This is a genomic window from Kitasatospora sp. NPDC051170 (assembly GCF_044455705.1).
Lineage (GTDB): Bacteria > Actinomycetota > Actinomycetes > Streptomycetales > Streptomycetaceae > Kitasatospora.
Genome location: NZ_JBITFA010000030.1, coordinates 1 through 45,266 on the forward strand (window position 1 = coordinate 1; position 45,266 = coordinate 45,266).

The 45,266-nt window shown below is 72.1% G+C and carries 51 protein-coding genes; 20 read left to right on the forward strand and 31 right to left on the reverse strand.

The window, feature by feature from the left end:
- Positions 1-587: 587 nt before the first annotated feature.
- Positions 588-3,140, forward strand: a complete 2,553-nt coding sequence (locus ACIBCA_RS36315; protein WP_396287447.1) for a Helicase associated domain protein — start codon at positions 588-590, stop codon at positions 3,138-3,140.
- Between the two features lie 562 nt (positions 3,141-3,702).
- On the opposite strand, the gene ACIBCA_RS36320 is transcribed toward ACIBCA_RS36315, so the two are convergent.
- Together ACIBCA_RS36320 and ACIBCA_RS36325 are read right to left on the reverse strand one after the other, a co-directional pair.
- On the reverse strand, positions 3,703-3,984 hold the full coding sequence (locus ACIBCA_RS36320; RefSeq protein WP_396287448.1) for a hypothetical protein: 282 nt from the start codon (positions 3,982-3,984) through the stop codon (positions 3,703-3,705).
- A gap of 160 nt (positions 3,985-4,144) precedes the next feature.
- The gene (locus tag ACIBCA_RS36325; protein WP_396287449.1) at positions 4,145-4,606 is read right to left on the reverse strand and encodes a hypothetical protein; all 462 of its coding nucleotides are present in this window, start codon (positions 4,604-4,606) and stop codon (positions 4,145-4,147) included.
- A 139-nt stretch (positions 4,607-4,745) separates the two neighbouring features.
- Here ACIBCA_RS36325 and ACIBCA_RS36330 point away from each other — a divergent pair, with 139 nt between their 5' ends.
- Complete coding sequence (locus ACIBCA_RS36330) at positions 4,746-5,519, forward strand: ParA family protein (RefSeq protein WP_396287450.1); 774 nt, start codon at positions 4,746-4,748, stop codon at positions 5,517-5,519.
- Positions 5,520-5,530: 11 nt separating this feature from the next.
- Complete coding sequence (locus ACIBCA_RS36335; protein WP_396287451.1) at positions 5,531-6,349, forward strand: hypothetical protein; 819 nt, start codon at positions 5,531-5,533, stop codon at positions 6,347-6,349.
- Between the two features lie 92 nt (positions 6,350-6,441).
- Here the strand turns inward: ACIBCA_RS36335 and ACIBCA_RS36340 are convergent, their stop codons facing one another.
- The 23 genes from ACIBCA_RS36340 to ACIBCA_RS36450 form a co-directional block, all read right to left on the reverse strand.
- Positions 6,442-6,738 carry a hypothetical protein gene (locus ACIBCA_RS36340; RefSeq protein ID WP_396287452.1) on the reverse strand — a complete coding sequence of 99 codons (297 nt, stop codon included), beginning with the start codon at positions 6,736-6,738 and terminating at the stop codon, positions 6,442-6,444.
- A 221-nt stretch (positions 6,739-6,959) separates the two neighbouring features.
- Entirely contained in the window at positions 6,960-7,193 is a 234-nt protein-coding gene (locus ACIBCA_RS36345) for a hypothetical protein (RefSeq protein WP_396287453.1), read from the reverse strand.
- A gap of 155 nt (positions 7,194-7,348) precedes the next feature.
- Entirely contained in the window at positions 7,349-8,209 is an 861-nt protein-coding gene (locus ACIBCA_RS36350) for an ASCH domain-containing protein (RefSeq protein ID WP_396287454.1), read from the reverse strand.
- A 14-nt stretch (positions 8,210-8,223) separates the two neighbouring features.
- The gene (locus tag ACIBCA_RS36355) at positions 8,224-8,427 is read right to left on the reverse strand and encodes a hypothetical protein (RefSeq protein ID WP_396287455.1); all 204 of its coding nucleotides are present in this window, start codon (positions 8,425-8,427) and stop codon (positions 8,224-8,226) included.
- 98 nt (positions 8,428-8,525) lie between these two features.
- Positions 8,526-9,530 carry a hypothetical protein gene (locus ACIBCA_RS36360; RefSeq protein ID WP_396287456.1) on the reverse strand — a complete coding sequence of 335 codons (1,005 nt, stop codon included), beginning with the start codon at positions 9,528-9,530 and terminating at the stop codon, positions 8,526-8,528.
- Positions 9,531-9,557: 27 nt separating this feature from the next.
- A complete protein-coding gene (locus ACIBCA_RS36365; protein ID WP_396287457.1) occupies positions 9,558-9,812 on the reverse strand; it encodes a hypothetical protein in 255 nt (84 codons plus the stop codon).
- Positions 9,813-9,899: 87 nt separating this feature from the next.
- Entirely contained in the window at positions 9,900-10,490 is a 591-nt protein-coding gene (locus tag ACIBCA_RS36370) for a hypothetical protein (protein WP_396287458.1), read from the reverse strand.
- 101 nt (positions 10,491-10,591) lie between these two features.
- Positions 10,592-10,990 (reverse strand): hypothetical protein, encoded by a 399-nt coding sequence (locus ACIBCA_RS36375; protein WP_396287459.1) that lies wholly within the window; start codon positions 10,988-10,990, stop codon positions 10,592-10,594.
- Between the two features lie 199 nt (positions 10,991-11,189).
- Positions 11,190-11,567 (reverse strand): hypothetical protein, encoded by a 378-nt coding sequence (locus tag ACIBCA_RS36380; protein WP_396287460.1) that lies wholly within the window; start codon positions 11,565-11,567, stop codon positions 11,190-11,192.
- 197 nt (positions 11,568-11,764) lie between these two features.
- Positions 11,765-12,001, reverse strand: a complete 237-nt coding sequence (locus ACIBCA_RS36385; protein WP_396287461.1) for a hypothetical protein — start codon at positions 11,999-12,001, stop codon at positions 11,765-11,767.
- 231 nt (positions 12,002-12,232) lie between these two features.
- Positions 12,233-14,986, reverse strand: a complete 2,754-nt coding sequence (locus tag ACIBCA_RS36390; RefSeq protein ID WP_396287462.1) for a hypothetical protein — start codon at positions 14,984-14,986, stop codon at positions 12,233-12,235.
- Between the two features lie 388 nt (positions 14,987-15,374).
- A complete protein-coding gene (locus tag ACIBCA_RS36395; RefSeq protein ID WP_396287463.1) occupies positions 15,375-17,699 on the reverse strand; it encodes an FtsK/SpoIIIE domain-containing protein in 2,325 nt (774 codons plus the stop codon).
- 125 nt (positions 17,700-17,824) lie between these two features.
- Positions 17,825-18,340 carry a hypothetical protein gene (locus tag ACIBCA_RS36400; RefSeq protein WP_396287464.1) on the reverse strand — a complete coding sequence of 172 codons (516 nt, stop codon included), beginning with the start codon at positions 18,338-18,340 and terminating at the stop codon, positions 17,825-17,827.
- On the reverse strand, positions 18,337-18,591 hold the full coding sequence (locus ACIBCA_RS36405) for a hypothetical protein (RefSeq protein WP_396287465.1): 255 nt from the start codon (positions 18,589-18,591) through the stop codon (positions 18,337-18,339). The genes ACIBCA_RS36400 and ACIBCA_RS36405 overlap by 4 nt, the downstream gene beginning before the upstream one ends.
- Positions 18,588-19,142, reverse strand: coding sequence for a hypothetical protein (locus ACIBCA_RS36410; protein ID WP_396287466.1), 555 nt, complete (start codon positions 19,140-19,142; stop codon positions 18,588-18,590). The genes ACIBCA_RS36405 and ACIBCA_RS36410 overlap by 4 nt, the downstream gene beginning before the upstream one ends.
- A 33-nt stretch (positions 19,143-19,175) precedes the next feature.
- Positions 19,176-19,313, reverse strand: coding sequence for a hypothetical protein (locus ACIBCA_RS36415; protein ID WP_396287467.1), 138 nt, complete (start codon positions 19,311-19,313; stop codon positions 19,176-19,178).
- Positions 19,314-19,497: 184 nt separating this feature from the next.
- Positions 19,498-20,166, reverse strand: coding sequence for an NUDIX domain-containing protein (locus tag ACIBCA_RS36420; RefSeq protein ID WP_396287468.1), 669 nt, complete (start codon positions 20,164-20,166; stop codon positions 19,498-19,500).
- Between the two features lie 16 nt (positions 20,167-20,182).
- Positions 20,183-20,383 carry a hypothetical protein gene (locus ACIBCA_RS36425; RefSeq protein ID WP_396287469.1) on the reverse strand — a complete coding sequence of 67 codons (201 nt, stop codon included), beginning with the start codon at positions 20,381-20,383 and terminating at the stop codon, positions 20,183-20,185.
- Between the two features lie 175 nt (positions 20,384-20,558).
- Positions 20,559-21,137, reverse strand: coding sequence for a hypothetical protein (locus ACIBCA_RS36430; RefSeq protein ID WP_396287470.1), 579 nt, complete (start codon positions 21,135-21,137; stop codon positions 20,559-20,561).
- 302 nt (positions 21,138-21,439) lie between these two features.
- A complete protein-coding gene (locus ACIBCA_RS36435; RefSeq protein ID WP_396287471.1) occupies positions 21,440-21,688 on the reverse strand; it encodes a hypothetical protein in 249 nt (82 codons plus the stop codon).
- Positions 21,688-21,819, reverse strand: a complete 132-nt coding sequence (locus tag ACIBCA_RS36440; RefSeq protein ID WP_396287472.1) for a hypothetical protein — start codon at positions 21,817-21,819, stop codon at positions 21,688-21,690. The genes ACIBCA_RS36435 and ACIBCA_RS36440 overlap by 1 nt, the downstream gene beginning before the upstream one ends.
- Positions 21,816-21,995, reverse strand: coding sequence for a hypothetical protein (locus tag ACIBCA_RS36445; RefSeq protein WP_396287473.1), 180 nt, complete (start codon positions 21,993-21,995; stop codon positions 21,816-21,818). Before ACIBCA_RS36445 ends, ACIBCA_RS36440 begins: the two co-directional genes overlap by 4 nt.
- Positions 21,996-21,997: 2 nt before the next feature.
- A complete protein-coding gene (locus ACIBCA_RS36450; RefSeq protein WP_396287474.1) occupies positions 21,998-22,363 on the reverse strand; it encodes a hypothetical protein in 366 nt (121 codons plus the stop codon).
- A gap of 199 nt (positions 22,364-22,562) precedes the next feature.
- On the opposite strand from ACIBCA_RS36450, the gene ACIBCA_RS36455 reads away from it, so the two are divergent.
- Positions 22,563-23,369 (forward strand): GntR family transcriptional regulator, encoded by an 807-nt coding sequence (locus tag ACIBCA_RS36455; RefSeq protein ID WP_396287475.1) that lies wholly within the window; start codon positions 22,563-22,565, stop codon positions 23,367-23,369.
- Entirely contained in the window at positions 23,366-24,433 is a 1,068-nt protein-coding gene (locus ACIBCA_RS36460; RefSeq protein WP_396287476.1) for a glycosyltransferase, read from the forward strand. The genes ACIBCA_RS36455 and ACIBCA_RS36460 overlap by 4 nt, the downstream gene beginning before the upstream one ends.
- On the opposite strand, the gene ACIBCA_RS36465 is transcribed toward ACIBCA_RS36460, so the two are convergent.
- Complete coding sequence (locus tag ACIBCA_RS36465) at positions 24,400-25,188, reverse strand: pyrimidine reductase family protein (protein ID WP_396287477.1); 789 nt, start codon at positions 25,186-25,188, stop codon at positions 24,400-24,402. The genes ACIBCA_RS36460 and ACIBCA_RS36465 overlap by 34 nt on opposite strands.
- Before the next feature lie 703 nt (positions 25,189-25,891).
- Between ACIBCA_RS36465 and ACIBCA_RS36470 the strand changes: the two genes are divergently transcribed.
- From ACIBCA_RS36470 to ACIBCA_RS36505, 8 genes are all read left to right on the forward strand, one after another.
- Entirely contained in the window at positions 25,892-26,953 is a 1,062-nt protein-coding gene (locus tag ACIBCA_RS36470) for a hypothetical protein (RefSeq protein ID WP_396287478.1), read from the forward strand.
- A gap of 80 nt (positions 26,954-27,033) precedes the next feature.
- Positions 27,034-28,542, forward strand: a complete 1,509-nt coding sequence (dnaB, locus tag ACIBCA_RS36475; protein WP_396287479.1) for a replicative DNA helicase — start codon at positions 27,034-27,036, stop codon at positions 28,540-28,542.
- A gap of 793 nt (positions 28,543-29,335) precedes the next feature.
- Positions 29,336-31,717 carry a telomere-associated protein Tap gene (tap, locus tag ACIBCA_RS36480; protein WP_396287480.1) on the forward strand — a complete coding sequence of 794 codons (2,382 nt, stop codon included), beginning with the start codon at positions 29,336-29,338 and terminating at the stop codon, positions 31,715-31,717.
- Between the two features lie 107 nt (positions 31,718-31,824).
- Complete coding sequence (locus ACIBCA_RS36485) at positions 31,825-32,178, forward strand: hypothetical protein (protein WP_396287482.1); 354 nt, start codon at positions 31,825-31,827, stop codon at positions 32,176-32,178.
- Between the two features lie 66 nt (positions 32,179-32,244).
- Positions 32,245-32,787, forward strand: coding sequence for a telomere-protecting terminal protein Tpg (gene tpg / locus ACIBCA_RS36490; RefSeq protein ID WP_396287483.1), 543 nt, complete (start codon positions 32,245-32,247; stop codon positions 32,785-32,787).
- 103 nt (positions 32,788-32,890) lie between these two features.
- Positions 32,891-33,142: a DUF6213 family protein gene (locus tag ACIBCA_RS36495; protein ID WP_396287484.1), complete on the forward strand. Its 252-nt coding sequence runs from the start codon at positions 32,891-32,893 to the stop codon at positions 33,140-33,142.
- 92 nt (positions 33,143-33,234) lie between these two features.
- The gene (locus tag ACIBCA_RS36500) at positions 33,235-33,540 is read left to right on the forward strand and encodes a type II toxin-antitoxin system RelE/ParE family toxin (protein ID WP_396287485.1); all 306 of its coding nucleotides are present in this window, start codon (positions 33,235-33,237) and stop codon (positions 33,538-33,540) included.
- A gap of 49 nt (positions 33,541-33,589) precedes the next feature.
- Positions 33,590-34,009, forward strand: coding sequence for a hypothetical protein (locus tag ACIBCA_RS36505; RefSeq protein ID WP_396287486.1), 420 nt, complete (start codon positions 33,590-33,592; stop codon positions 34,007-34,009).
- A 191-nt stretch (positions 34,010-34,200) separates the two neighbouring features.
- On the opposite strand, the gene ACIBCA_RS36510 is transcribed toward ACIBCA_RS36505, so the two are convergent.
- Together ACIBCA_RS36510 and ACIBCA_RS36515 are read right to left on the reverse strand one after the other, a co-directional pair.
- Positions 34,201-34,635: a hypothetical protein gene (locus ACIBCA_RS36510; RefSeq protein WP_396287487.1), complete on the reverse strand. Its 435-nt coding sequence runs from the start codon at positions 34,633-34,635 to the stop codon at positions 34,201-34,203.
- Between the two features lie 85 nt (positions 34,636-34,720).
- Complete coding sequence (locus tag ACIBCA_RS36515; protein WP_396287488.1) at positions 34,721-34,951, reverse strand: hypothetical protein; 231 nt, start codon at positions 34,949-34,951, stop codon at positions 34,721-34,723.
- Positions 34,952-35,124: 173 nt separating this feature from the next.
- On the opposite strand from ACIBCA_RS36515, the gene ACIBCA_RS36520 reads away from it, so the two are divergent.
- From ACIBCA_RS36520 to ACIBCA_RS36530, 3 genes are all read left to right on the forward strand, one after another.
- Positions 35,125-35,457: a hypothetical protein gene (locus tag ACIBCA_RS36520; protein WP_396287489.1), complete on the forward strand. Its 333-nt coding sequence runs from the start codon at positions 35,125-35,127 to the stop codon at positions 35,455-35,457.
- On the forward strand, positions 35,454-35,783 hold the full coding sequence (locus ACIBCA_RS36525; RefSeq protein ID WP_396287490.1) for a hypothetical protein: 330 nt from the start codon (positions 35,454-35,456) through the stop codon (positions 35,781-35,783). The genes ACIBCA_RS36520 and ACIBCA_RS36525 overlap by 4 nt, the downstream gene beginning before the upstream one ends.
- Positions 35,784-36,237: 454 nt before the next feature.
- Positions 36,238-37,023: a hypothetical protein gene (locus tag ACIBCA_RS36530; RefSeq protein ID WP_396287491.1), complete on the forward strand. Its 786-nt coding sequence runs from the start codon at positions 36,238-36,240 to the stop codon at positions 37,021-37,023.
- 101 nt (positions 37,024-37,124) lie between these two features.
- Here the strand turns inward: ACIBCA_RS36530 and ACIBCA_RS36535 are convergent, their stop codons facing one another.
- From ACIBCA_RS36535 to ACIBCA_RS36545, 3 genes are all read right to left on the reverse strand, one after another.
- On the reverse strand, positions 37,125-37,811 hold the full coding sequence (locus tag ACIBCA_RS36535; RefSeq protein WP_396287492.1) for a hypothetical protein: 687 nt from the start codon (positions 37,809-37,811) through the stop codon (positions 37,125-37,127).
- Positions 37,812-37,993: 182 nt separating this feature from the next.
- Positions 37,994-38,191: a hypothetical protein gene (locus ACIBCA_RS36540; RefSeq protein WP_396287493.1), complete on the reverse strand. Its 198-nt coding sequence runs from the start codon at positions 38,189-38,191 to the stop codon at positions 37,994-37,996.
- Between the two features lie 66 nt (positions 38,192-38,257).
- Positions 38,258-38,749 (reverse strand): hypothetical protein, encoded by a 492-nt coding sequence (locus tag ACIBCA_RS36545; RefSeq protein WP_396287494.1) that lies wholly within the window; start codon positions 38,747-38,749, stop codon positions 38,258-38,260.
- 761 nt (positions 38,750-39,510) lie between these two features.
- Here ACIBCA_RS36545 and ACIBCA_RS36550 point away from each other — a divergent pair.
- The 4 genes from ACIBCA_RS36550 (at position 39,511) to ACIBCA_RS36565 (ending at position 44,411) form a co-directional block, all read left to right on the forward strand.
- Positions 39,511-40,617, forward strand: coding sequence for a hypothetical protein (locus ACIBCA_RS36550; RefSeq protein WP_396287495.1), 1,107 nt, complete (start codon positions 39,511-39,513; stop codon positions 40,615-40,617).
- Between the two features lie 636 nt (positions 40,618-41,253).
- Positions 41,254-41,685, forward strand: coding sequence for a hypothetical protein (locus ACIBCA_RS36555; protein WP_396287496.1), 432 nt, complete (start codon positions 41,254-41,256; stop codon positions 41,683-41,685).
- Positions 41,686-42,198: 513 nt separating this feature from the next.
- On the forward strand, positions 42,199-43,866 hold the full coding sequence (locus tag ACIBCA_RS36560; protein ID WP_396287497.1) for a replication-relaxation family protein: 1,668 nt from the start codon (positions 42,199-42,201) through the stop codon (positions 43,864-43,866).
- 98 nt (positions 43,867-43,964) lie between these two features.
- Complete coding sequence (locus tag ACIBCA_RS36565; protein WP_396287498.1) at positions 43,965-44,411, forward strand: hypothetical protein; 447 nt, start codon at positions 43,965-43,967, stop codon at positions 44,409-44,411.
- Positions 44,412-45,266 lie beyond the last annotated feature (855 nt).

Sequence of the window (45,266 nt, forward strand, 5' to 3'; positions counted from 1 at the left end):
CCCGCGGAGCGGGTCCCTACGGGCCTTCGGCCCTCCGTTCGCGATCGCCCTTCGGGCGATCGGCGGACCCGCTCCGCGTGTCCGCACCCGGGCTTCGCCCGGGTGGGCCCGGCGCTTCGCGTCCGGGCCGGCACCACTCCGCTTCGCTCCATAGTCCCGGTGGGCTGATGCCTGTTCAAGTCGTTGAGCTCGGTTTTTGGCTGATCTGGTGTTGGCTGACTGGGGGCGCGTGCGGGTCGGCTTCACTCCTCTCGGATTGGTCTAGTTCGCGGTCTAGACCAGGGTTTCGGTCTCTCGGCGGCGTGGGGTGCGCTACCCTGGCAGGGTGAGCAACGGTCCCCAGTGTATCAGTCTTGTCCCGTCAGGCGAACCCGCCGGAACGGGGGTGTCGACCCCAGCGTTTCGGGTATTCTCCGGAAATCGTGACCGGGCTCTGATATTCTGCCGGATGGCCGCTTTCATCGGGCTCGTATTCCGGTCAGCTGGTTTTCTGCGTCTGTCCGTCGAATGTATCAGTAAGGCATTGTCAGGATTTCCCGCGCGGTCTGTGGTGTGGACCCGGGAATGGTGAGGGGAGACACGTCTTCGTGAACGTCGTGAAGCCGGGCCTGATGGCCGCTCAGTCCGCCGCCGGCATCTCGCTGCGCGGGCACCAGGAGGAGGCTCTGGAGGCCATCGTGCGGGGCCTGACGCCCCGTCCGGGACAGGCGGTCCCGTCCCACGGGCTGCGGGTGACGGTGCAGATGGCCACCGGGTCGGGCAAGTCGTACGTCGGGGCTGCGGCCGGGCAGAAGCTGGTGCCCCGCGGCGTGGTCCTGGTCGTGGTGCCGACCCTGGACCTGCTGGTGCAGATGATCGGCTCGTGGCGGGCGGCCGGCCGCGCGGGGGACATGCACGCGGTGTGCTCCCTGGTCGACTCCGAGCTGCCGTACGGGGTGATGGCGAGCACCAGCCCGCTGATGATCGGCATGTGGCTGTCCCACGCGGCCAAGCACCGCCGGCCGACCACGCTCTTCGCGACCTACGCCTCGGTCGGCGCCGTGGCGGACGCCTACGGGCACTGGGCCGCCCGCGAGGGCGAGCTGCTGCCCCCGCTCGGACTGATGGTCTGCGACGAGGCGCACCGATCCTCCGGCAGTGTCGAGAAGACCTGGACGGTGGTGCACGACCAGGGCGCCATCCCCGCGGAGCGCCGGCTCTACATGACCGCCACACCGCGGATCTGGGCGCCGCCGAGCAGTGCTATGCGGCGGCGCGAGGACGCCCACCAGCCGCTGCCGGAGGAGCTGGCGGTGTCCATGGACGACCAGCGGATCTACGGCCCGCACGTGTACTCCCTGGGCCTGGCGGAGGCGATCGACCGCAAGCTGCTGGCGCCGTTCGAGATCGTGGTCCTGGAGCTGCGCGACCCGTTCGGAGACCGCCAGGCCGCCGAACGGCAGGGCGTGCCGTGGGGGCCGGGGGTCGGTGAGGCCGAGGACGGCAGCGAGGACGAGGTGCCGGCCGAGCGGATCGCGGCGATCCAGGCCGGGCTGGTGAAGACCGTCGTGGAGCGCGGCTTGGAGCGGTGCATCACATTCCACAACCGCACGATCGAGGCCCGCTATTTCTCCGAGACGCTGAACCAGACCGTGGAGAAGCTGCACTTCGAGAACCCGGAGAAATACCCGCCGGAGTTCTGGGCTCAGTGGCTCTCCGGCGAGCACGAGATCGACTACCGTAAGGAGCTGATCGGCGACTTCGGGAAGGGCGAGGAGGACGACGGACTCAGGCACCGGATTTTCAGCAACTGCAAGGTGCTCGGCGAGGGTGTCGACATGCCGAATGCAGATTCGGTCATGCTCCAGGGCCGGGGAAGCATGGTGGATATCGTCCAGGCCATCGGCCGTGCCCTGCGCATGCAGCCCGGAGAGGGAAAGACCGCCAGCCTGATCGTGCCGGTTTTCCTCAAGGCAGGAGAGGAGCCGGGGGACATTCTGGAGTCCGATTCCTACGGTCCGCTGGTCAAGATCCTGACCGCGCTGCGCAGCCACGACGCCAAGGTGGTCGAGGCCCTGGCCGTGCCGCAGAAGTCCGGCAGGCGAACCAAGGGGCGCAGCGCCGAGGCTGCTTCCGGGCCTGGTGAGAGCTGGTCTGGCGAGGACGCTACGGGCGGGGCGGGTGCGTTCACGCTGCCGGTGCGGTTCCAGTCGCCGGTGGACGAGAACGTGCTCGCGCTGTTCATCGCCTCGAGGGTGCTGACGGGTGAGAACCAGTTCTGGCGGGAGGGGATCAACCACGCGCGGCGGTGGTTCGAGGAGACCGGCGGTCTCGATGTCCCCTATTCGGCGATGGTCGGTGAGGAGGGGAATTTCCCGCTCGGGAAATGGCTTTCCGACCGGCGGACGGAGCACGCCGCGGGGGAATTGGCGCGCCACCGGGTGGACATGCTCGACGCTCTCGGGATGATCTGGTCCGTCTCGGACGCGCGGTTCGAGGCGGGGTTGGACTGGGCGCGGGTCTGGGCGAAGGGCCACGGCGGCTCGCTGGCGGCGCCGGCGCGGGCCTCCATCGGCGGGTACGCGATCGGGACGTGGCTCTCCGAGCTGCGGGCAGCCGCGGCGGTGCCGGCCGACCAGCCGGGCGCGCTCGCGCCGGAGCGGCGGGCCGCGTTGGAGGAGATCGACCCGTTCTGGTGCCCGGCCTGGCCGATCACCTGGCAGCGCACCTACGCCACCGCGCGGCAGTGGTGGCTGGAGTGCGACGGCAAGGTCGACTGGGCCACGCTTCCCGTGGACACCGTGTTCGAGGGCGAGCAGCTCGGGCGCTGGGTGAAGGCGCAGCGGGCCAGCTGGCCGGAGCTGGCCGAGGATCAGCGGGACCTGCTGTCGGCGATCGGCCTCGAGGAGGACCAGGAGCTGGTGGCCGCGAAGGCCGCGGCCGAGGCGAAGCCGAAGCTGTCCCGGGCGGACCGGTTCCAGCTCCACCTGGGGGCGCTTGCGGAGTTCGTCGAGCGGGAGGGCCACGCCCGGGTCCCGCGCCCGTACAAAACCGGCGAGGGCCTGTCGCTGGGGGCCTGGCTCAACAACACCAAGGCCCGCCGGGACAAGCTGTCCGCCGAGCAGGTCGGGCAGCTGGAAGCCCTGGGCGTGGCCTGGTAGGCCCGGCCCCGCTCGGGCCGGGGTCCCATGCCCGGCGGTACGCTGCCGAGGCCCTGAGAAAGCACTGGAAGGCCGTCACCCTGGTGACGGCCTTCCGGCTTCTGGGCAGCCGACGGTGAGCCGACCCGCCTGGGGGCGCCGGCACCGCACTACGGCACGGCGGTAGCCGGGCCGGGCCGGCGGATACCCGGGGCCTCTTCCCACGGCTGTTGCGTGGGAAGAGGTGTCGTCGGGGCCGACCCGCTTGCCCACGGGCGCCGACCTGCCCAGACGCCTCCAGCCGCCGAGCAATGGCGGCAACCTCCGGCGCAACCGGCGGTGCAACCGTTCAACAGACCGTCCAGACAACTGTCCAGCACACCGTTCATGCAACCCTGCCGGAGCCGGGCGGGGCCAGCGTCTGTTCCGGCCGGGAGTTCGTCGGCGGTCGGGGCGGCCGGTGTGTATTGGCCGGCCGCCCCGACAAGGCGGTGCCGTACGGGCCCGGCGCCGTGGGGGGTGTACGTGCCGAGCGGTGTGGAGCAGGCATCGCCGCGCGCCCTGGTCGGTGCGCTCGTCCGGTTCAACGACCGGGCGCGGCCTCGGTCACCAGGACGGCGACGGCCTGGGCGGGGATCCGGGCACCGGCACGGCGGTGGGGGCGCAGCCGGGTGGTGAGGCGGCGGGCCCTGGTCGGCCGGGCGAGGGCGTCGGCGGTCTCCGCCGGCGGCCGTGGGTGGGGCTGGACGCCGCCCGGGCCGGGCTGCAGAAGCGCTTGGAGGCGGGCTGCGGCCTCGGGCCGGGGAACGGCGTAGCAGGGCCAGCCGGGGCAGGCGCCGGAGCGGTGCGGGGTGTGCTCGATCACGGATCTGCACCGGGTGCAGGTCGCCATCAGAGGTTCGTCGCGCTGCTCCACCGGGCTGGGGTCCTTCGTGCTCGTGGTCCTGGTCCCCATCGACCGTACGGGCCCGGGGGCCGGGCGGGCGCGGTAGGCGTGGTGAGGTGCCGCACTCCTCCTCGGTCGGTCAGCTCTTCTCGGGCTCGCCGAGCGTCCAGCCGCTGACCGCGGCGACCGGGCCGCGCCAGAAGGGCAGGGTGTGGGTGTTGCGGCCGTCTCGGACGGTGACGTTGCGCAGGTGAAGGAAACGCCGGTCGGGTGGAAGGTGCCGGCCCTTGTCCCCGTTCTCCTCGATCCGGTCGCGGGCGGTCCCGACGGCTCGGCGCAAGTCGTAGTTGTCCAGCTCGCGGGTGAACTTCTTCTCCCAGACCGCGGCCGGGACGACCGTGCCGGTGACGATCCCGCCGGGCACGACGAGGGTGACCACCACCTCGGCGTCGATGTCCTCGCTCGCGGCGCCCAGGCGCAGCAGCTCCAGGTACGGATCGTGGTGGGAGTCCTGACCGAGCAGGACTTTCAGGACCTGCTGCGCCGCTTCCTTCGCCCCCACCGGGTCCTCCTCGTACTGCCGGTATGCCGCTGAGGTCACCAGCCTTCCACGGTAGGGCTTGGTGACCAGGGTGAATGACGTTTTGTCACATTCGGCCCCGCTTCCACTGTGGGCTGGGGCTATCTGGCATGGTGGTGCCCGTCCGAGTACCCGCACGGGGAAGCCAACGGAGGTTTCGATGACCCCTGCTTTGCAATCCGCCATCGACGTCGCGGCAGCGTCAAGCGCCTACGTCATCATCGTCATTCAGCAGAAGGGCGGTTCGGGGAAGTCGACCATCACGGTCAACCTCGCCGCCTGTCTGGGTCGCAGCACCACGCTGGTCCACGGCGCCGTTGGTGAGGATGAGGACTCGCCGGTGGTGGCGGCTGGCATCGACCCCCAGGGCTCGCTGGAGCGCTGGGCGGATCGGGTGCCGGAGGAGAAGCTGCCCTTCGACTACGTGGTGACGCGCGGTCGGCTCGGCGAGCTTCCGAAGATCAAGTCGCAGCCGAAGCGCCGCCGCGTCCTGGTCGATACCCCGGGCTTCGTCGAGGTGGACCCGGACGCCGCATGGGGCGAGGACCCGCTTGGTGACGGCCGGGTGGCCGATGCGCTACGCGAGGTGCTGGACATCGCGGACCTGGCGATCGTCCCGATCACGCCGGAGTGGCTGAGCTGGGAGCCAGTCGAGTTCACCATCGAACGCATTCTCAAGCCTCGCAACATCAAGTTCCTCGTCGTGATCAACCTGCACGACCCCCGCGACGGCGAAGCTCAGCTCGACAAGGTGAAGGCCTGGATCGACGAGCGCGGTTACCCGCGTATGGCCAAGCCGATCCGCAAGTACAAGATCCACTCACACGCCGCCGAGGAAGGCCAGGTCGTGACCGAGTACAAGGACAGCGGCACGGCGTTGCGTGCCCGGGAGGACTTCATGGACCTGGCCCTCTGCGTCGAGCAGGCCCTCTGATGGGCCGGCGAGTGAACACCGGGGACGCGGCCGGTCGGCCGGATTCGGTGGCGGAGCTGGCGCTGCGGCTCCCGGAGCCGGCGCAGCCGATCGCCACCTCACCGGTCCTGATCGAGGCCGAGAAGGAGATGCTGGCCCGGTGCGAAGCCGCGGTTGACTCGCTCGCGCTGTCGTTCTGGCTCGCTGGCAAGGCGCTGCACGTTGTCCGAGACGGACGGCTTTACCGCGAGACTCACGAGACGTTCGAGGAGTACGTCCAGGCCCGCTGGGGCATGAAGCGCAACTACGCGAACAAGCTGATCCGGACGTGGCGAATCGCCGAAGCCGTGTTCGATTCTAAATCGAACGCTTTGGTTACAATTGGAACCACGGCGACCCGGGAGCAGCACGCACAGCAGGTCGCCACTCTGCGCAGGGAGCTCAACCAGGCGATGGTCTGGGAGCTGGTCGCGGTCGCCGAGAAGCACAGTCCCGAGGTGGCGGCTGGCGTGCTCGGCATGGTGGTCGAGGTGGACGGCAAGCCGACCGCAGCCGTGGTGAAGCGAGCCGTCAGAGCGCTGCCCGACAGCGAGAAGTTCGACCCTAAGGCGGCGAAGGCGGTCATCCGGGAGGAGCTGGCGAAGCCGGCATCCGCGCCGTCCGCCCGCCCGCCGCGGCCTCGCCAGGAGCAGCAGCCTGCGACCCCGGCCGGGCCGGACGTCGCCTGGGGCGATCCGGCCGCGGTGTACGCGCTGCTGCTGGAAAAGATGACAGCCGAGAACCGGGCCGCGCTCGCGACGCTGCTGATCGAGGACATCCCCTCGGGCACACCTGCCGGGGTCGCGTCGTAGCCCCTGGAAACGCAGAAGAGCCCGTCTCCCTTGCCAGTGGGAGGCGGGCTCTTCGCATGCGGGTCGGGCCGGACCGGCGAGTGCCGGCCTGTTCACGGGGACGGCACTACTCTGCGGTCCGCTCTCCCCGGTTGATGGCGCGGACGGTCTTCGAGGCCAGGCCCAGCCGCCCGGGCGAGGCGGTCGAGCGGGACACCCCTGCGCAGGGCCGCGCGGATGGCGCGGTCGCGATGGGCTTTGTACTTCTGGCGGATCCCGGCACCGGCGACGGTGCGCTGGAGCGCGACGGCGGTCCAGCCGAGGGCGACGCCCTGCCAGGTACGGGCGCGGTCGCGGAGTTGGAGGGTGGTCGGTCTGGCGGCGGTCGGGGCGGTCGGGTTGGTGGACATGGCCGGCTCCTCACCTGGGCCACGTGCGGGCCCTGCGTGCACGGTGAGGCCAGATGGGCAATCGGGGCAAGACCGCCGTTTCGGCCACCCCGTCCGCCGCGGGCGGGTCCGGAGGGGCGGGGGTGGGATGATGGCAACGGCGGACCGCCCCCACTTACTCTGGGGACGGTCCGCCGTCTTCATGCCGGCCGCTGCGCGGGCGCCGGGGTGGTTCTGGCCTGCTACCGGGCCTTGCGCACGCGCGAGCCGGTGACGGTGCCGCCCGGCTCGGCGTCGCGGGCGGCGGCTTCGACGGTGTCCAGCAGGTGCGCACCGGAGGCGTTGGCCGGGCCCAGGCCGCTGCCCTTGTAGGTGACGGACTTGCCGGACGCGGTGGTGACGTCCACCTCGGCCTGGTAGACCGCGGTCGAGTCGGACGAGCTGGACGAGCCGGAGCTGCGGCGGAAGAAACCCATGGTGATGACTCCTCAGTCAAGTGTGCTGGGTGGGTGAGCGGGTGCCTTTGGACGAGGGAGGCCGGTTCAGCGCTTCCCCGTTGGCTTCATGCTCCCTTGCGAAATGACCTGGTGTAAGGGGGTTTGTAGTGTTTCCTGTTGCCTCTTGCCGCCGCTCAGCGAGCGGAGCTGGTGGCGGCCTGGTGGCGGTGGAGCAGCGTGTGCTGGCCGGGGTCGAGGCGCCAGAGGCCGAGGCGGCCGGCGGCGGGGATCGGGTCGGGGAGGGCCTGGACGTCGGTGAGGGTCCAGTGCCACAGGCCGGGCAGTCCCCACGGTCGGCAGCAGCCGGTGTCGCGGTGGCAGTCGGTGATGTTGGCGGTGGCGACGAGGGCGCCGGTCGTCAGCGCGGGGGCGCCGGGGCGGGCGAGGACGGCGCGTACGAGCGGGTCGGCCTGGGCGTCGCGGGCGAGGGCGCGGGCGGCGTGCAGGACGACCGGGCCCCGGTGCTTCGTCGGCCAGGACCGGTTCTCAACCGTCTTTTCTCCGGCGAGAATCGCGGCCAGCCACGGCTGGCGGATGGTCAGGGCGGGAACGTCGGCGGCGGGCTGTGCCACCGGTGCGGGCGGCTGGCCGATGCGGCGCAGGGCCTCGGGGAGGGCGGTGTCCCAGTTGCCGGTGAAGTGCAGGGCGCGGTCGTCGATGTAGAGGGCCGCGCCCAGCTTCTTGTTGGTGACGAGCAGCCGGCCGCCGTCGCCGAACCAGTAGGCGCGGTCGGGATCTGCGTCGACGACCGCGGGGATGCCGTGGCGGACGAACCAGGCCGCCACGGCGGGGTGGTAACGGCGGTGACGGGCGGTGACGCAAAAAACGGAGCGGCACGCCATCAGCCGGCGGACGGCTTCGAGGGCGCCGGGGATCGGGTCGCCGTAGATGCGGCCGTCCTGCCAGCCGTTTCGGTGCTCGACAACCGTGAGGTCGAAGTCGATGCCGACGGCGTGCGAGGCGGGGGAGTCGGGGTTGAGGGGGATGACGGTCACGCGGGTGGTTCTCCTCAGTGGTCGAGTCGGATGGTGATGGGGATGCGTCGGTCGTTCGGGTCGGGTCGGTGGGTGGTGCGGCGGTGGGCGCGCAGTCCGAGCGGGCCGCCCTGGATCGGGGAGCGGCACTCGGGGCAGGAGCTCCACCAGGCCGTGCCCGGCGGGAGGTCGGCCGGGGTGAGCGGGTGCGGGTGCGGGCCGGGTGCGGCGCGGGTCATCGAGGCCTCCAAGCCGGGGGGAGGCCCGGCCTCACGATGCGGTGCCGGGCCGGGCCGGGCCGGGCCGGGCCGGTGAATCGCGTGGGAGGTAGGCGTGGTCAGACCGTCGCTGCGGACACGGTGGCGCGCTTGTCGCGGGCGGCGAGGTAGGAGTCGACCCACGCCTGCGGCTGATGGCCGAGGGTCTCGGCGTCGTCGAAGGCGAGCTCCGGGAAATCCCCGGCCTCGAGTTCGCCGTTGATGTCGGCGAGCGCGAGTTCGGTGGTGCGCGGGTCGATCACCCGCAGGACCTGGAGCAGGCGGTGCGCCATCCAGGCATGCGCTCCGGCACTGGCGTGGGCGGCGGTCGCCGCGGGGTCCTCGCCGCCGACGACCGCGTACAGGTCCTGGGCGGAGATGAGGACCTGGCGGAGGAGGTCCTCGGTCATGGCGGGTGCCGCGTCGCCGTCGGCCGGCAGCGGCAGGTCGACGTCCGTACCGGTCGCGCCGCCGATCGAGGTGGCCCAGTCGGCGGCGAGCCCGACCCGGCTCGGCGCCTCCTGGAGGATCGGGCGCACGGGCATCTGCAAGCCGATGAAGTCGGCCCCGGCCAGGATGTACGGCGCCTCGGGCGAGGCCTGGGTGATCTGCAGGTGGCGGCCGGCCTGCGCCCAGCGGGCCAGGTACTGGGTGTCCAGCATGGAGACGTCGACCGGCTCGCAGTGGTGGTCGAGGTGCTTGGCGAGCAGGGCCCGCCAGGGGGCGTGGACGCCGTCCATGGTCGGCACGGCGATGCGGCCGGCGGTGCTGCTCGCGGTCAGCAGGCCGGGTTCGACGGCCAGGTCGACGGTGTCGCTGTGGGTGGGGTGGGCTTCGGCCCAGGCGTGCAGGTAGGCGATGTGCACGGCGCCGACGGTGGTGTTCCACTCGTCCTCGCAGTCGCGCAGCCGGCGGCGGGCGACTGCGAGGGTGTGGCGGTCGGTGGCGACGGCGTGGAGGTGGGTGCCGTCGTTGGCGAAGTGGACGCCGGCCAGGATCGGCGTGCTGCTGGCCGGGTGGGCCATGTGCGGCATGACCTGGGTGAGGGCCTCGGCGAGCTGGTGGGCGGCGATGGTGGTGGCCATGGGTGTGTGTCCTTCCGGGTTGGGGGTTCAGGTGGTGGGCTGCTGGGGGCGGCGGGCGATGGCGCGCATGCCGTCGATGCGGTGGGCCTGGCGGGACAGGCGCGCGGCGAGCGCGGCCAGGTGGTCGGCGTCCTCGGGCCGCACGCCGTAGATGAGGCGGGCGGCGTAGTGGCGGGCGGCGTCGGCGAGCTGCTGTGTGTCCAGGGCGTGGGCCTGGAACTCGCGGTCGATCTCCGGGTCCGGGTCACGGGCCTGGAGGCCGTGGCGATCGGCTTCGTTCAAGGCGGGCTCCTCACAGGGCTGGTATCGGTCGGCAGGCGGCACGGGTCCCGGGCACCAGATCACCGGTGCCCGAGACCCGTGCCGGGGTCAGTCGAGCGCGCGCACCGGCGCTGGGAAGACCTCGGGCAGCGGGGGCAGGAACGGGCACTGGTCGGCGTGGTCGCTGACCTGCTGGCGCACCGCGTAGACGTACATCGCGCCGGCCTGTCCGAGGCCGTGGCGGCAGCCGGTGCAGTGCCACCACGCCTTGGTCTCGTCGTGGCAGTGGGTGCCGAGCGGCCAGGGCTGGTCGCCGATCAGCTCGACGTGCGCGCCGCCCTGGGTGAGCTGGCGCATCCAGACGTGGCCGGGGCCACCGCCGGTCGGCGCGTCGCCGATGTGGACCTGGCCGTGGTCGAGGCGGATCCGGCCGTGGTCGGCGGCCTGCTCCAGGAGCACCATCAGGCGGTCGTGGCTGCCGAGGACCTGGCCGCTGGGGACCAGGCGCGTCATCGCGTACAGCTCGCCGACGCTGGTGCGGCGCCGGCCGGACGCCTCGAGGTGGCCGAGCGCGGCCAGCAGGACTGTGTAGGCGTCGTCGCGGCGCAGCAGGTTGTCGAAGGGGTCGGGGGTGAGGTCGGTGAGCAGCTTGGCGACGGTGTCGGCGGCGGCCAGGAGGCGGGTGTCGTTGATCTGCACGGTCGGGTCGGTGCCTTTCGAAAAGAGGGCAGGGGCTGGGTGTGGCGCCACCCGCGGCCCGGTGGTCGGGCGGCGGGTGGCGGCGGGGGCTGCTGGCTTGGTCAGTTGGTGGTGCGGGGGCCGGGCGGCAGGGCGCGGGGCGTGGTGGCGGTGGTGGTGGCGAGGAGCTGGACGACGTTCTCGGACAGGCCGGAGAGGGTGGCGGGGATGAGCAGGTCGCGGGCGGCGGTGCGCTCGGCGAGCTGGACGACGGAGGCCAGGACGTGGCCGGTGTCCTCGCGGCGGCCGGCGACGACGGCGTAGGTGCCGACGAGCGTGGCGGCGTCGTTGACGGCGGGTCCGCCGAGGCAGCCGAAGGGGACGGTGACGTCGATGCTGCCGGTGTCGTCGGTGAGGACGAGCTGGCGGGGCTTGTAGCCGCTCATCTCGGTGGTGACGCCGTCCACGGTGACCAGGGCGAGGTCGGGGGCTGCGGTGAGACGGGGCAGGTTGTCGGTCATGTCGGCGATCTCTCCTTGCTGGGTGGGGTCTGCGGGGTCGGGTGACCGGGCAGCCGCGCCGGTCCCGGCGGTGCCGGCCGCTGGGTGCGGTCGGGGTCCGGGGCCGGCGGCGGCGGTCCGCTCCGTGCACGGGCCTTCGGCCGGTGCGGGCAGGGAAAGGGCCCCCTGCTCCAGGTGGAGTGGAGCCCGGGTAGGGCTGTCAGGCCGTTTCGGCGACTTCGCCGACGCGGCTGCTCTTGCGTGTCTTTCGCTTGGCCCACCAGGTCTTCGCGTTCCAGTCGGTGGCGTAGGCCAGGAGCAGGTAGGACGCCGTGGTGCCGATGGCGAGGATCACCTGGGCCCATCCCCAGGCGGTGGCGTGGAGGCCGGCGCCGAAGGCGACTCCCCCGCCGATGGCGCCGACCAGCGTGGCGATGACGCAGGCGACCAGCAGCGTGAACTCCGAGTTCTCCGTGAGGGCGTGGTTGACGCCGTGGCGGATGGCGTGGCGGACGTGGAGGCTCAGCACGGTCAGCTGGACGGTCCAGACGACCAGGAGAACGGCGGCGACGCCGGACAGGGCGACGAAGTGGTGCATCAGGTTCCCTTCGAGTGGTGCGGGTGATTTTCGGCAGGCGTACGGTGCCCGGTGACTTTCGACCGGTCCGGGGTGACGACCGGAACGGGCAGGGGTGGGGTTGGCCGGGCGGCCGGCCCCTGTCCCCGGGTGCGCGCCGCCCGCCCAGCTGGGTGCAGGGCGGGCGGCGGGGGCCGGGGGCGAGGCCGGTCGGCCGGTCAGCTGACGAGGGCGAGGACCAGGACGGCGAGGAGCACGGGCACGGTCATGGCGACGGAGCGCGGGATGTTGATGCAGCGCTTGAGGCGGTCGATCTCGTCGCTGATGTCCTCGCATTCGACGAGGAGCCGGCCGTGGGAGCGGGTGCCGACGGGGACGTTGGCCAGGGTCTTGCTGCGCTCGTGGTGGGTCTGGCGCAGGGCGGCGATCTTGGCGTCACGCTCTATGGCGAACAAGGGCAGTACTACCTCTCGGGAACGGGTTCGGTGGGTGGTTCGCGGTGCGGGACGATGGGGGGTGGGCCGGGGACGAGACCGGCCCGCCGGGCACGTGGTGCCCGAACTGGCCCCGGGATGGTTCGTTCATCCCGGGGTCGTCTCGTGTGGTTCGCGGTTCGGGCGGTGAACCGGTTCGCGGTTCGCCGAACCCGGCTGGTCGGTTCGCCGAACCTGGTTCGTGGTTCGCGATCAGGCTGTGACGCGGTTCGCGAACTTCTCGCGGGCGTCGGCGAGGCGGTGGTGCGCGGTGGTCTTCTTCATGCCGGTGGCCTTCATGACGAAGTCGAGGTCGACCGTGTCGTAGCCGTGGGTCTCGATCAGTTCGAGAACCTGCTGAACCTGCTCGGCCGCGGCCTGCTGTGCGGCGCTGCGCCGGTTCGAACCGGCCTGCGCCGACGCGGGTTGTGTCTGCTCGGTGGCGGTTCGCGGTTCGGGGTCGGCCCCGCCCGGTTCGCGGTTGGCTGTGTTGTGGTTCGCGGCTTCCAGTTCGCGGCGCGCGGCCGGTTCGCCGGTTCGCGCTGCGGGCAGCGCGTGGTTCGCCGAACCGCCGGGGCGGTTCGGGTGGTGGTTCGGCGAACCGGCGCGGGTGAGGCGAACCGCGAACTGCGGGACGGCGGCCGGGTTCGGCGAACCGGTCAGGGCGACGGCGAGGCTGGAGTTCGGGATGCGGGGCAGTCCGCGAACCGGGACCCAGTCGCCGACGCCGATCATGGCGGCGACGAACCGGCGAACCGTGCCGAGGCCGGTTCGGCGAACCAGTTCGCGGTGGTTCGCCGCGGCCGTCCAGGCGAGCTCGACCGTGGACAGCGACTCGTCGGTGATCGCCAGCGACCACGCAGTGAAGCTGTGGGCGGGGTAGCGGATCCAGCGGATCGCGCCGATCCTCGGCCGCACCCGGGCGACCAGGCCCTCGTCGCGCAGCGCCTTGCGGTGGATCAGGCTGGCGTACAGCTCCCACAGCACGATGCCGACAATCGACATGGCGGCGAACGAGACGGCCTTCGGCGTGGTGTGCCAGTAGGTCACCTGGTCCACCCACCGGCCGGACGCCGGGTCGAGCGTGCGGCCGACGACCTCGCCGGAGGCGTGCCAGAAGTTCATCAGCGCGGCTCCCGCCGCGAACGCCCAGGTGCTGACGCGGTACAGCGTCCCGGCGTCGCCGCTCTTGCGGGCCTGGTGGTACATCCACGCCGTGAACGTGGTGGACAGCTCCCACGCCGCGGCGAACAGGATCGTGAACGGCGCGACCCAGCCGAGGATGTCGTGAGCGAAGCCGGCCTGGCCGGTCCACGCAACGGCCATCGGCGCGGTGATCGGCACGACGACCAGCAGCCGTTCGCTGTTGGCCCGCACGAACGCCTTGAACCGGCTGGTGACGGTCACCCGCCCGGCCTTCTCGGCCGCCCGGGCCCCCCGCTTGAGACGGCGACGCTCCAGCTTCCGGGCCGTGCGGCTGGTGGCCTGCTGCAAGGTCCGCTGTGCGGAGAAGTGGGCGAGGTCGGCCCGGTCCTTGGCCTCCTGCGCCTTGACCTCCAGCTCCCGCGCGCTCTCCAGCGCCTTGGCGGCCTCGGCCTTCTCGGCGGCCGCCGCCTTCTCCGCCTCCCGGCGGATCCGACCGGCCTCCTGCTCGGCCTCCTGCTCGGCCTCGCCCCGCAGCCGCGCCGCCTCAGCGACGGCCTGGGCGCGCTGCTGCTGCGCCTCCTTCCCGGCCTGGGCGCGCACCTGGTCAGCCTCAGCCGCCGCCCTGGCCCGCACCTCCCGGGCCGCGTCGGTGGCCTGGTCGACTTCCCGGTCCGCATCCTCCCGCAGCCGGCGCACCTCGCCGCGCACCCGGTCGGCATCCGCCTGCGCGCCGCGGCGCAGCTCCTCCGCCTGCTCGCGGGCCTCGGCGAGCAGCCCCTCGGCCCGGGTGCGGGCGTCGGCGAGCACGGTGTCGGCCTGTGAGGTGGCGTCCTCGCGGACCTTGGCCGCGTGCCGCTCCGCCTGGGCGCGCAGCTCGGTGGCGTCACGCTGCGCCTGGGCCCGGATCCGCTCGGCCGCTTCCTCGCCGGCGCGGGTGAGGGCGCCGGCCTTCTCCTCGGCGTCGGCGAGCAGCTGCTCGGCCTGGGCGCCGCGGTGCCGGGCCTGTTCGACCGCCTCGCTGCGCACCGTCTGGGCCTGTTCCTCGGCGGCCTGGGTGAGGGCGGCCGCGGCCTGTTCGGTGTCGGCGAGCAGGGTGGTGGTCTGCGCCTGCGCGTCCGCGAGGATCGCCTGGGCGCGCTGCTCGGCGTCCCCGAGCAGCGTGGCGGCCTGCTCCTCAGCAGTGGCGGTGATGCCGGCCGCCAGCAGGCGGGACTGCTCCTCGGCGTCGGTGATGATCCGTTCGGCGTCCTGCTCGGCCTGGGCGCGGACGGCGGCGGCGCGCTGCTCGCCCTCGGCCAGCAGCTCCGCGGCCCGCTGAGTGGCCTCCTCCAGCAGCCGGTCGGTGGCCGCGTGGGCGTCGGCGTCGGCCTCCTCGCGCTGCTCCTGGGCGTAGTGGAGGATCAGGTCGGCCTGGTCGTTGGCCATGTCGAGGATCTGCCGGACCGCCAGGTCGGCCCGCTGCGTGACCGTCTCGGCCTCGGCGGCGGCGTCCGCGCGCAGCTGCTCGGCCTCGGCCGCCCACTGCTCGGCGGTCGCCAGGTCGCGGCCGGCGGTGGCGGCGACGCGCTCCAGGACGGCGAGCGCCTGGTCCTCGGCGAGGGCCAGGACGTCGGCGGCGCGGTCGGCGGCGTCGGCGAGGACCGGGTCGGCGGCGGGCCGTGCCGCGGTGGGTTCGTGGAGGGCAGGCTCGTCGGTCCGAGGCGCCTCGGGAGGGCTCGGCGCGGCCGTCTCCGGGGTGGTGGCCGGGGCCTGGCGGCGGGTGGTGGGCTTGGGGGGCGAGGCCTTGCGCGAGCGCCGGTTGGTGGTCCTTGTCGGGCTCATCGGAGCGGTTCTCCTCTACGAGAGGGGTGACTCTATGTCACATTTGTTGGGGCGGGGAAAGGCTGGGGACGCGTGATCGGCGGGGTGTCCGCGATCGGGGCTTGGGGCGTGGCGACCGGTCGTGGGCACGGCCGCCAGCAGGCCGGCGGGGCGGTGTAGTCGGGGTGTAGTCGCGAGACCGGGCCCAGGGCCCGGTTTCGGCCCTGGAGCCGCTTCCAGCCCTTAGGCGGGGTGTGGGGCCGTTTCGCCGACTACGCGACAACATCGCAGGTCAACGGCCGACTACAGGGCCGACTCCGGGGGGACTGTGGGGTGACTACCGGCGGGTGAAGTTGCCGGTAGTCACCCCGTAGTCGGCGGGGTAGTCGGCCCTGTAGTCGGCCCGCGGTCAGGCAGTGCGTTCCTTGATCAGGGCGCGGATGTCCTCGAGAGCGGCACCCGTGGAGGACTGCTGGCCGGTGACACGGACGGTCCTGCGGAACACACCCGCACGCCGGAAGGTGTCACCGACGGTAGCGGCGGTGGTGTCGGCCCAGCGCTGTTCGTCCTGGGCCTGGAGGGCTTCGGCGACCTGGCGGCACAGCACGTTGAGCTGCTCGCCGAAGGCGTCCGCGGTGGCGGTGAGGATCTGCCAGTCGTCCTCGGTGAGCTCCTCGGTGTCGGCGGGGTCGGGCTTGGTGAGGTCGACCGTCGGCACCACGACGCCGCCCTGGGCGGGCAGTTCCGGTGCCGGAGTGCCGCACTTCTTGGCGTGCAGGGCGGCTTCGATCGGGTCGTCCCACTGGCCGCGCAGCCGACGGGCGGCGACGCGGGCGGCGGTGACGTCGGCGATCAGCCGAAGCATGTCCGGGCCGTCGATCCACAGCGAGCGCAGCCGCTTGTAGCCGCTCTCGGCGAACAGGATGCCCATGCCCTTGATGTCGGGGTCGAGCTTGGAGGCGTCCCAGCCGGCCGACGCGGCGCCCGGGGCCAGGGCCATGTTCGACTCGACGGTGTCGGTCGTGCGCATCGCCCATTTCCAGCTGATGTTGCCGGAGACCAGGCGCGGGATGACACCGCTCTCGCCCTTGGTGATGACCTGGGTGGCGAGGATCAGGATGATGCCGAATGCCAGGCCCCGCGCGGCCAGTGCCGCCAGGGCCTGCTTGATGGCGTTGCCGTGCTTCTTGTTCTCGGTGAACGGCTGGACCTCGTCCATCACCACGAGCTCCAGGCCGCCGAGCTCGTCGATCAGCTTGGGGTCGTTGATGTCCTCGACGCCGTACTTCTTGAGGATCTCGGCCCGGCGGGACATCTCCTCGATCTCGGCCTCCAGCAGGCGCAGCGCTCGTTCGGCACCGCGGTTGCCCACCTCGTCGATGAACGTGGCGGCCAGGTTGCGCCACCGGTCCTGGCCGGGGGACTTGCCGTCGATGAGGCGGACATTGACTCGCAGGTCCAGCAGTGCGCCGCCGATGATGCCGCGCAGCGCCGCGCCCTTGCCGGAGCGGGAGGCGCCGCCCAGGGACAGGCTGGTGTTGCGCAGGATCAGGTGGACGATGTGCCCGAAGGCGTCGACGGCGACCGGGATACCTCTCGCCCACACGTCCACGGTGGTCGCGCCGACCAGCGGCGAGGCGGTGCCCTCGAGGAACGGGTCGGTGTCGAACATCGCGACGGCGATGGTCTTGGCGTTGCCGCCCGCACTGGCGTGGACCGGCTCCATGAAGAAGCGGGCCCGGTCGGAGTTCATCTCGCCCGCGATCTTGCCGAGCTTGAGTAGGACGGTCTCGGCGTTCGCGCCGTCGCCCTTGGGCAGGACGACCTTGGCCATCCAGCCGTTCGCCATGCGGGTGATCGCGTCGGGGGCCGCCAGGCGCACGCGCCCGTCGGTGATGGCCCCGGAGGAAAGCATCGCCACGGTGAGCCGGTCGGTCTCCGCGCAGAACAGCGCCGGGTCCACCACCTCGTCCACCACGGCGTCGCCCTCGCCGGTCTCGGTGTCCGGCTTAGCGGGCGGGTCGAGTTCGGGCAGCAGCAGCTCCGGCGGGACCGGGCGGTGGGTCAGACGCGGCGGGTGGACGGCGGTCCACCAAGCCAAGCCCATCGCGGCGAGCAGGCCGATGATCCCCGCCGGCGGAGCGTTCACCACGCCGGCCGCAGCCCCGCCAGCCGCTCCGATCAACGCCCCGCCCCGGCGCAGCCGGCCGAACGAACGAGCCCTCGCGATCTGACGCTCGGTCGGCTGCACCGCCACGAACGACGCCTTGCGCATGTCCTTGAGGGTCTTCTCCAGGCGGCGCGCGGTCTCGCGGCTGAAGGTGAGCTGGGCGCGCTGGGCCTGGGTGAGGCCGCCGTCGGCGGCCTCTTCCTCCAGGCGCACGATCCTCTTGGTCTCCTTGGTGAACGCGGTCTCGACTTCGGTGCGGCGTTCGGTGTAGGCCTCGAGCTGGGCGGCCACGATGCGGCGGCGGATCTCGTCGCTCGACTGGTCTGCGGTGGAGGCCCAGTGCCGCAGCCATTGCCCGATCAGGAGGGCGCCCTCACCGGTGCGCCGGGTGGTAGCGGTGGCGAAGGCGGCGATCGGGTTCGGCTTCTTCTCGCCGTCGTCGGCGTTGTCGGCCTGCGGCACCGTGTCGGCGCCGGTGGCCGGGTCGGTCGGCGGGTCGGGGGCGGCGGTGGCTGCGGGGTCGGCCTCGGCGGGTGCCGTGCCGGGGTGGGTCTCGGTACTCAACGGGGCCTCCAGGCTCCACGGGTCGGGTGAGGGATGGGGGGGTGGTCCGGTCTGGGGTGGACGTCCCGGCGCCGCTCGCCCGGTGGTTCGGGCGGGCGGGTCCGGGGCGCCCATCACGGGCCGGATCAGCCGATGATCAGGTGACCGAGCCAGTTGGCGAGCGGGATGCCCGACCAGGCGGCCAGGCCGCCGAGGGAGATGGACAGGCCCCAGGTCGAGCCGGTCAGAGCGCCGGAAAGCATGAGCAGGCGCTCCTCCCACTTCTTGGCGAACCAGAGGAAGAGCCCGGCGAACAGCAGGACCGCCAGGGCGATCCAGGAGCCGGAGTAGGTGAGCTGGGTGTGCTGGGCCACCGGCGCGGCGCCGTCGCCGCCGGTCAGGCCGCGGCTGACCAGGGTGCCGCCCTGGTTGCCGGCGCCGGTGAAGAACCCGGAGACCAGGGCGAGCAGGCCGCCGGCGCACGAGGAGGCCAGCACCATCACGCCCAGGCCCAGCGCGTACGGCATCCAGAACTTCTTCTTGGTGACGAACTTGAACTTGCGGCCGTGCTTGAAGAAGTAGAAGCCGAAGGTGCCGGCGAACAGCAGGAAGCCGAAGCCGCTGCCGGCGAGGGTGACGATGTGCGTGATGTCGAGCTTCACGGGGAAAACTCCCAGGCGGAGGCGAGTGAGATGGACAGGGCCGCCCAGCAGAGGGAGATGAGAGCGGCTCGGGCGAAGGCGTCGCGGACCGTGCGCGAGACCGCGTGGCGGACGGGCAGCCGCACGAGCAGTTCGAACGCCACGAAGCAGCCGACGCCGAGCAGTACCGCCCCGGCGTAGCCGAAATCGGTCACCGGCAGCACGAGCTCCTGAAACAGCGGGCTCCGCTCGGCGATGTCGAGAGCGCTCACCGCAGGGCCCCGGTGAACACGGAGCCCAGCAGCGCGCCGGCCCAGTCGCGAGCCGGCCCGTAGGCGAGAGTGCCGAGGACGATCGACCAGGCCGTCACCCGCAGCGCGGTGCGCAGCACGACGCCGCGCAGCCGGGAGCGCAGGACCAGGACGCCGATGAGCGTCATCAGGCCCAGGCCCAGGCCCGGGTCGACGGTCACGGCAACGCGGGCGGCTTCGTCGGTGGAGCACTTCTCCACGACGCTGTTCCACAGCCAGGCCGGGCCGGCCGCCGCGACGGCGGCGGCCGCCAGGTTCGGCCAGGCCTGCACCGCGCGCTTGAGGGCGGCGGCGGCGCGCTTGACGCGGGCCCAGTCGATCAGGTGGTCCGCGTCGTCCGCCTTGAGGGGGATGGCGGCGTCGAGGCGGGCCTGGCGCAGTTCCTGCGCGAGCTCGGCCAGGCCGTCCCCGTCGTAGCCGGGGTGCTGCTTGGTCAGGTCCGCGGGGTCGGTGTGCTCCGGGACGGCGGGGTCGTACGCGGGGCGCGGCGGAACCTCGGGTGTGACGGTCACGTCGTCACCTCCGGTCCGCCGGCCGGGGCGGTGTCATGCATCGGCGGCCTCCTGTCGGTCGAGGTAGGGCGGGATGAGGTGCTTCTCGGCGAAGAGCGCCAGCAGCAGGCCCAGGGCCGTGACGGCGCTGGCGGCGAAGAAGGCGAAGAAGACCTGGTCGAACGGGGTCATGTGCTCGGTCCTTTCGGACGGCGACAAGTAGGGGAGTTCGGGGCGGGCCCGTGGCTCCCCTGGACGGCCGACGCCCGGCGAAGGGCCGGGGCGCGGGGTCGGCGGTCCAGGGCGGCTACGGGTACGGGCGGTGGGTCCGGCCGCCGGCGACGCGGGTGCGGGTCGGCGGCCGGACGGCGTGCCGCTAGTCGGCGAGGTGGTTCAGGGCGGCCTGGAGCAGGGGCCGGTGCGCGGCGTAGAGCGTGCGTCCGGCGGCGGTGATCGCGGCGTCGAGGTGGACGAGGGAGGCGAACGGCCACCAGGTCGCGTCGGTGGCGTCGTCGGCGGCCACCGCCGTGACCTGGGCGGGGAGCTGATAGAGCGCGCTGGTGGAGGCGACCCACGCGTGGTCGCTCTGGCGCCAGTCGTCGACCAGGTCGCGGCCCAGGATCACCGGCTGGTGGTCGGTGAGGTCCACGCCGGTCTCCTCGCGCAGTTCACGGACCAGCGCCTGCGGTGCCGTCTCGCCGGGGTCGACCATGCCTCCCGGGATGGCCTCGACGCCGATGTCGCCACGGGTGATCAGCAGCACTCGCCGCTGGGAGCCGGTGCCCGCGACCACGATCGGGTCCGCCGCCGCGTTCTCGCCCCAGCGGCCGAGGTTACGGCCGCACTTGCCGGTGCGGCCGAGCGGGTGCACCGGCCAGCCGCGCTCGTCCAACTCGAACGGGACGAGCGCGGCGACCCGGCGTCGGTCCCAGTCGGGCACGTCTGCCGGGGAGGGCGCCGCTTCCGCCCAGTCGGGCACGTGGCGGGCCAGCGCCTCCGGCCGCAGCTCGGGCGGCGTGACGTCAGTAGGGATGTAGCCACTCATGAGGGAGATCTCCTGTTCAGCGGGGCTGGGGGCTGTGGGCGGGCGCCGTGTCCTCGTCGCCGGTCACGCTGATCGGCTCGCCGCACTGGATGAGCAGGCCGGTGACGATCACCGTGTTTTCGATGCGGTTGACGACGGGGCCCTGGCCGGTGCGGGTGCCGCCGGTCTGGACGAGGGCGCCGGTGATGCGGCCGGTGCCGGGGTGGTTCGTGCCCATGAAGGGGTTCTCCTGACGGGTGGTGGTGTCCGGGGCCGGCGGCTCCCGGACGGGCGCGGTCGTGGCGGCCGCGCCGGGTGGTTCGGTTCACGCCGCCGGCGGGGGGCCGGGCGGCGGGCTGGTGGGGCGGGGCCCGAGTCCGGGCGACGGGTGAAGCTGGCGGTGCGGCGGGCGGCTAGTCCCGGACGGGCGCGGGGCCGGAGAGGGCCCGCCGGGTCTCGCTCCAGCGGGGGCCGCCCCGCCAGGGCGACCACGTCTTGACCTGCTCGCGCTCGTGGCGGGTCCAGGCGTCCAGCGGGTCGTCGCCGAAGGCGGCGAGCTCGACGGCGGTGTACTCCGCCAGGGCGAGCTCGCGCAGCCGGGAGCGGGCGTCGGAGCGGATGACAACAGCGGCACGGGAGGCGTCCGCCTCGGCCTCGGCAGCAATCTCCGCCTCAACCTCGGCGAAGTCGTCCCCGGGCTCGGTCTCTCGGGGCTGCGGGCGGGTCCGGATGATGGCGTCGGCGGCCTGCGCAACCCGGCGGCGGTGCGTCTCGGCGCTGTCCAGGTCGGTGGTCAGCCACAGCTGCGGGTCGGTGCCGGTCAGGTCCGCGACCTGGAGGGCGAACTCCTGCGGCTCGTCCCGGGGCGTCTCGGCGGTGGCGGTCGCCGGGGCGGCCCAGCCCTGCAGGACCGTCCGGCCGGTGAGGCGGACGATGTGCCGGGCGTGGGCGGAGGCGCCGGCGGTCGGGCGGGTGCGGGTCGCGGTGAGCACGAGGTGTCTCCTGGTCCTGGTCGGTCGAGCGGCGTGCTGCTGGTGGTACGTCAGGTGCTGGGCCCTGGCGGGCCCGCCGCCTGCCTCCCGGCACCCGTCCCGGCATGGGCATGCCAGGACGGTTCCGAGAGGCAGGCGGCGGGAGACTGCCGTGCTGCGTAGAGAGGGGAGAGAAGGGAGGAGCTACTGGCCGGAGCCGGAGCCGCCGGCCTTCGCCGCTTCGCGGCGGACCTGGTCCTCACGGGCCCGGCGCAGCGCCTCGTCGGCCTGGTTGGAGAGCTGGACAGTGATGGTCGCCATGGTCAGCTCCTCCAGAACGAGCGGTTGACGTGCTCGGGGTCGGGCTTCGGGCTGAGCTTGCGGGTGCCGTCCGGGTTGTACTTCGCCGCCTCGAGCGAGACCTGCGCCTCACGGTGGTGGCGCCGAGCGGTCTCCTCGTCGTACGGCGGGTGCCAGCCGGTCGTGGACATCCCGCTCTCGGACACCGACGTCCGGGACGAACCGGCGCTGGAGCTGCTGGAACCGAAACCCAGGAAGGAGCGGATTCCCATCACTGGCCCTCCGTCCGCTGCTCGGCGGCGGTGGCGGCTACGGCCCGGTCGGCGCCGTGCAGCGCGTCGAGTCGGCCCAGGTGCTCCTGGACCTGACGCTCCAGATCGGCGGCGTTCTCGGTGGCACTCACTGGGACACCCCCAGACCGGCCTGCTGGATCTCACCCTGGGTGCGGGCGTTGTAGTCGGCGGCCGCGGCCTGGCAGACCTCGCGGATCTGGTCCGGGGTGCCGGCCTGGTGGATCGCGGTGTGGAACTGCTCCGCGCGCTCGGCGATCTGTCGGGCCTGCTCGGGCGTCTGCGCCATGATCAGCACCCCGCCATCTGCGGCCGCAGGCCGTCGATGAACTCGGTGACGGCGTTCTGCACGAACCAGCTGATGTGGGTCCAGGTCGTGGCGGCCTTCTCGACGTGCTCCGCGGCCTGCTTCCAGACCTGGGCCACGACCGTGTTCACGGCCCACACGGTGGCGGCCGGGTCGGCGGACGTCAGGTCCCGGATCACGAGGGCGATGACCTGCTCCTCGTACTGGCCCTGGAGCTCAATGGCGGACTCGACGGCCGACACCTCGGAGGTGTCGAGCAAGTCGAAGTCGTGGCTGGCGACCCGGTCGACGATGTCAGTGGCCGTCATCCGCTGGGGGTGGAGCTTGAGAACGTGCAAGATGCTGTTCACGGATCACTCCCGTATCGAGTCGGTCCGAGCGGCTCTGGGGCGTCTAGACCACGCACCAGAGCCGCGCCAACCAGCTAGCAGATTTGCTAACCGGTTAGCTCTCGGCGATGTGGAGAGCATGGCATGCGACGACCCGTCAGCGCAACACCTAACCGGTTATGTCTTGCTTTCCTGGTGGGGAGCTGAAAGAGTCCTCACTATGAGCAAGTACGAGAGGAAGTCGCCGCGCATCGTCGCGGAGCTGCTGTCTGAGATCGCGTCAGGCCGCCGAAAGCAGGGAGAGCAGTTCCTGACGATCGCGCAGCTTGCCGAGCAGTACAGCGTCAGCCACAACACTGCTTCCGGGATCATCAAGCAGCTCAAGACTCTCGGTGCCCTGTCCGGCCGGCCCGGCGGCAAGACCTGGGTGCGTATCGCACCGAAGCAGGCCCTGCGCCGCAACACCCGGTACCACCAGGAGAAGCGGGACGTTCACGCCCAGGAGACCGATCGGGCCGAGCGGGGTGTTGCCGAGTACGACAGCGGAACCTCCGTGAAGGAGCTCCACGAGCTGAATGCCGTGTTCAGCATCATCGACCCGCCCCAGGACATCGCCGACATCTTCGGTCTCGCCCCGGGCGCGAAGGTGCTCAAGCGCTTGTACACCCGCCGGCACGCCGAGAATGCGGGGATGTCCGGGTCCACCAGCTACCTCCCCTACGAGCTGGTCTCCCGCAACCCCGACCTCCTCGACGCCTCCAAGGAACCGTGGCCGGGTGGAACCATGCACCAGCTGTGGACCATCGGCGTCGAGCTGGGCGAGATCGAGGACCGCGTCACCGTCGATATGCCGACGGCCGAGGAAGCCGCCGACTTCGACATCCCCCCGGGCGTGCCGATCATCCGGCTCCGCAAGATCAGCTTCGCCGTCACCGGCGAACCGGTGGAGATCGCCGACATCCCCCTACCTGGCGACCGCATCGAACTCGTCTACAACACCCCACTGGAGAGGTGGCCGTCCGAGTGAACATCATCAGCGTGGTAACGCCGGTGTACGACGGCGGCCACCAGTTTCTGGCCGAGGCGTACCGCTCGCTGTGCGAGCAGGAGCTTCCCGAGGGCTGGACCTGGCAATGGATTGTTCAGGAGGACGGTGAGACCGGCGTGCCGGCGGCCTCTCTGCCAGCCGACGAGCGCATCTCGACCGGTATCGGCCCGCGCGGCGGGGCGGCTATGGCCCGCACGATGGCGCTGACCCGCGTGATCGGTTCGCTTGTCCGCGCCCTGGACGCCGACGACATGCTGCCCGCCGGCGCGCTGGCCCGCGCAATCGACGTCATGACCAAGCACCCCCAGCTCGGCTGGTGCGTCGGAGCCTGCCTCGACCTGCTTCCTGACGGCACCCTGGCCCCCGGCCCCTGCGACCCCGACGAGGGGCTGCTCCGACCGGGCATGCTCGCCGAGGGACTGCGTGCCGGAAACCTCCAGGTCATGGGCACGACCATGACGATCCGCACCGACCTTCTGCGCGCTCTCGGCGGCTGGCCGGCAGTGCCCTCTGGAGAGGACGTCGGTGTCCTGCTAGCCGCCGAGGCCGTGTCGCCGGGCTGGATGATCAGCGAACCGGCCGAGATCTATCGCAAGCACGCTGGCCAGCTGACCGAGACCCCTGCGTTCATTGATCCCGTGCTGACGGCTGCTCGACACTCGGCGATGCTGAGCCGGGCGGAGGCGCTGCACCGGTCCGGCTGGAAGTGGGAGCAGCCCGTCGTGCTCAGCCCGTTCGAGCGGAAGATCGGCGCGTCCCAGGACCCCAAGTGGAGCATCGACCGGCGAGTCGAGATCCACACGGCAGTCAACGGCGTGATCCGCGAGGCTGCCGACATCGTGGGACGGCGCAGCCAAAACGGCCGATGGACGCCGCCCGGCGAGATGGTGGAGGGCGGCAGCAACGGGGGGCTGATCAGCGCCGCCCGGGTGTGGGTGCTGGAGCCACTGACCCGCCGGATGGACGAGGCCCGCCAGGTGCTCGATCGGGTGGAAGGCGAGTGCCTGGACTACTCGGGCATCCGCCGTCCTGACGCCAAGTGACGCTGGTAACGAGCGAAGAGGAAGCCGTCGTGAGTAAGCAGGGAGGCCAGGTGAAACTGCTCGTCGGCCACCGGCCCGTACGCAATCCGAGCGGCTTCCCCTCCTGCAAGGATCGGCGCCGTCGTCAGACAGAGTTCGTCCAGCAGGCCATCGGCCTGGACCTGGCCCAGCAACTGGGGGCCGCCTTCGCACAGAATGCGATGCCAGCCACGGTTGGCGAACTCACGGAGCACGGCCGCCAGATCGATCTGGTCGCCGCCAGCGACTACAACGTCTGCGGTCGTAGCGATCGCACGGGCCACGTCTTCTGGGGCGCGTTCGGTCGTGATCACCACGGTACGCACGGCAGGCGACGCCGGAGGCAGCGTCAGCAGCGGGGAGTCCGGCAAAAGCTGGTGAAGTCGTGCGCTGACGACGGCGATGGCCGGAGCCGGTTCTTGCCCGGCTTCCGCACGCAGCTTCGACAGGACCGGATGGACATCGGCGGGACCGTAGCCCTCGCTGCGCGCAGTGCCCGCCCCCACCAGAACCACGTCGGCAAGCGCCCGCAGGACGCCGAGCAGCGCAGCGTCGGCTGGCGTCGACAGGCCAGCCGATCGGCCGTCGATGCTGGAGGCGCCGTCTGCCGAAGCCACCATGCAGGCCCTCAGCCAGGGCTGCTGTGCCGCCTCAGTGGGATAGCGGTAGAGCTCGGCGAGGCGGAGTTCCAACTGTTCTGTAGGGATGTCGGCCTGGGTGGGAAGCAGTTGGCGCATGTTCTGCAGTCTGTCAGCTCAACCCGGGTCACTGCCTCGCGGGCTCTGCCTCAAGCTGGGCACAGACACGCGCCTCAGAAGTGTTGCGAGCCTCGCCTCCGCTGGCGATAGGCTCGGCCGGATGCCCGTTCTGCGGGCACAAAAGGCGAAGCGGCCCCCACTCGCCAAAGTTGGGCCGCCGCGCTTCGTATGTTCGCCCCCCACGAGAGGAGCCGTTGTCGGTCAGACGGTACCAGCCTTCCCCAGTTCAAGGCGAGAGACACCCGTCTCCTCGCCAGCCTTGGTGTGTCGTCTGGTATGGGCGGACTGGCAGCGGCGGAGAGGCAAGTTCCCCTTTGTCCCGCCCCACCACTCGCGCGGTGTTCGCGTTGAACCCCGCCTTCTCGGAGATGACGGCCGCGCCGAGCGCGAAGATCGCCGATCTCTGTCCACAGGCGACTCCTGGCATCAGTGAGTCCATGATCTCCCCCACCCGGTCGAGTGATCCACACCACTCGATGCCGTGTCACACCGTGCCCGAAAATCCGGCATCTATCTGCATGACCCGGAATCTCGCTCTCCCCAGCCCGGCCTCCCCGGCCGGGCTGACCACCAACACCGGATCGGAGGTGACCAAGTGAGCTCCCCGACCGCCCAGAGCCAGCCCGAGAGCAACTCCATCAGCCAGCGCGGCCCGGTCCCCTCGGTGTCGGTGTTCGCTCACATGCGCAGCGGCCCGACACGAGTCGTGTACCCACTGGACCTGCTGATCCTGGTGGAGCTCGGCTTCATGTTCGGTGAGCAGGCCCGCCAGCCGCAGGACGCGGCCCCCCTGATCGTCACCCCTCCCGCGCTGGTCGAGCGCCTCCAGGGCCAGGGCGTCGTCAGCGCCAACGGCTCCGGCCTGGTCTCCCGAAACTCGGTATACGAGTCGTTCAAGCGTCTCATCGAGAAGGGGTACATCCGCCGGATCAACCTCCGGTCCGAGGACGGCCGACGCTCCGCGGGCGTGGCCTACGAGTACTACGAGTGGCCCGCCTACAACCCTGACTTCCGGCCTGACGCCGATCCGACCGATGACGAATCTCCGCAGGTCAGGTCTGCTTCCGGCAATGCCGGAAGCAGCATTGCCGGAAGCAGAGAGCAAACCGTCACAAATAAGCGATCTCCGCAGGTCAGGTCTGCTTCCGGCAATGCCGGAAGCAGCATTGCCGGAAGCAGAGGCCGCCGGCGGACGTTTCCGCAGGTCAGGTCTGCTTCCGGCAATGGCGAATTGGTTCCACACCTCCAGGAGGAGGTAACTACCTCCTCCCCCAACCCCCTCACGGACACCACCGGTCGCGGGCCGGCTGCGCCGGGGGAGGAGGAGGGGAGGGTCTTCGACCCGAAGGAAACCGCGGCCGCCGTTCGGTTCCTCCAGCTGCTCCCGCCGCCGTGGTCGGTTGGTAGGGCGAAGGCGAAGGCCCTCGCCTGGGCGCTCCTGGACGCGATGGCCGATCAGGGTTGGCCGAGGATCACCGAACTGGACGACCGGTCCCACCGGCTGCTGGTGGGCCAGCTGGTCAAGAACCCCGAGAAGGTCAACAACTACAGCTCGGTGCTGGAGAAGTACCGCATCCCGGACCTGCCGTTGTTCGAGGCCGTGGCCGGTGCGAGCAGCATCCCGTCCCAGAACGGGCAGTCCCGGCCGCCGCAGCTGCCGAAGGCCGACCCGGACTTCAAGCCGGTCCCGGCTCCGGCCGAGGTGGCCGACCTGCTGGCCTCGCTTCGCAAGCCGAACATCTGACCCGCCCGTACAGCACGACGCGGCCGCCGGAAGTACCTCGCCAGGCCCCGGCGGCCGCGTCCGAACCCCAGGAGTGAACCGTGGAATCCACCGCGAGCGTACCCACCCAGCACACCCCGGACGAGATCGACTGGGCCGACACCGAACCGTCGGCCGAGGAGACGTCGCCGAAGGCCCGACGTCGCAAGGCGAAGCCTGAGCAGACCGAGACCGGCTTCGAGCGGGTACCGCCGGGCGGCCGGGAGAAGGACCTGGTCGCGGAGCAGTCCGTCCTCGGTGGCATGCTGCTGGCGGCGTCGGCCATCATCGACGTCTCCAACGTGCTCAGCCCGGACGACTACTACCGCCCGGCGCACCAGACGATCCACCGCGCGATCCTCGACCTGCACAAGCGCAAGGAGCCCGCCGACCCGATCACCGTCGCCCGCGAGCTCGGCAAGCTCGGCGAGCTGGAGCGCGTGGGCGGCGCCTCGTACCTGCACACCCTGGTCAACTCGGTGCCCACCGCGGCGAACGCCGAGTACTACGCCGAGGGCGTGCGCGAGCAGGCCGTGCTGCGCCGCCTGGTGGAGGCCGGCACCCGGATCGTCGGCATGGGCTACGCCGGTGAGGGCGAGATCGACGAGATCGCCGCCGCCGCCGCGGCCGAGATCGCCGCCGTGGTGGAGACCCGCGGCCGTGAGGACGACTTCGTGCTGCCGCGCGACACCGTCGGCACCACCCTCGACAACATCGAGGCCGCCGGCACCCGCGAGGGCATCACCGGCGTGCCGACCGGCTTCGCCGACCTGGACGCGCTCACCCAGGGCTGGCAGCCCGGCCAGGTGATCATCGTCGCGGGACGGCCCGGACACGGGAAGTCGACGGTGGCCATGGACTTCGCGCGGGCCTGCACCATGCCGCGCAACTCCGCGGACCAGCTGATCGAGGGCGCCGGGCTGCCGGCCGCGTTCATCACGCTGGAGATGTCGGTCGACGAGCTGAACATGCGGGCCCTGTCGGCGGAGGGCAAGGTCGGGCTGCACCACCTGCGGGCCGGAACCCTGGACGACGCCGCCTGGCAGCGCCTGGCCGTCGCGGCCCCGCGTTACAGCGAGGCCCCGCTCTACATCAACGAGTCCGCCCAGTCGCTGCCCGAGATCCAGGCCAAGTGCCGCCGGCTCAAGCACCGCGTGCCGACGCTGTCGCTGATCATCATCGACTACGTCCAGCTCATCACCGCCGGCACCAAGCGGCGCGGCGACGACAACCGCCAGCAGGAGGTCTCCGACATCAGCCGCTCGATCAAGCTGCTGGCCAAGGAGCTCGGCATCCCGATCATCATCCTGGCCCAGCTCAACCGCGGCCCCGAGATGCGCACCGACAAGACCCCGATGGTCGCCGACCTGCGCGAATCCGGCTCGCTGGAGCAGGACGCCGACATCATCATCCTGCTGCACCGCCCCGACGCCTACGAGAAGGAGCACCCTCGCGCGGGTGAGGTCGACCTGATCGTCGGCAAGCACCGCAACGGCCCGACCGCGACGATCACGCTGGCCGCGCAGCTCCACTACAGCCGCTTCGTCGACATGACCCGCGACGTGGCCTGATCACCAGATGGCCCGGGAAGGGGCCTGACGGCCCCTCTGGCGGCCCGAACCCCCTCCCCGGCTCCGCCGCTCCGTCCGGGGCCAAGATCGGCCGCCAGAAGACGATCTAGAGCCTCGCCCGGGACGGCTGTTCGAAAACGGCCGCCCGGGCGGCGGGGGCGCCTCGCGCGTGCCCGCGCGCGCAGCCACCCGTCAGGGGCCTACGGCCGTCCGGAAGCAGCGCAGCGACCCCGGTTCTGGACAGGGTTCTGGATATAGAGCAGCACCCACGCTGCCAGGGTGGCAGCACCGGTGCTGCCACCCCCCTCCGTTCGGCGGGGGTGTTCGAAGGGGTCCGTGGGGGCTGCCTCGCCCGGTCCGCGGCGAGGCCGGCCGGGCTCGCGCGTCGCGCGCGAAGACCACCTGTATCGAGCCTTCGGCGTCCGGGAGGGCGCGTCTACTTCTCTGACCACTTCTCTTAAATGGTGTCCGCGTGGTGCGGCCACCCCCGTCCGCGTGGTGCGGCCACCCCTGCCGCCTGAACGAGCCGGACGCGACGTCGTCGGCCTCGCGCGCGAAGACCACCTGTAGGTGGCCTTCGGCGTCCGGGAGGGGCTCGACGCGTTCTCTCTCTACTTCTCTTAAGGGTGTCCGGCTCATGGGGAGATCCCCGTCCGCGTGGTGGGGAGACCCCCGCCCGACTGGTGAGCAGACCCCCGGTCAATCCGAGCGGTTCGGAACCATCCTTGCGGGTTAGCAAAACATTAGATCCAGACTTAGAAACTGCACTACGATGGACGGCAGGAGGTACGTCATGACCGAGAGGATCGACCCGATCGACGCGCTGCTCGCGGAGATCGACGAAGAGGAGCTCCCGCCGCCGGCCGAGCGCAAGCGGCTGCGCCTGGCGGCGAAGCTGACCCGGGGCCGGGTGGCCGAGCGGGTCGGGGTGAGGGAGGAGACGATCTGGGCCTGGGAGACCGGGCGCAGCGACCCGCGGCCGCCGCAGCGCGGTGACTACGCCCGGCTGCTGCGCGGCCTGGCCGCCCGCTTCCCCGCGCCCCAGTCACCGGTGGCGGCCGTGGTGCCGGAGGCGTTCGCCGCCGCCCCGGTGGCCGAGCAGCCGGCCCCGGCGGCGCAGCTGGTGATGCTGGACCAGAACCCGGACGGCTCGCTGCTGATGGCCGCGCCCGCGCCGTGTGTGCAGTGCGGGCAGCCGTCGGTCTACCGCGCCCAGGGGACGCCCATGCACCTGGGCGGGTTCTGCCGCCCGGTCGCCGCCGTCCCGGCCGTCCAGCAGCAGCCCGCTCCCGTCGCCCCGGCCGCCGCGGCGGCGCCGGAGCCGACTGCCTCGGTCGCTCCGGTCGCTGCGCCCCGCCAGGCCGCCCCCGGGGCCACCCCTGCGGCTGCGCCGCGCATTCCCGGGTCGTCCCGTCCGGCTGCGTCCTCGCGGGCGCGCAAGGCCCCGGTGAAAAAGACGGCCGCGGCCGAGGGGCTGGCCGACTGGGAGCAGGCCGCATCGGCCCGCTTCCCGGCCGGCTCGCTCGCGGTGCTGGACGTCGCCCCGATCGGCCGGGCCCTGGTCGCCTACCTCGCCGACGGCACCCAGGCGCCGACCGCGCCGACCGGGCGCACGCTCGCCGACGTCGTGGAGTGGGCCCTGGAGGTGAAGCTTGGCTCTCCGCGTCTGCACCGGCACGGCAAGGACGGCGACGCCCTGGTCGTCCTCACCGACGCCGCGCTCGCGGAGCTCGGCCTACCCGCCATGGGCCGCGACGAGAAGAAGGACTTCGTCCAGCGCCTCGGGCAGCTGCCGAAGACCCACAAGGCCGTCAAGGCGTTGGAGAAGGCCGGCTGGCTGCTCACCCAGCGGGGACTTGGCCCGTGGGCCCGGGTCTACCGCACCCCCGAGGACGGCAAGCGCCAGTGCGTCCAGCTGTGCATCCCCGCCTGGGGCGCACTCACCTCCGGTGGCTGGCAGATCCCCGACGGCCTCGATGCCCCGGGCCTGGCCCGCCTGCTCGGCACCTACGCCACCCGCGTCCTGACCCCGCGTGGCTCGACCGCCGTGTCCGGCCTGGAGCTGGTGACCGCGCTGCGCCCGCCGACCCGCGCGGTGCGCACCGAATCGGGCTGGACGTCGGGTGCGGTGGAGGGCTCCCGTTCGCGGGCGTTCGATCCGGCGCCGCCGGAGGTGCTGGAGATGCACCCGCTTGCCCAGGACCGGGGGCCTGGGCAGGAGTTGGTGACGGAGGCGTGGGACTGGTTCCGCGAGCTGACCGAGGACGAGAAGCGCACGGCGTTGTACGCGGTCGGCCTCGATGTGAACATGGCATTCCTCGCCGCCGCCGGCCGCCTCACCCTGCCGCTGGGCCCCCCGGTCCACGAGTTCAACCCGGCCTTCGACAAGCGCATCCCCGGCTCCTGGCTGGCGGACCTCTCCCACGTGGAGACGGACCCGCTGCTGCCGTCGCCGTTCACCGCGGACGGCTCCCGGCCGACCGGGCCCGCCTGGTACTCGACGGTGAAGCTCGCCTACGCCATCGAGCTCGGCGCCACGGTGCAGCCGGTCGAGGGCTGGCTGCGCCACGAGCACGGCCCCTACCTGGACCCGTGGCACAAGCACCTGCGGGCGGCGTACCTGGACACGATGGCCGCCCTCGGCGTCCCGACCGACCTCGCGGACACCGACCCGGTGGCGTTCCTGGACACCATGGCCAGCCTCAAGACGACCGGCGACCCGGCGGAGCTGGCGGTGCTGCACGCGATCAAGCAGACCGCCAAGGGCACCATCGGCAAGATGCGGGAGCGCCCGCGCGGCCAGGGCTACACGCCCGGCGAGCGCTGGGCCGCACTGGAGCGGCCGACCTGGGACCCGCTGATGCGCGCTCTGGTCATCGACACCGCCACCGTCAACCTGCACCGCAAGCTGCGCAGGATGGTCGCCGACACCGGCCTGCACGCCTTCGCCGTGCTGTCCGACTGCGCGGTCTTCGCCTCACCCGGCCCCGGCGCCCTGGACATCCTCACCAAAGCCGACGGCACCCTCACCACCTCGCTGCGCCTCGGCGTCAGCCCCGGGATGGTCAAGTTCGAGGGCTCCCGGCCGATGGCCGAGATCGCCGAGCTCATCGCCGACGACACGAACCCGGCCCGGCACATCAAGACCGGCGGCGTCGTCTCCGCCGACGAGTAGCCGCACCCCGGCCGGGCCCGCACCACGCTGGCCCGGCCGGCGCCCACAGCGCACGACCTATCAGCAGCGGGCCGCCCAGTTGGCGGCCCGGAACAGGGAGGGACTCCGTGGAGCACGACCCGCGCGCCGAGCAGCTCGCCATCGCCTACTGGAACCACACCCGGACGGGTTCGGCCGCCTGGGTCCGCCTCAAGCCGGAGATCCGGGCCGAGCTGACCCAGCAGGCCGGCACCTGGCTGCGCGCCGCGCAGGCCGCGGGCATCGCGGCGCCGCCCGCCGCGCCGAGCGAGGACCACACCGCCCTGTGGCTGGACGACCAGGGCGGTGTGTGGAACGACGTCCCGACCAGCGACGGCGACGACCTGGCGCTGCCGCTGGTCCACGCCCGCGAGGAAGCCGTCTCCCGCCGCGACCTCGAGGAGCGCGGCCACCGCCTCACACTCATCGGCTGGACCCGCTGAACCCCGGCCGCCCGGCGCAGGCCGCCGGGCGGCCCCACCGCCGCCACCACGGAAGGAGACCTCACGTTGGGCGAGATCGACGAGGGCCTGGAGCGCGCCGAGCGCACCCGCCCGATCCCGCAGTCCACCGCCGCCCGGATGCGGTTCCTGCTCAAGGGCGCCAAGGGCTCCACCAAGCAACTCGCCCAGGACCTCGGCGTCAGCCAGCGCACCGTGCAGCGCTGGCTCAAGGGCCAGGGCGCCCCGAAGCCGGCCGCCGCGAAGGCCATCGAGACCAAGGTCCGCGCCGGCTGGCAGCCGCGGGTGAAGCAGCGGGTGCGCCGCGACGCCGAGAAGAACGGCTTCATGCTCCACATCCAGGCGACCTTCGGCTACAGCGCGGCCGGCGGCTCCACCGACGACCCCCGCCAGCGCATGATCACCCAGAAGATGCCCGGCTCGGTGGCCCAGCGGCTCTACGCCGCCCGCGACGCCGGAGCCAGCCAAGACGAGCAGGAGCGGATCCTCGCCGAGGGCCTGCGCGAGCACTACTTCAAGGACAACGGGCACCGCGCCCGCGGCCTCGACGTCGAGCTGAACGACATCGCGTGGATGGACGTCGAGCTGTAGCACCCCCAGCGGCCATCGTGTCGCCGAAATAGGGCCATCCCCGGCCGCCGAAAAGGCGGCCGGGGCTTTTCTTTGACCGATCTAATTCACCGGAGGCAATTCCATGGAGTTCCACGAACAGCAGTTCCACCTGCCGGTGCGCCGCGACCAGGACGGGACGCTGGTGGTCGCGGCCGACTTCGTCACCGGCCTGCTGCGCGGCATCGCCGTCACCTGGCAGGAGTGGGCACACGGGGACCTGCCCGGCATGGACCCGGACACCGCCGTCGGGCTCGGCGCGGTGCTGGCCGATCTCGCCGACCAGCTGGACGTCGAGTGCATCGCCACTGCCAGCCAGGCCGGCCCCGCCCACTGACTCACGCCCGCACCCGGCCCGCCCCACTCAAGGCCCGCCTCCCCGCCCGGGAGGCGGGCCTTTCGCATGCCTCGACGAAGGAGAAGCTGCTGATGCCGACGCTGCACTACGCCCCCGCCGCCGCCCGCACCCTGCACTGCCTGCAACGGGGTCGCCGGGCCGATGCGGCGAAGCTGCGCCGGGTCCGGCGCGCTCTCGACCAACTCGCATCCGACCCGCGCCACCCCGGCCTGCGCACCCACCGCTACCACGCCCTGCCCGGCCACATCGGCCGGCGCGTCTGGGACTCCTACGTGGAGACCGGCGCCGACGCCTGGCGGATCTACTGGACCTGGGGCCCGGCCGACCACCAGGACGACGTCGTGGTCACCGTGCTGCTGATCGGCCCGCACCGCTGACCGCCCCGGTACCCGTCGGCGGCCAGCTCGTTGACCCGGCATGGGCTCTGTGAGTGACCAGACCGAGGCGCTGATCGACGCGGTGTGCGAGTTGACCGAGCGGGTGGACGCCGATGGCTGGTCGCCGTCGGCGACCGCCGACACGCTGGGCGCCGTCGACGCACTGCTCCAGCTCCTCGGCCGCCTCGGCCCCGAGGCCGACACCGCGCTCCAGCCGGCGCTCGCCGCCACCGCCCGGGTGCGGGCCCTGCTCGCCGCCGGTACCCTCCCGGCCGCGCCGCCGGCCCGGCGCCGGTGGCAGGACGGGCCGCAGCCCGGCGACCGCCCCGAGGACTGGGCCGAGCGCGACCCGGACGTCGCCGAACGGCTCTGGTTCGAGGAGCAGCGCGCCCTCGGCTGGCAAGGACCGGGCAGAGGCTGGCATGTTCGCGGCCGAAAAATCCCAGCTCACATCCCTAGCGAAGGTTGATCAGCCGGGTCTAGTGTTCCCGCCACGGCGGCCCCACCACAGCACCACCGGGCCGCTGAGCAAAGCAGCCGCGCCGTGACCCCGGCGCTGCTGGCCTCCCACCGGCCGGGCCCCGCGGAACACCCCCCCTGCTTCCCGGGACCCGGCCGGGCTGCGCTCCGTCCCTGGACGCTCGCACACACGGCGCGGGCCTACGGGGCGGTGTGCCTGCGGCGGGCTCGGGCGACCTGCTGCATTTCGGCCTCGGCCAGGTGCTGGCGGCCGGCGGCGAGGTCTTGGCGGACCTGCTCCTCGACGGCGGCGAACACCTTGTAGTAGGTGCGGTCGTACGCCTCGATCAGCTGGTAGGTCCACATGCCCGGGATGACGTCCCGCCCGAGGAGCTCCCGCTCGACCAGGCCGGCCTGCTCCTCGTGCCCGGCCTGGCGCAGCATCCGCACCGCCTCGGCGAGCATCCGGTCGGCGCCGCCGGTCATGTGGTGCACCGCGTACAGGTGGCCGCGGGCCCGCTCGGTGTACTCCGGCGCCTTCGTCAGCATCCCCAGCGCCTCGACGGTCGCGTCGTCCACCCCGGAAGGTCGGCGGTGCGCCTCGTCCGGCTCGTCGGCCCCGACGTCATCTGCCACCGATGCCTCCCGACGTGCTCGCCCAACCCCCTTTGCCGTCGTCCGGCTTGGGAGCAGGCGCATGCGCAGGAGGGCCGACCGGCGGTCAGGCCGCCGGTTCCTGCGCGGTGTCCGGGCGGGCGGCCTGCTTGAGCTTCATCGTGGCCTTGTGCCGGCTCTCGGCGCCGGCCCAGTACGGGTGGGAGTACAGCTCGGCGCCGACCGCAGCGAAGGCGCTGCGCTTGTCCTCGGTCGGGTCGGCGGCCCAGTCGGCCTCGGCGGTGTACCAGCGGCGCTGGAGTTCGAGCAGGTCAGCGGGGAAATCGGTGTCGGACACCGGCCCATCGTAGGTCGCACACCCGTACGGCTGACGGCACGGCACTCCTGGGTCGGGACGAAGCGGCGACACGGTGCCGCCAGAACGGCCCCACGGCCCGGCCATGGGCGGCTACCGTCGACACCACAGGGCCCGGCCCGGCCGGGCCGGCGATGAGGAGAGGGGTGGTGGGGATGAGCGCCCAGCCCGCCGAACGAGGGAGCGGTCGTCTCGGACTGCCGCCGATGGACACGGTGCAGGAACTGCGCGCCGCGCTGCGCGCCAGCCACGGCTTCCCCGGCGACGCCGAGCGCCTGGACGCCGAACTCGCCGAGCAGCTGCTGCGCCGGGTGCCGGTGGACCGGCTCGACCAGGTCGACCAGGTCCCCGCCGTCGTGGACCTGGTCGCGGTCGCCGAGATCGTCGCCGCCTACCGCGGCCGCGTGCTGCTCGCCGCCGACCCGGAGACGTCCGACGCCGTCGACCAGGCCGTCGCCGACCTGCTGGCGCGGCAGGGCGCCGAGTGACCGACCAGCACCAGCAGCCGGACCACCCGGCGGTCGCCGTGGTCACTGACCGGGCCGCCCAGCGCGCCAAGGAGCTCGGCGCCGGCGAGGCCCTCGAGGCGCTGCGCGCCGAACTCGAACAGCACCCGCGGCTCGGCCGTCCGATCCGCACCGTCACCGAGGGCGGCCAGCAGGTCGAGCTGTACTCCACCCGGATTGAGGGCGACCCCGTCGAAGGCCGGCCCGCGCTCAACGTCGTGCACGCCTACGCCCCCGCCCCGCCCTGGCCGCCGACCGTGCGGATCGCCGCCGTCGTCCCCGAAGACCCGCTGCACCCCGCGCCGTAGAACAGGGGCTGGCCTGGCCGCGCCCGCTACGCTGCTGCCGGTGCCCGCCGGACCCGAGACGCACAATCCGGGCCATCACCGGCGGGCACCGCGCCGCCGTCGGCCTGGGACAAAGCTGAGACACACCCTGTCCCAGCCCCGCCCGGTATGCCCGATTCGCTAGGACAGTCCCACCCTAAAACCCCAGGTCACGACGCTCTGCGTCCGGACCTGGGACAAGGTGGGACAGCCGGCCGCAAGTGGCCGCTGTTCTCTGACACGGGACCTTGACCGTTTGCCATTCGATCTTGACTGCCAGCAGGTTCCTGCCACCTGATCTTGACCGGCAGGGAAGCGGTGGGGGTTGCCGCGCGGGCACACGGCGATGCCGTGCTGGCGGCCGGTCCCGCCGGGTTTGGGTCCGCGGGCGAAACCCTGCAGGTCAGAGCGATTGGATGTGCCAGGATCGCCTGCCATGGAAAACTGGGAGGAACTGACCGTCACCGAGCAAGTGCTGGTCCGCCGCGCTGTCACCGGCACCAGCCCGCGCGGCAGCGCGCAGCACATCACGGCCGTGCTGCGCTGGGCGGGCTCGCCCGAGGTGCCCAGGCGGCGTAACGCCTCGCCTGCGGAAGAGCTGGAGCTCGTGCCGGAGCTGGCGGTGGCGACGCGCCGGCTAGTGGCGGACGGGTGGTTGAACGTGTGTCGGGCCCTGAGTACCAGCTTTGTCCAGGAGGACGGCCCGGCGGTCACCGGCCTGGAGCTGGAGCAGGTGGTCACCGACCCGGCGACGTGGCTGATGCTGTCGGGGAACGGGGCTGACCAGCCCGTCCTCTCGCTGCGGGCCACCGCCGAGGGTCGCCGCCGCTGGGAGGCTCGGGCGTACGCGTCGGACGCCCGGGCCACCATCCACGAGCTGGACCTGACGGAGGACGAGGACCGGATCCGCGTGTGTGCCATGGAGGCGAGCGGCTGGCTGACCGGCCCGTTCGGGGTTCTCGCCGATCTGCCCTCCGGACTGGAGGGAGAGGAGTTGCGGGCGTACGTGGCGGCGGAACTCGCCCCGCTGGTTCGGTTCGTCCGAAATGGAATGATCGAAGTGCTGCACGTCGCGGAGCCGGACGTCGAGGGCACCATCATCCCGTCTGCGGATCTGCTGGACGCCTTCAGTGACCGGGAGTTGCGCTGCGATGACCGCGACGACTGGGGCGTGGGGTTCACCTGCATCCTGACCCAGTCGCTGGCAAACGCGCTCCGCTAGCGTCCTGAGCCAGAGGCTCAGGAAGACCGCCGAAGTCGAGGGGGCAAAGTCACTTGGCAATCGGTCACGATCACCTGTCAGAGGACAGCCGCCGGCCTTCGTCAGGGCTCCCGGAACCGGATCAGCGGCGGGTGCTCTACGGCGTCCGGGTCGGCCCGCGGGTCGTAGACGGCGAGCCCGGCCGCCCGCACCCGCCCGGCGATCCGCAGCCACTCCTGGTGGTCCGCCTCGGAGGTGAGCACCGAATGGTCGACGTTCGGGTCCTCCAGCGCCAGGCCCCGGACGCGCTGGAGCTGCTCCAGTGCCTTCTCCGCCGCCCGGTCAATTTCCGGCGGCGTCATCCCGTCCGCGTCCCGGCACACCAGCGCGCGGTGGAAGTGCTCGGTGTCCGGGTGGAGCTCCAGTTGCTCGTCGGCCGGGCGCAGCCAGCGGGCCGGGATGGTGTGGGCGACCGTGCCGGGGAACGTCAGGGCCTGGCCGTCGGCGTCGGTGACGATGCCGGTGATCTCGTACTCCTGGCCTTCGGCGAGGTCGAGGGCTGCGGCCTGCTCGGCGGTCAGCCGCAGCGCGACGCGCCCGGCTGGGACGTCCCGGCTGACCACCACCATGTTGGGTTCCTCGCCGAAGCCGGTCACGGTCACCGTGATGCGCCGGCCGCGGACCAGGTGCAGCTGCATGTTCGCCCGCCACTGCTCGGGCGTGTCTCCCGGACGGCGCAGCTGCTCCGGGAGCCGCTGGGGGATGCTCGCGATGTAGGTCTCGCCGACCACGACGTCCCCGGTGCGCATCCCTGTCTCCTCGCCCGTGCTCTGTCTCCATCGTGCCCGGATCGGGGCCGTGCACCGCATCCGCAAAGCCGGTGAGTTTCGCCCCGGCCCTGGTGAGTTCCGCCCCGCAGAACTCCCCACCGCAGGTCACAGCAGTGGCCCGCCGCGCCGGAAGCGGAGCGACGGGCCACCGGGCCGCACGGCTACGCCTGGAACTCGGCGCTCTTCACGCCGTAGAACGTGGCGTCCGCCGGCCGGTTCTTCTCCAGCTCGTCGGCCAGCTGCGTCCACCCGTCGCCGCGCCGCACCACCCCGAGGAACTTCCCCAGCGCCTCCTTGTCGTCCCACAGCTCCTGTGCCGCGCTGATGATCAGCGACTTGAGCCGCTCGTTCTCGCTCACTGCGTTCCCTCCCGGTCGTTGGACAGGCACAGCCCTACCCGTTGGTGATCGCCGGTGAACACAGAGTCAGCGCGGGCTGCGGCCGGCCGCCTCCAGACCGAGCACGCGGGCGGCCTCCATCACGGCGGCCAGCACCGGCAGCTCGCTCTCGAAGTCGCCCAGCACCGAGGAGGGCATCGCCGCGGCCACCGAGCACACGGTGACCAGCGCGATCCGCTCGCCCATCACCAAGACGGGCAGACCGTCGGCGACCACGCTGCCAGCGACGACGTCGGCGCCGAGGTCGTACACCAGCTCCTCGTCGAGCTGCCCCTCGCCACCCGGGACGACCTCCCGACCGGAGGCCCGCTCCACAGCGTCGGCCGCGCGCCCCAGCACCGCGCGGTGCCCGGCCTCCGGCTGTCGGGCCGCGAGCTCACGCACCCACTCGGCCGCCCGGCGCCCCGCCTCCGACGCTTCGGCGAGCACCTCGTTCACCGCCTGCTGCTCCCGCTGCTCCTGGTCCTCGTCCTCGGCGGCGGGCTCGGCGGCCACGGGCAGGACGGTCATGTTCGTCATGACCGGTGAACTCACCAGCACCGTCAAGGTCACGCAGGCCGGTGAGTTTCGCCCCGCAAGGGCGGTGAGTTTCGCCCCGCCAAACTTTCCACCGCAGGTCAGCCCGTACGCGGCTGCGCACCGCGCTACGCGAATCCCGCACCATGCGCAAGGTGCCGACCGCCGTCCCCACGGCGTTGCGCTGCATCCCGCAAAGGGCCGGTGAGTTTCCCGCGCACTGGTGAGTTCCGCCCCGCAAGGCCGGTGAGTTTCGCCTCGCTCAAACTCCCCAGCGCAGGTCAGAGCATGTGCGAGGCCGCCCGCTCTCCGACCCGCTCCTGCGCATCGCCCGGCTGGAGAGCCGGACCCGGCACCCCGCGCCAGGCGACCGCCCGCACCGCATGCGCAGCCGTCCCGCACCCGCGTTTGCGCATGCGCGACGGCGCCCACCCGCACCGCAAGCAGTCCTTGCGGGATGCGCAGACCCAAGGCGAGCCCGGCCTTGCGGGGCGGTCCGCGGTGAAGGCCGGCGTCGAGCTGCACCGGCCGGTTCCGCGCTGCACCGTGCAGCGCCCCAGACGGGCCGCCGGCCGGGAGCAGCACCAGGTCGTGCTGCACCTGCTGCACTCTCCGCCCGGAGTGCAGCACGCCCCGGGACAACCTGGCCGGGCGCGCTGCAGAACCTCCTTGTCCCGCCCGCCGGGCCCGGGGTTTCGCCCCGGCGCCGACCGCCGGGGCGAAACCCGACCCGGGTGCTGATCTCGGCGGCTACCATCCCGGACATGGACAGCGCCCCGTCGACCGCCGCCACCGACCAGCCGGCCGACAGCGCGGCACCGGCTCGGCAGTGCGCCCGCCCCGGCTGCTCGAACCCGGCGCCCAAGGGCCCGACCGGGCGCCCGAAGCAGTACTGCTCCCGCTCCTGCCGTAGCAAAAACGACCGCGCCAAGGCCAAGGCCCGCGAAGCAGCAGCCGAGACCGCTGCACCGCTGCCCGCTTTGGCCGCTGCACCCGTCCCCGCTGCTGCACTGGACCACGCTGCACCTTCTGCACCTGCTGCACCTGCTGCACCGCCCGGCGCTGCCCCTGCTGCACCCGGGGCCGCCGTCCCGGCCGGGGACGACCGTTGGGGCGAGGACGGGCAACACCTCCTCGGCCTCGCCGACGCGCTGCGCCGCAAGCTCACTTGGTTCCTGGAGGAGACCGAGACCGGCGACCCGGTCGCCGCCTTCAAGGAACTGGCCCTGCGGCTGCCCGGCTACAGCCACCGCGTCTACTCCGCCGCCCAGGAGATCCGGGACAAGACCCGCTGGCCCGACCTCACCGAGCGCGAACGAGTCAACCGCCGCATGCGCGAGCGGATCGACATCTGGGACAACGACACCGCCCCGGCCGACGACGACCAGGACGACAGTTCCGCCCCGCGAGGCGAAACCCCGACTGACTGCGACGATCAGGAGCAGCCCGCCGCCGCGGCGCCGGCCGTCGCCGACCCGGCCCTGCCCGCCGCGCCGGTTGCCCTGCCCCGCCAGCAGACGGACAACCCGCCGAGCGTCCCACCGGAGCCGTACCTGCGCGGCCTCGGCCGGTTCGACCTCATCCAGAACATCAGCACGCTGATGCAGCAGCCGGGCTGGGACCTGGCCGGGTGGACCCGGGCCCCGGGCCTGTTCTACGTCCGCAAGGCCGGCCGGGCGCTCGCCTGGATCGAGCACGGCGCGGCCCGCCTGGACGGCTGGGCCCTGGTGATCGACGGCCGCTTCGTCGCCGGCCCCGCCGACCGGAGCCGCCCGCTGGTCGCCAACACCGCCGAGTTGGCCGCCCTGCTGGTGCGCCAGGCCCTGGAGGAGGGGCTGATCGACGCCGACGCAGCCCCGGTCCTTGGCTGACCGGCTGGGCATCTTGTGAGGCGTCTTCTCAGACACCTTGTCAGGCGCCTTGTGGAGCGCCTACCCGGGTGTCTTGTGAGCACCTGACGATTCGCCCCGGCACTGTATAGCTCCAGGTCAGAACCTGTGTGGGGCGGTCCGGAAATGCCGACAACCCCTTCTCCTTCTTGGTCTTGGTGGGTGTGGTCGGTTGGTCGGTTCGGGGTTCGCGCCTGCGGCGGGCTGTTGGTCTTTTCGCGTCCGGCGGTGCCGGCCGCGGCCTGCGGGGCCGGGCGACGGCCGTTGACCAGCCCCGCGCCGGGTGCCACGTAGGCACCACCGCAGGTACCACCGGGCACACCACCGCAGGTGGTACCGCAGCTACCACCGTAGGTACCCCGCCGTCTTCGCGTACTGCCGTGCGTTTCCGCAGATCAGAGCCGGTTTCAGGCGCGCCGGAAATTCAGACAACCCCCTCTGTCTGGCCCTCTCCCCGGTTGCTGGTGGTGTGGTGGGTGCGGTTTGGGTGACGGTCCGGACGGCGGGGCTTCTGCCCTGCCGGGGGCTGTTGGGTGTTGGTGCGTCCGGCGGTGCCGGCCGCACCGCCCGACGAGCAGCTGCCCGCCACCGGGCCGCCCCCGGCCTCGTTGAACGGCCGTGAGCAACCCGTCGTCCGCCCGGCGAGCCCTTGGCCCCGGCGCCGCCCGCGCCCTCGGCCCCCAACGCTCCCCAGGCCGCCCACAGCCGCCCTGGGCGGCCCCGCCCGCCGTCTCGGACTCACCAGCCCGCCCGGACGCCGCGCAGCCCGCCCCACGGCCCGCCGAGCAAGCCGTCGACGCCATCGCCGCGCTGCGCCACGTCCGCACCCCGGCCGCCGTCCTCGAGTCCGCGCTCCACCTCGCCCAAGCCCTCCTGGCCCGGCCCGGCGAAGACCCGCTCCTCCTGGAAGCCGCCGAGGGCCTGGCCGCCGTCATCCCGCAGTACCTCCCCGCCGCCCGCACACCGGCACCGACGCCGTCGGCCCCGCCCGTCCGGCTGCGCCCGGCACCGGAGCCGACCGTCTCCGTTCTCGGCACCCTGCGGGCCTGAGCCCCGGTCCGGATCCGCCGGCCACCGCGTACGGCGTGCCCGCGGCGGGTAGTGTTCCGGGCAGTGCCCAAGGCGCCGTCACGGCGCGCGTACGGGCCCCGGCGAGGCGAAACCGCCCGCCGCGCATCCCCGGGTGTTTCCCCGGGGCCGTCCCCGGGTGGTGCCCCGGGGGGATCCTCCCGCCAGGGTTTCGACATCTGCCCAGGTCATCCCCACAATTTGGGCGCCACGGGATTGCCGACAACCCTCTCCCCCCCTCTCCTTGGCTGTTGGTGTTGGTGGTTGGCGGCTGGGTGGGGCGGTACGGTCTCGGGTTCGCTCCGGGTCCGGCGGGCCCTGCTGCCGCTCCCGGGCCGCTGTGGCCCTCCCTCCCGGCCGGGCGGCCGGGCGCCTCCCGGTGGTCGGCGCGCGGCGGGGGCGGGCGGTGGCGAGCGGTGGCGGGCGGCCCGGTGTCGGTGGTGTGCGGTAGAGCAGAGAAGATCAGCACCACGAACGACCAGCCGGGGGCAGGGCATGAACCACGACCAGGACGACGGCCAGCACGAGCAGCACGACGGCCAACAGCCGGCGCCCCGGCCCGGCCGGACCAACTTCCGCCGCTCGGCCCGCAACCCGAACGGCTCCGGCGCCGCGCTGCGCGCCGACGTCCTCGCCGTCCTGGGAGTGCTCAAGGTCGTCACCTACAAGCAGCTGCACGCCCTCATCGCCAACGACGAGTACCGCGACCACCACCGCACCGAGCACGTCGCCGAAGCCGTCCGCGACCTGATCAAGCACAAGCTCGTCGAAGAGCGCGGCCGCACCAGCACCATCGGCGCCCTCCAGCCCGGCGCCAGGCCGCAGCCCACTACCCGCTCCGCCCTCGGCGCCAGGAGCAGCGGACCAGGCGAGAAGATCTTCGGCCTCACCCCGGCCGGACTGCTCGCCGCCGCCGAGGCCCTGGGCGACGACCGCGAGATGGGCGGCCACGCCCGGGGCGCCGGAGAGACCGGCGCACCCCACGCCATGCTCGTCAACGAGTTCATCATCAGCGCCGTCACCGGCACCACCACCCACGGCGCACCACCGCGCGACGACGACCGCCAGGCCCCACCCCGCCGCGCCCTGCCCGAGGGCCCGCTGCCCGGCGGCCTGGACGCCTGGGCCACCGAAGTCGCCCACCCCATCGTCGGCAAGCAGACCGTCATTCCCGACGCCGTCGTACGCCTGCCGGAGTTCGGCCACCCCGTGCTCTTCGTGGAAGTCGACCGGGGCACCATGACCGACATCAATAAGGTCGCCGGCAAGCTCGACAACTACCACCGGTGGTTTAGCAAGCTGGTCAAGGAAGGCCACCACGAACGCCCGAAGTTCGAGATCGACTACGGCTCCCTCACCGCCCCCGGCTACGGCTACCACCACACCGACGTGCCGCGTCCGCCCGTCCTGTTCGTCTTCGACCGCGGCCTCAAGGGCGGCCGGCCCCGCTTCACCGAGAAGGGGCTGTACGCCCGCATCGACGCCTTCGGCGCCGCCACCCGCCACCACTGGGAAGGCCGCTACCACGAAGAGGAAGGAGTGGAGTACCAGACCTTCAAGGGCAAGATCCCCGTCCTGGCCACCACCACCGACCGCCTACTCTCCGGCGGCTTCCTCGGCCCCGACACCTGGTGGCGCTACGGCCTGGGCACCTGGACCGACCTCGCCTACGCCCTCGACCCCAAGCCCGACCGCGCCCTGATCCGCAAGCGCCGCAAGGCCCGCCAGGACCAGGAGCACGCCGACGCCCAAGCGGCGGCCAAGGCCGAGCAGGACGCCCTGGACGCCAAGCAGCGCGCCAAGCTGCTCGCCGCCCGCGCCCACAACGACGCCCTGCACCCCTGCTACACCTGCCACGGCCCGCTCGGCGGCGCCCACGGCTCCAGCCACGAACTGGACGAGAACACCCATCCGGACCGCCTGGAATGCCCCTCCTGCGAGCTCAGCCGCCGCGCCGCGATGGGCCGCCCCATCATCCTGGAGCTGCCCACCGCCCGCGCCCTCCGGCGGGCTGAGAAGAGCGGCCCGCCCGACGACGACCCGTGGTGGCAGGTGCGCCTCCTCCACGCGAAGCGCTGGCCGAAGCAGGCCCGAAGCAGCGGAGAAACTCCCCGCGATATCACACAGATTCCACGCGGCCGATCAGTGCCAGACAAGCGCTGAAAGCACAGAACGTAAGCGCATGCATTCCGAACCCGCCCACCCAATTGAGGATGGGCGGGTTCGCACCTTTCCACAGGAATCCAGAGCCACACTGAGCCATGCCAACAAAAAGCACCCCGGACACCTGCCAATTCCACGAACCATTCGCGCAACGCTGCACAATCGACCAACCTCGCACCACGAGAGAAAATCTCCTCGCCCTCCTCCAGCACTACACCCACGGCCCACTCGACCTTGGCCACCTCCACCATCCGGACACCGCCACCCACACCGCCCTGAACCTCCTTGCCCAGCTCCTCAACACCCGGCCCGCCACGCTGCGCCGCCACCTGCGAGGTACCCGCCGACCGGCGGGCCGCAAGCTGCGCGCTGCCGTCACCGATCTGTTCCGGAGGGAGTTCTGCGTTCAGAACCAGCTCGACACCGAGGTCCGGCGGGTCCGTGAGGAGTCAGGCCGGGCCCGCCGCCGCGCCGTCCTCGCAGCCCGTGAGGAAGAGGACCAGTGGCTGCGGCAAGCGGTCCTCAAGCGCTACCTGGAGAGCTGACCGAGGACCCGGCCGGGCGGGGCCGGCACTGCAACGCGGGGTGCAACACGGGTGCAACGCGGGGTGCAACACAACGACAGCGTTGCACCTCTGACCTGCGGAAATGCATGCGCAGAAGGCCCCCCGGCCCGCGTTGCACCCCCGCGTTGCACCTGCCGCCGGCCTCCAAGCAGCAACCCACCAGCAGCTGTCCGCCCGGCACCGTCACCGACCAGGAAGCCGACGAGATCCGCCCACCCTGCGTGCGGTACCGCCCCGGGCCGCCGCCCGGCACCACCAGCGGCCTCAAAACCCGCACCCGCCCAACGGCAGGAATCTCCGACAGTCGAATTCTGAAACACTCCAGCGAATTGCAGGAGACGCGAAAGGCGGCTCACGCAAAGAGTCCGAATGCTACAATAGCGACAAGAATTCTGGCCGCTCTCCAAAAGACTGAGAAGCCGCAAAATCGACCGGTCCACACTCGCCCTGCGGCGGGATCTGCTGACAGTGCAGGACTGATACACTCCTGATGGATGGCCACCCTGCGGCCGGATCGGCTCGGTCGGTCAGAGTTCATCTGGACCACGGTCTAGACCAATCCGGCGGGAGTGAAGCTGACCCGCACGTGCCCCCCAGCGCCACCCCTCCCCCTAGTCAGCCTGCTGTAAGCTCGGCCAAAATCCCAGTTCAGCGATATGATGGAGCCTCAACCATCGGAGGGAGTGGAGCGAAGCGGAGTGACCGACTGGCCCGAGCGAAGCCGGGCCGACCTGACCGAAGGTCAGGTCACGGACACGCGGAGCGGGTCCGCCGGCCGTCCGAAGGACGGCCGCGAACGGAGGGCCGAAGGCCCGTAGGGACCCGCTCCGCGGG

Coding starts and splice junctions, on each gene's coding strand:
- ACIBCA_RS36330 (WP_396287450.1), top strand. CDS start 4,746: ATGACCCCTGCTTTGCAATCCGCCATCGACGTCGCGGCAGCGTCAAGC.
- ACIBCA_RS36340 (WP_396287452.1), bottom strand. CDS start 6,738: ATGTCCACCAACCCGACCGCCCCGACCGCCGCCAGACCGACCACCCTC.
- ACIBCA_RS36345 (WP_396287453.1), bottom strand. CDS start 7,193: ATGGGTTTCTTCCGCCGCAGCTCCGGCTCGTCCAGCTCGTCCGACTCG.
- ACIBCA_RS36355 (WP_396287455.1), bottom strand. CDS start 8,427: ATGACCCGCGCCGCACCCGGCCCGCACCCGCACCCGCTCACCCCGGCC.
- ACIBCA_RS36360 (WP_396287456.1), bottom strand. CDS start 9,530: ATGGCCACCACCATCGCCGCCCACCAGCTCGCCGAGGCCCTCACCCAG.
- ACIBCA_RS36375 (WP_396287459.1), bottom strand. CDS start 10,990: ATGACCGACAACCTGCCCCGTCTCACCGCAGCCCCCGACCTCGCCCTG.
- ACIBCA_RS36380 (WP_396287460.1), bottom strand. CDS start 11,567: ATGCACCACTTCGTCGCCCTGTCCGGCGTCGCCGCCGTTCTCCTGGTC.
- ACIBCA_RS36390 (WP_396287462.1), bottom strand. CDS start 14,986: ATGAGCCCGACAAGGACCACCAACCGGCGCTCGCGCAAGGCCTCGCCC.
- ACIBCA_RS36415 (WP_396287467.1), bottom strand. CDS start 19,313: ATGACCCCGTTCGACCAGGTCTTCTTCGCCTTCTTCGCCGCCAGCGCC.
- ACIBCA_RS36420 (WP_396287468.1), bottom strand. CDS start 20,166: ATGAGTGGCTACATCCCTACTGACGTCACGCCGCCCGAGCTGCGGCCG.
- ACIBCA_RS36425 (WP_396287469.1), bottom strand. CDS start 20,383: ATGGGCACGAACCACCCCGGCACCGGCCGCATCACCGGCGCCCTCGTC.
- ACIBCA_RS36435 (WP_396287471.1), bottom strand. CDS start 21,688: ATGGGAATCCGCTCCTTCCTGGGTTTCGGTTCCAGCAGCTCCAGCGCC.
- ACIBCA_RS36445 (WP_396287473.1), bottom strand. CDS start 21,995: ATGGCGCAGACGCCCGAGCAGGCCCGACAGATCGCCGAGCGCGCGGAG.
- ACIBCA_RS36455 (WP_396287475.1), top strand. CDS start 22,563: ATGAGCAAGTACGAGAGGAAGTCGCCGCGCATCGTCGCGGAGCTGCTG.
- ACIBCA_RS36465 (WP_396287477.1), bottom strand. CDS start 25,188: ATGCGCCAACTGCTTCCCACCCAGGCCGACATCCCTACAGAACAGTTG.
- ACIBCA_RS36470 (WP_396287478.1), top strand. CDS start 25,892: ATGCGCAGCGGCCCGACACGAGTCGTGTACCCACTGGACCTGCTGATC.
- tap (WP_396287480.1), top strand. CDS start 29,336: ATGACCGAGAGGATCGACCCGATCGACGCGCTGCTCGCGGAGATCGAC.
- ACIBCA_RS36495 (WP_396287484.1), top strand. CDS start 32,891: ATGGAGTTCCACGAACAGCAGTTCCACCTGCCGGTGCGCCGCGACCAG.
- ACIBCA_RS36500 (WP_396287485.1), top strand. CDS start 33,235: ATGCCGACGCTGCACTACGCCCCCGCCGCCGCCCGCACCCTGCACTGC.
- ACIBCA_RS36520 (WP_396287489.1), top strand. CDS start 35,125: ATGAGCGCCCAGCCCGCCGAACGAGGGAGCGGTCGTCTCGGACTGCCG.
- ACIBCA_RS36530 (WP_396287491.1), top strand. CDS start 36,238: ATGGAAAACTGGGAGGAACTGACCGTCACCGAGCAAGTGCTGGTCCGC.
- ACIBCA_RS36535 (WP_396287492.1), bottom strand. CDS start 37,811: ATGCGCACCGGGGACGTCGTGGTCGGCGAGACCTACATCGCGAGCATC.
- ACIBCA_RS36545 (WP_396287494.1), bottom strand. CDS start 38,749: ATGACGAACATGACCGTCCTGCCCGTGGCCGCCGAGCCCGCCGCCGAG.
- ACIBCA_RS36550 (WP_396287495.1), top strand. CDS start 39,511: ATGGACAGCGCCCCGTCGACCGCCGCCACCGACCAGCCGGCCGACAGC.
- ACIBCA_RS36560 (WP_396287497.1), top strand. CDS start 42,199: ATGAACCACGACCAGGACGACGGCCAGCACGAGCAGCACGACGGCCAA.
- ACIBCA_RS36565 (WP_396287498.1), top strand. CDS start 43,965: ATGCCAACAAAAAGCACCCCGGACACCTGCCAATTCCACGAACCATTC.